Source organism: Stieleria bergensis (assembly GCA_007745635.1).
In the GTDB taxonomy this organism is placed as follows: domain Bacteria; phylum Planctomycetota; class Planctomycetia; order Pirellulales; family Pirellulaceae; genus Stieleria; species Stieleria bergensis.
Genome location: CP036272.1, coordinates 1,575,477 through 1,633,147, shown reverse-complemented (window position 1 = coordinate 1,633,147; position 57,671 = coordinate 1,575,477). Strand labels below are relative to the sequence as shown.

The following is a 57,671-nucleotide window of genomic DNA, read 5'->3' as shown; positions in this document are numbered from 1 at the left end:
ACGCAGTGCAACTCAAGCTCATTGCAGCTTCACCTCACTGCAGCTTCACGCAGTTCGCGCGTTCAACGCAGTTCGCGCGTTCAACGCAGTTCACCTGCTGTACACGGTTCCCGCGCGGACAAGCACCTCCGCGAACCATTCGGTCCGCGACAAGCAATCCACCTGTGCCAGGCAAAGCAGCGCCGTTGCGGGTGACAGTGCGTTGATGACAGCGACCGTAGCAAAGCAGGGCCGTAAACGCAGGGCCAGGCGATCATTCGGGTGCTCTGGACGCCCATCACCGATGGCATGGCGTCAACTTCGACAGCACACACCGCCGACTCAAATGGCGTCTCGCTCGCAGCAAGGCATCTCACTGGTAGCCAAGTATAGCAACGCGACTGCGACTGGCTAATGACCCTTAGCCTGCTGGAAAACGACATTCATCCCTAACACTCAACTCTAGCACCTCCTTGCCTTGCACGGCACCCGCTTCCCAAGAACCGAGCACCAAACGACGGGCACTAAAAGGCGGCCAACCGCCTCGCTTCAAGCCTACCCGCAATGGCTGCCTAGACATCCATTAGGCGCCCTTAAGGAACTCCATGGACACATGCGGCCAATGGAAGCACCCCAGCAGGGAGTTCTCGGCCCTGTGATTGATGCTGGCGAACGGGTGGTGATGGTTCTGGCGAACGGGTGATGATGGTTCTGGCGAACGGGTGGTGATGGTTCTGGCGAACGGGCTGGGGACAGCACAAACCGTTCAACCGCGCAAACCATCTCCACTGATGGTTTGCCCAAATGCCAGCCAATCTGGACTCCTTTGGAAAACCACCGCCGAAAACCGGTTCGGTCTCAATTTGCGACAGGCTGTATCAGAATGATTGCCAGGGACCACTTGGCGTGCCAGGAACTCGCTGCTTGACACAGGCCTGGCAACTTTCTGGTGGGCGTAGAAGCTGGATTTCCCGGGGAATTCAGGCACTTCTCCGAAGCCCCGCGGTGCTCACCAGTCAGTCCGCTGTCGTTTGGCACGCCTTTTGTTGTTAAGAGAGTCCACACCCTCTCAGTCAACCAATCCTCCAAGTCCATCAAGGATGAAGACGCATGTTAGTTCTCAGTCGAAAAGTTGGCCAAAAGCTGCTCATTGGTGACGATGTTGTGGTGACGGTTCACAAAATCAATGGCAACCGGGCCGTCCTGATGATCGATGCCCCGAAACAGATGAGCATTCAGCGCGCCGAAGTAAGCGTCGAATCAGCCCAACCCAAATTGAATCAGCCTCAATCCGTGTCGATCGGTGAGTTCAGCGTCTAATGGCGCGCCCGGTGCCCGGTTCGTTGATGCCTTGGCACGTAAACAATCTGCCAGTAACTCCACACGTCGCTGTCGACAACCTGTTACAGTAGACACCGTGTTGATCGCTGGCTGGCGATCTGCCTTTTGAAACTTGCACGCGAAACAAGCGAGGCTTATGAAGCGACGCAAAACTCCCGATTTACATTTACGTGAATCGGCCATTACCGAAACGGTCTCTGCGTTACAAAACCGCATCGACGACCGCTTTCCCGACAGTGGTTTGTCCAAACTGTGTGGACATTTAGTTCATGTAGCTGAAACGTCCGCGAATCGATCTTCCGGAATTGGACGAGGTGTTCCTTGGATTCGCGTTTGTGGTTATGGACTGGCTGTTCTGCTGATCGGGTCGATAACAGGCACCCTGTGGACGGTCGCAGATTCAGTCCGAATCTCCGAGGGGCCAACCAGCTGGACAGAGATCGTGGGGATGCTTGATGGTGGCGCCAACGTGCTGCTGATTCTCGGTGCTGGGCTTTACTTTTTGATCTCTATGGAGATCCGCATCAAACGCCGCCGAGCTTTGGCGGCCGTGCATGAACTTCGTTCGATCTCGCACGTTGTCGACATGCATCAGCTGACAAAGGATCCCGAAAGGATGCTCAGCCGATATCAATCGACCAGCAACTCGCCCACCGCATCGATGACACCGTTCGAACTGAGTCGTTACCTGGATTACTGCAGTGAGATGTTGTCATTGATTGGCAAACTGTCCGCCTTGTACGTTCAAGGATTTGACGACCCGGTGGCGGTCCAAGCGGTCAGTGACTTGGAACAACTCACCACATCACTCTCACGCAAGATCTGGCAAAAAATTGTGCTGCTGAACCAAATCAGTGAAAGTGGCGAAGCCCTGCGAGTGCTGGAGGAAAGCAAACCAAGCTCCGATTCGCAAGCCGCGGACGAACCTGTTGGCTCACAAACGCCAGAAGCCTAATGCATCGCCGGAATGCGAATGAAGCAGACGGCGAGAGCACAGGCAGAGTCCCGCCCCGGCTGAGTCTCTAAACATCAGCCGTGCTTGGCAGCAATCTGCTATTTGGCTTTGACGTCATAGCACAGCAACACGCCTTGGTCGCGCAAGTACAGTTTGCCATTGGCAATCACTGGATGCGCCCAGGCGCGGCTATCGCTTCGATCGGGTTGATCAAACCGACTGATCTCTTTTAATTCGCCGGCATCTGCGGCGATCAAGGCAACCGGTCCGGCTTCGCTGCGCAGATAGAAGCAACCATCAGCGAAAACGGTTGCTCCTTTTCCAACACTGCGATCCTTGTAAACCAGTTCGCCAGTTTTCAGTTCCAAACAGCGGAACGTCCCACCACTTGATCCAAACACGTGATCACCAAGCAGGACCACGCCACCGTGGTGGTTGGCGATTTCCAGATTTGCGTAGACTTCCTCGGTGCTCCAAGCATCGCCATCACGTGTAATTTTAAACCCGTTGCAACCGACTCCATAGGCTGACGTGACGAACACGACATCATCTTTGATCACAGGCGTCGTGATCACGGCTGTCTTTCCTGGTCGCGCTGCATTCCAAAGCACCTGTCCCGTTTTGGGATCAATGCCGGCGACACTCGTGCCAGTCAACTGAATGTACTGACGCACACCATGAATGGTTGCAATGATGACCGAGGAGTAGCCAGCTTGATCGGTCCACTCTTTGGTTTGCCAAATGACGCTGCCCGTTTTTCGATTCAGTGCAACCAAGGTGCCCTGATCGCCACCGGGAGTACAGATCACTTGATCGCCGTCGACCAACGGAGACTCGCTGTACTTCCAACCTGACATCATTTTGCCACCGAAATCGTTGCTTAGATTTTTCGACCATTGCAGTTCACCGGTTGCCGCGTTCAGGCAAACGATGTCTCCATGCTGGTTGATTGCAAACACCTGACCTCCATCAACGGTCGGTGTGCTGCGTGGTCCGGGGTAGCCGCCATGACCTCCAGCGGCACCGATGTCTGTTTTCCAAAGCAGCTCACCGTCCTTCTCGCTGAGCGCCATGATGTAGTTTTGTTCTTCCAAGTCACCCAGGGTAAAAATTTTGCCGTCGGCGATCGAGACGCTGGAGAATCCTCCGCCAACATGATCAACTTTCCAAGCCAAGGGCGGTCCATCTTCAGGCCAAGACTTCAAGAGTCCGGTTTCGGTGGACTTGGCATCACGTTTTGGACCGCGCCACTGCGGCCAATCAGCGGCCTGCACCAAGCTGGCAACAGTGAATAAGAAACACAAACACGCCGCTGGGACGAAAGAAGTTCTGAAGTTCATCAGGCTGTGTCACAGGAGAAGGGAACGAAGGTGGGCATGGATGGCAAGGATCAAGCCATCGACTGGCACGTTGCCAGCCACTCGGATTCCCCAGCATACACTATTGCCGTTTAGGACTGTGACTTCTCCGCCAGCCCCGCTGAAAAACAGTCTGTGTCGCGATCTGGGTCAGGAACGATCCGCTGGCGCGGCGTTTGGCACGAGCCGCCCCAAGCCCCTCCGATCAGGGTTCCACACCGCCACTTCCCAAGTGATTTGCCTTGCTAAGCTTGCTGGATTGCAACAGAAGCAAAAGCCATTTTCAGAGAATGCGGTTATAATCAAGTCCAGCCCACCTCCCTTCCAACTCGCCCACCTCCCTTCCAACTCGCCCACCTCCCTTCCAACTCGCCCACCTCCCTTCCAACTCGCCCACCTCCCTTCCAACTCGCCCGCCTCCAAGACATGCCGACGCTCTCGCTTCCTTCCGCGTTCGATCTGACTTTGGTACGAACGTCTCTCGCCTGTTTGATTGCGAGCTGGCTCTCGTTTGCCGTCGCAACCGCAGACGATGAAACGCTGAAGTTCAATCAGGACATTCGGCCCATCCTCTCTGAGAACTGTTTCCATTGTCATGGTCCCGATGAAGATGCCCGAGCCGCTGAACTTCAACTCGATCACTACGAGGGCGCAACGGAATGGGCAATCGTGCCAGGCAACGCCGATGAAAGCGAAGTCATCAGTCGGATTCATTCCGACGATCCAGACCTGGTCATGCCGCCACCAGAGAGCGAGCGAGCGTTAACGGATCAGCAAAAGAAGCAGCTCAAACAATGGGTCAATGAAGGTGCCCGTTACGAAAAGCACTGGTCATTCAACCCGATCAACCCAGTCACTGTGCCGCGTCTGACGCCCGATGACACCGCTGATTGGCAACCAGAAAATGCCATCGATGGTTTTGTCATGCAGCGTTTACAGCGTGCAGGATTCAGCATGGCACCGCGCGCCGACAGCGCAACCTTGGTGCGTCGCATCACGTTCGACTTAACAGGCCTCCCGCCGACGCCGGAGCAGGTCCAGCGCTTCCTGGCTGACAAACGACCGGACGCCGTTGAACGCTTGATCGACCGTTTGCTCAGCCACCCGGCCTTCGGCCAACGGATGGCTGCGGACTGGTTGGATGTTGCTCGTTACAGTGACACCTATGGTTATCAAGTCGATCGCGATCGGTTTGTGTGGCCCTACCGCGACTGGGTTGTTCGAGCCTTCAATAAAAATCTCCCCTACGATCAATTCCTAACCCAGCAACTGGCTGGCGACCTGCTGCCCGATGCGCAACGTGAGCAGATCTTGGCCACGACGTTTAATCGACTGCATCCGCAAAAGGTTGAAGGTGGCAGCGTGCCAGAGGAGTTCCGTGTTGAATACGTTTCCGATCGTGCACAAACGGTCGGAACCGCTTTCTTAGGACTGACGTTTGAATGCTGTCGCTGCCATACACACAAGTACGATCCCATCACACAAACGGAGTACTACCAGCTGGCATCCTTCTTTGCCAACATTGATGAAGCGGGGCTGTACTCGTACTTTACTTCGTCCGTTCCAACGCCCACGATGACGCTGCCCAACGCGACGCAGGAAACACAACTCCAGGAGCGACGACAAGCCGTTCGCGCGGCTGAAGCAGCCTCTCAAGGGCTACTCGATGAACAGCCCGACTTTGCCGATCTGGAAAGTGACTTGATCACTAAAATCGTCGATGCGGCTCAGCAGCCCCTTGGCGATGCGGATCTCAAGACGGCGAAACCGGCAGTGCAGTGGGCTCGGCCCATTGAAACCACCCCCTTTGAAGGCGGTTTGGGAGCCAACAAATCCGTCGCCGGCGTGGTTGGCAAAGCCGTTCAGCTGACTGGCGATGACGCCGTCAATTTGAAAACCGGCAACTTCCGCCGCGAACAACCGTTCTCAATTTCGCTGTGGATCAAAACGCCTGATGCAAAAGAACGGGCAGTGATCCTGCATCGCTCGCGAGCCTGGACAGATGCAGCCAGCCGAGGCTATCAGTTGCTAATGGAAGATGGCAAACTCAGCTGGTCTCTGATTCATTTTTGGCCCGGCAACGCGCTGCGGATCAAGACGACCGAACCGATTCCCGTGAACCAGTGGCTGCATGTGGTGGTCAGCAATGATGGCTCAAGTCGCGCCGCTGGGCTGTCACTATGGATCAACGGGAGCCGCGCTGAAACCACTGTTGTTCGCGATCACTTGACGAAGAACATCACCGGTGGTGGCGGCAATCAGATTGCCCTGGGACAGCGATTTCGAGATCGCGGTTTTACCGGCGGCTGCATCGATGAAGTCGCTGTGTTTGATCAGCAACTCACCGCGTTGGAAATTGATCGGCTAGCGAGACAGCATTCCAACGATCACTGGACCGCAACGCCCCCCGCGTCTTGGAATGCAGCCCAACAGCAGCTTGTTGCCCAACACGCCCACCACCGCTGCCAAGCGGAAGTGACAGCCCAGCGCGCAGAACTCGCCACACGGCGTCGCAGCTTGTTTCAGCTGCAGGACGGACTTCAGGAAATCATGGTCATGCGTGAGATGCCCGGCGTGCGCACCACTCATCGACTCGATCGCGGTGCTTATGATTCGCCTGCTGAAGCCGTGACGCCTGGGACACCAAAGTCCGTCATGGCATTCGACCAGCAACCCGATCGTCTGGGGCTAGCCCGTTGGATGCTGGACCCCAAGAACCCCTTGACCAGCCGAGTGGCCGCCAATCGGCTGTGGCAAATGTGCTTTGGCGAAGGGTTAGTTCGCACGCCGGAAGACTTCGGTAGCCAAGGCAAACCGCCCACTCATCCAGAGCTTTTAGACTGGCTTGCAGCCGATCTGATGCAACATGACTGGGACATCAAACGCTGCGTGAAACAAATCATGATGTCTGCAACCTACCAGCAATCCAGCACACACCCAGATTCCAAAGTCGCCCAAAGCGACCCTGAAAACTTGCTATTGGCAAAGTACCCTGCGCACCGCTTGCCAGCCGAAATGCTGCGTGATCAAGTGCTGGCGGTTTCCGGCTTGCTGGTCAGTGACTTTGAAGGTGCACCGGTCAAACCGTATGAGCTTGAAGCTTCGTTTAAGCCATCCAAAGCAGATCAGGGACAAGGCTTGTATCGGCGCAGCCTTTACACTTACTGGAAACGCACCGGTCCAGCACCTGCGATGATGACGCTGGATGCTTCCAAGCGAGACGTGTGCCGTGTCAAGCGAGAACGGACCTCGTCACCTTTACAAGCCTTTGTGATGATGAATGGGCCTCAATACGTCGAGGCATCACGCGGACTAGCGATTCAATTGCTGGCCCGAACAAACGACACCGATCAAGTGCTTCGCGATGCCTTTCGAACCTTGATCGGGCGTGCTCCTAGCGACGACGAACAAGCCATTATCGATCGACTGTACCAACAACAACAAGCCTACTTTGCTGAACACTCAGACCGCGCCACAGCCTACCTGCAGGTGGGTCGATTGCGTTCCAATCTTGATCTTCCCGCTGCACAGATTGCCGCGACCAGCGTGGTCGTTGGCGTCCTAATGAACCACGACGAGTGCATGATTCAACGATGAGTAAACCACAACCAAACGGAATTCATGCGGTAACCGATCGTCGCCAGTTCTTCGCTCGCGGATCGCTTGCCTTAGGCAGTGCGTGCTTGGCAGCCCAGTCGCAGGCCGCAGCGCCCAGCACCAGCGAATTGGGTTTCCATCATCCACCGACGGCGAAACGCGTGATCTACTTGTTTCAGTCCGGTGCCCCCAGCCAGCTGGATTTATTTGATCACAAACCACTGCTGAATGAAAAGCACGGGACCCAGTTGCCGGCCTCTGTACGGATGGGGCAGCGACTGACGGGGATGAGTGGCAACCAATCGAGTTTGCCTCTGGTCGGTTCACCCTGGAAGTTTTCGCCGCAAGGTGAATCGGGATTGATGATCAGCGATTTGATGCCGCACTTGGCAAAGGTTGCCGACGATCTGTGCGTGGTTCGTTCGATGTACACCGAAGCGATTAACCACGGCCCCGGAGTCACCTTTGTGCAAACTGGCAGCATGTTTCCTGGTCGTCCCAGCATGGGTGCTTGGCTGGACTACGGACTGGGACAAGAGAACGAAAACCTGCCCTCGTTTGTCGTCATGGTCACCAAGAACAAAGGCGGCCAACCGTTGGTCTCGCGACTGTGGGGCAGCGGCTTTCTGCCCAGCCGTCACCAAGGTGTTCGATTTCGCAGCGGAAATGCACCGGTGCTGTATTTGAATAACCCTCCCGGAATCGACGCCCAGAGCCGGCAACAGAGCGTCGAGGCGCTCAAGGATTTGCACGCACTCAAGCAACAACACACCGTTGATCCGCTCGTTGCTGCTCGCATCAATCAATACGAGTTGGCATTCCGCATGCAGTCCAGCATTCCGGAAGCGATTGACTGGAAAAACGAATCAGAGGCAACGTTGGAACTGTATGGCCCCGACGCCAAGACTCCTGGCACCTTTGCTGCCAATTGCTTGCTGGCACGACGCCTGGCAGAACGTGGCGTGCGTTTCATCCAGCTTTACCATCCCGGTTGGGATCACCATGGCGGACTTCAAAATGGCTTGCCCAAGCAGGTGAAGGAAACCGATCAAGCCTCCGCGGCCCTGATCCAGGACTTAAAGCAACGCGGCATGCTAGAAGACACTCTGGTCGTCTGGGGCGGAGAATTTGGCCGGACCAATTATTGCCAAGGCAAACTGGGCGCGAACCAATTTGGGCGTGACCATCACCCACGCTGCTTTAGCATGTGGATGGCAGGTGGCGGTTTCAAACCTGGCATGACATACGGCCAGACGGATGAATATGGCTATAACGTCATCGAGAAACCGGTCCACATCCATGACCTGCAAGCCACCATGCTGCATGCATTAGGCATCGACCACGAGCGATTGACTTATCGCTACCAAGGCAGGAACTTTCGTTTAACCGACGTTCACGGACAGGTGGTCAACGAGCTGCTGACCTGATGACGACGCCATGTCCTGAGCGTGACTTGCCTCAGCAGATGGGTGCAGAAAATGGGGTCAGTTAAAAAAATCACCGCATCCGCCGAACAAGATCGACGGACGCGGTTCTGGTGCTTGTTTGACTCGCTGGGCGAATTTGCCCCAGCCTGTGCTTAGAGCGTTTCTTCGCTGGCTTCCAGCTCGTCCTTCGATGGCTCTTCAACGTTGCCAAGTCCCAAGTCTTCGATTTGGTCAGCAGTCAGGCGATAGTAGCCTAGATTGCGAACGACTTCTAAAACTTCGCTGCAGGTTGGAAACATTCGTCCGCTGCGTCGTTTGTAGTCATCCATCGCTTGCATGAACTCGATTTCAGGATCCGAGTAATCACGTTCGCACGTGGTCGGATCAATGTGTCGACGACGTTGTTTTTTACGGCGATTGGGAACTTCGCTTGTGTCCAGCTCGGGTTCGGCTTGGCGACGATCCGAATCAGGTCGGCGACGATCGATGGTAATGATTCGTTCTTCTCCGTCAGACTGAACCACGCTGTTGGTGTTGAGGTTTTCGTCAAGCAACTGATCAGTCTTGTTTGGATTGGATGAAGGCATTCGTAACTTTCCAGGGTGGCGATAACCATCAGCCCCCGTGCTGATTACCTGTCGTTTCAATCACGCGGTTAGTCGAATTGGGCAGGAACTAACGGCGTTGTGAGATTGATCGATCAGATAATGTTTGGTGATGGTGCTCGCTGGAGGACTACTGAACGTGGGGCCGCTCAACACTAGCACGCAATTTAGGCAAACCAGTCGGGTTATCCCTCAATTAACATGTGGTCCACCTACGAAGCTGCGAAGGATGAACCGCGTGTAACGATTAGTGGGCCAAAAGACGGCAAGATGCGAGGATTTTGCCCAGCATTTGTCGGATAACTTCACCCAGATAATCGGTGACGGTATGACCCAAAAGGTATTCTCAACCGTCAAAAGCGGTTGCTTCAGGGCACGATCAACCCTGATAGGGCTCTGGCACCTTGCCTTGATAACGGGCTCCAGCGAACTGTCGATACCAGCCAGCAGCCGACTGCAACATGGATTCCAATTGAGGTTGTGCGCTGATTTCAGCTTCCAAACGTGATGCGAATTGATGCAAGGTCTCGTTCTGAGCCCTGACCAAAGAGAACCGTCGCATCCGCCGATCCACGCGCCGCAGCATTTGCTGGCTCAAGAAATCGGCCTCACTCATCCCTTTGCGGCGACGCTGTCGAGAGCGCAACCAGATCAACAGCCCGACCAAACAAAACAGCGGCACCTGAGCTGTTTGAAAAAGAAAGCTCAACGAGTCACGTGTCCGAAATCGGACCAGCGATAGTAAGAACTCCAAGGTTCCCATCGTAGAGCGAGACTCGGTCTCTTGCCTGCTCCCAGCGATCCCGCTGGATGACCTATTCTGCTGAATTTCGTAATCGATATATGTTCTCCCCACAGTCGCCTCCACGGGGAACCATTGCTGGGATCGATCATCGTAAGCCTCCACCCAGGCATGTGCATCTCGATTTCTGGCCAACCAGTATTCGTCATCATCGTCCATTTGCGTGAACACATACCCTGTGACGTACCGCGTCGGCACGTCCACACAGCGAAGCATCATGGCGGTGGCTGTGGCAAAGTACTCGCAGTGTGCAGGATGCTGATCCAACACAAAATCGACGACCGGATCGTTATCCCCCGTTATGAATTGGTGTGTCAGCGAGTAAGTGAAGTTGTCTTGGAAATAGCGAGCCAACAACTGCGCCTTGACGCGTGGATGGAGATTGCCCGGACAAATCGAACTCGCCAGCGGTGCTAACGGTTCGCGAATCTCGGGATCGACCCACAACAGTAACTTCTTGCGGAAAGGACCCAACGTCTCTTTGCCAGGTCCACGCCCGACCGCCAAGTTGTACGATTGCGAAAGATCTATATCGCCCTGCACAATGCTCTGATGAGAGACCTGCACGCGTGTTCCCAACGCCACCACCGCCTGTGTGTTCAAGGTCGAAAACAGCAGGTTGCCTTTGTGTGGCAAATTCTCCATTTTGATTGAACCAATCATGCCCCCACTGGAATTCTGTTGCAGCATGATGGTTTGGTGCTCAGGTGACTGTGAACGTCCGGAACGCTCCCAAAAGACTCCTTCGCGACGCGGCAGCAATTCGCTGGCGCCCTCTTGGCTTCGGAAACTGCGATAGGACGCTGATCTCCATAATCGGTTTTGGTAAAAGTCGAAGACCGTGCCACGGACGTACCCCGGCGTTTGGGGAGACAACGCACGGATCGCGGGGTCATTGGGCGACTCAATCATCACATTACGCACCGACCCCAATTCGCTACCACGGACAAAGCCAGTCCCGCCAATGAATGCTTTAGAGGTAATCACATCCAGGGTTCCAAAGACACGTTCCATGAAATCCTGTTGCAATCGGGGCGCCACACCACCGACCCATTGTCCGATGACGTTCGCTGACAACAGCAGACTTGAAATCGCCAAGACGAAAAACAACGTGGCACTCTTTAAACGCGGTGATGTCCCTGAACTGGCCGACGCGTTCGATCGGTTTGTCGCCGTCAGCGTTGCCTTGCCTAGCCATACCGGCGGCTGTGGCGATGACGAGCGTCGTTTTCGATGATGCGAAGCTCTGGGCCATCGGCTGAGCACATGCTGAGAAAGCAACAAAAAGCCAAACAAGGTCAGCAATCCCCCCAGCACTTGACCGCTGATCGATTGACTGACCGCGCCTGCGGAAATGCTCAACATGGCAATCACCATGAAACAAGCCAGCATGCCCGGATGCCCCCGACGAGCATGAAAGAGCCACAGACCGAGCGAGATCCCCAACGCAAAGTGTGCCAGGGCATCAACGAAAAAGGAAAGCACGTTCACCGATTCGGAGAGACCGCCCGATGCACGCACAAACAACAATGCACCACCGAAGAGCAGCGTCACGATCCAACGCGATCGCTGCCAACCGATCGATTCGCCAAACCGGTAGGCATCACGTTCTTTCCGCGGCAGTTTTTCCCACCGCCCATCGGCTTGAAGCCTGGCAATCGTGGACTGATGGTTACAGCGAAGATGCAGCAGCCAAGCGAGAAGCCCGATGATCAAGCACAGCCCCGTTGACATGCCTCGAGAATTGAAGGTGTCTCCAATCACCCACGCGAGAACCAACAGCAAACATCCCAACAAGGCGAATTCGCGTCCTGGGTGCTCGTGACCTGTTCGAGCTTGATTGTCGACTCGAAAGGAGCGTTGTCGTTTCCGTCCCATGCGGCGCGGGGCAGAAGCCGGTGCGGCGACAGCGGGCGGTTGTTTCAAGGCACCTGACGATTGCCTGCCAGCTGGTTGTATCGTGCTCATGAGGCACCTCCGGCAACAGACTGCATCGCCTGATCAATCAAGGGCAGATAGTGAACGCGGGCCGGAAACTGCTGCAGCAATCCCGTTCTTTTTGGCTCCTCGTGATCGACCAGCGAGAGGATCAACACGGGACTGGCCGGGTTGGCGGCGATCAATTTTTCAATGCGATCATTGGCCAACTCAAGATCAACGCTGTCGGCTGAAGCCAAATGGATCAACATATCTTCGGTGCTCCCGCTGACCATCCGTCCCTGTTTTTGGCTATGCGTGGTGGACTCCCGATCGGTGCAGTAACAAACCAGATCGATGTTCCGCAGCGTCAGTTCATCAATGGTTGACGCCGCGGCAGACATCAGAAACTCAAACGTGGCAGCCTGCTCCTGACGCTCACGTCGCCTGGTGCGAACAGTCGTGCCTGAGGGCTTCAGCTGATGCTTTGCAACGTCGACAATCAACACCACCGACTGCACCGAAGGCGCTTGGAATTCCCGCACAATGGGTCGCCCTAATCGTGCCCACGACGCGAAATCCCAACGCCGAACCGCCACTCCATCCTGGTACTCACGACTGCCCAAATATTCCAACTGCACACCATTGGTCAAACGCTGTGCCCAGCTACCGATAGCTTCCATCACCGCGTCATCGACGGCACGTTGATCGCGCTGAAGAGGTGCCGGCGTGATGGCGATTTGAGTCTGCAAGTCATACTGTTTACGAAGGTGAAACAAGAAGAACGGAAACGATGACGTCACGCGAAAACGTGGCAATTGAAATACCCCACGCCGTGAATAACACAACATTCCATTCCAACGCACTTGATCACCGGCCTGGACCATGTTCGCCGAAAGCGATTCCGAAGCGTCCCATAAACCATCATCAGCGGCCGTCACGATCTCTCGAACGCCCTCGTTATGAAACCCCAGTCGCAGCGAAAACGCCGGCAAGGCAAATCGATTGGTCAACAGCACTCCTACACTGAAGGGAACACCGACACGTGCCGATCGTGGCAACGAAACGCCAACCTTGAACCGCGGGGCAAACAGCAACGACAAGGCGTATCCAACGACCATGATCGATAGACAGGCCCCCAGGATACCAACCCAGGGAAATCCCCAAATCACGTTCAATCCAGCAAAGATTGCCAGCAAGGCAACGACTGAGGATGACGTCAAAGCTCGGCGGAGGACAAGGTAAGAACGAATCGGCAACGTGATGATCCAAACCACCCACCTCACCAGAAACCTGAGGGGCAGGATCATCCAACGAGGTGCAAAGGGTTGGCGATCGACTGGTGTGACTTCCGACGAAACCGAAACGCGTGATCCGGTGACCGCCGTTGCCGCCGGGGCACTGGCCCCGTGCAGAGGGACTCCGCCCGTGGTCGGTTGCGCTGCCTGATCAACACGTTGATCGGCGACGTGACTCTGGGCTCCATTGCCCGCGGCGTCCGATTCAAGTTTTCGCTGACCGGACTGACCAGTGGAGTGACGATCAGTCGGTGTTCGCGATGCCGGAACACTCACACCACAACCTCAGCTTGTTCTAACAAGTCATCAATGATCGCCGCGGCATCCGCCCACGTCGCACCGACCGCGCGGACGGTGATTCGGTGAGCGAGCACGGAAACAGCCACCGCTTGAACATCATCGGGCAAGACATAATCGCGTTTCCGCAGCACCGCACGAGCCTGCGCGGCACGCAGCAACATCTTTGAACCGCGCGGAGAAGCACCAACAGAAAGCCGTCCATCCTGCCGAGTCAGCGCAATCACACTGACCAGATACTGCACCACCTTTTCGTCAACGGTCATCTCACGAACCAATTGCTGCAGTGCCGCCAATTCATCTCCGTGCATCACCGGCTGCAAGTCATCCAAAGGATTATGTGTGGCCTGATCCAACAACAGCTGCACTTCGCTCTCCTGATCCGGGTAGTCCATCGACAACCGAAACAAGAAGCGATCCAGTTGCGACTCCGGCAACGGATACGTCCCCTCAAAACCCGACGGGTTCTGGGTGGCGATCACGATAAACGGGCGCGGCAAGTCATAACGCGTGGTATCAATCGTCACCTGGGATTCAGCCATCGCCTCCAGCAGAGCACTTTGCGTTCGCGGACTGGCCCGGTTAATTTCGTCGGCGATCAGTAGATTGCAAAAGACAGGGCCGCGGCGAAACTTAAAATCAGCCGTGGCTGCCTGATAAATGGCCGAGCCAAGAATGTCCGCCGGCAACAAGTCAGGCGTGCATTGAATGCGTTCAAAGTCGAGGTCGATCAGAGCCGCGATGGCTTTCGCCAGAGTTGTTTTCCCCACTCCGGGCACGTCTTCCAAAAGCACCGAGCCTTCTGCCAACATGCACGTCAGCACCGCATCAATCACATCTTGCTTGCCGCGAATGACTTGATGCAAGCGATCACGAACGGCCTCGATCTTGTTCAATAAGGCTTGCCCACTGAACGGCACCGATTGCGGATCGGTGCTCGCAGAGTCCGTGGTGATCGGTGACACGCTTTCTAACGCAGCCGCTCCCGAAGGTCCGGTCGTCCGCGGGACGAATGAACTCTGCTGACTGTCCAAATTAGCCTGCCTCTCGTCGTCTCTGGGGTCAGTCTCCTGCACAGGTGCCTCGCTTGCCAAGCTCAATTCGTATCGGTCGATTGCTGATAGATAGATAGATAGATTGGACTCACACGGCGTTTTCGGCGCAGCAGAGCACGCAACCCTTAGAAGCATAGAATAACAGCAACCCGCCGGCGGTTGACCATGGCGATCAAGTTTTCCAGGTCTTCTCGGTGAGGTTCAAACCTGCCTGCCGGCGGTTAGCCCGAAGCCGGTTTGATTTGGCTCGTGACAAGGTTCCTCTGACCGCCAATGCTCTTGTTCTGGCGGTCAACAACACCCCTTCACGCAAACGCATGGACCGGCGGGGATCCACATCAAAATTTCATCAGAAAGAAGCCAGTTCGTAGGGTGCATGCCTGCAAGCCCCAACGCACAAGATAACCTCCGACGGCAATTCGCGGCGTGCCGTGTGCAGATCAATACCGTGGGACGGCTTCGTCGATCTCAACGCTCCACTGGTCGATGCCCCCGGCCATGCTTTGCGTCTTGTCGAATCCCGCCGAACGCAGAGCGTGGGTGACTTGCAAGCTGCGCATGCCATGATGGCAATGCACCACGATCAAGCGTTCCTTGGAGGCATCCAGTTCATCCATTCGCTGCCCGAGTTCACTCATTGGAATCAGCGTACTGGATTCGATTTGGCAGGTCTCGTACTCAAATGACTCGCGCACGTCGAGCAACAAGAAATCCTGCTTGTTCTCCATCATGGCTTTGACTGCATGAACATCAATTTCCAGCGGCAAAGCCGCGTCTGTGGGACCGCTCATGAGTTAAACTTTCGGCGAAAGGGGCGAGACAGAGAAAGTAAATTCAGATCAGGAGATCTCGGCCGTCAAATTACAGACGGCAATTGGAAATCGTGGTTTGGAAAATAGCTGATGCTCCCAGACGCTCCAGCTTTTCCATCACATCGATGACTTCTTTACGACGAACCATCACGCGCACACTGCGCAGTGAATCGTCTTCTAATGTGCCGATGGTCGGCGAATTAAACCCTGGCGTCACCTTTTCTGCATCGACCAGCTTGGCAGCGGGAATATTGTATTCCAACAGCGAATAGTCACGGGCGATGACAACGCCTTCTAAGCGTCGCACCACGCGTTCGACCATCTCTGGATCACGAGGACGATCGTTTTGAATCAAGACCGTTTCGTAAGACCCGATCTCTTCCAAGATTTTCAATCGGTTGGCTGCCAGAGTGCTGCCTGTTTCGACCAAGTCAACGATCGCGTCAGCAACACCTAACTGAATCATCACTTCCACGGATCCCGACAGAGCGACCATGTGCGCCAAGGCGTTGTGTTGTCCCAGATAGGCCTTGGTGACATTGGGAAAACTGGTGGCGATGCGTTTGCCATCGAGCTGACGGGCCGATCGGATGTCGGAATCGTCAGGCACACAGATTGCCAAGCGACACTTCCCCACGCCCAGACGCATCCGTGTGCTCACATCCACATTGGCTTCTTCGACCAAATCGCTGCCGGTGAATCCCATGTCGATCGCACCTTCATGCACCAACGTGGGGATGTCATCGGTACGCAAAAAGATCAAGTCGATCGGCAGCCCACTGACCTTGGCGAACAGGCCACGATTCTGACGGCGAAAATTGAGTCCGGCCTGCAACAAGAGCTCGCCGGAGATTTCGCTTAAACGCCCTTTACTGGGCAAACCAATGCGAAGGTTATTGGATAATACTGGCATCTTAGCGGAGTCTTTGTTCGGGTAAGTCTTTGTCTCTGATCGGGATCTCAGCTCTGGCCACAGTGCTTGCCAAGCATGACCTGTCAAGCCGCCATGTCAGCAACGTCTTAGGCCTGGTTTCGGCTGGCCTTTTCATCCAGTCCTGACCGGCCTTCACGGCGAGCCAATTCTGCGGCCACTTCTTCGATGCGAACGCCTTTATAAGCCAGTAAAACCATGGCGTGATAAATGAGATCACCAGCTTCATAGACAAAATGCTCGCGGCCGGGGTCACCGCTTTCGTCAGCGGCTTCAATCATTTCCCCAGCTTCTTCGAGGATCTTGCGACCAATCTTTGGCGTCCCCGCCTCCATCAACTTGGTGGTATAGGAACCCGCAGGACGAGTTTCCGCTCGCTCAGCCAAAGTGTCCATCAAGCGAACCAGCGGCAACAGGGCCGCGTCAGGAGTCACATCGCTGGATTTCGCCGTGACATTGGCTGCAACATTCGCTGGGGATTCATCTGACATGACGCTTCAATCACGATACTCAAGCAGGGAGCCGTCTTTTTATCTTTTCAAGGAATTCGGATCCTAAGTCACCGCCCCGCCTGCGTCCACCTCCGATGAGCCAATCGCGGGAGAAATGCTGCCTCGCACCCCGAAAAAACAGGCCGCAAAGGGCTGCCAAGTCTCGAGAAAACGCTGTCCTCTCACTCGCTGTCCCCCCGCTCACGATCCTCTCTGCGTTCGCGGTGCGTGCTGGCCAGTCATCGTGCCGGAATTAGGCAACTGGCCGACAGACGACCGCCACCCACTGACTGAACCAGCCGACACGCCCCTCAGCGGTGCCGTCACCGCCGCTGGGAAAGAGACGTTGCTGGCGGAGATCATTCCCACCGCCAGAGGTGGAATAGCCGTTCGCTAAACCACAGAATTTAAGGCGTTTACGCAAATCGCAGCGACCGCTCGAACCTTGCACGCAGCCTTGTGCTCTAACGTTAGTTCAGATGTCTATTGGTCGACCAGGGCAGGGCACTCTACACTGTGATGAGAGCCACTGGTGATCGGCCCTAAGCACTTGACTGCCATGCTTCTCCTACCACCCATTCCTCTCGCCACGGATCACTTCATGATTACCATCGTTGATTACCAAATGGGCAACCTTCGAAGCGTCCAAAAAGCCATTCAACGAGTCGGTGGCGAAGCGGTGATCTCCTCGGATCCGGACCAGATCGCCAACGCCCAGCAATTGATTCTGCCCGGGGTGGGTGCCTTCGGTGACGCGATGAATGAAATCAATCGGCGCGATCTCGCGGGACCCCTGCGTGATTTCGCAGCCAGTGGACGGCCCTTTCTAGGAATCTGCCTGGGGCTCCAACTGCTGTTTGAAACGGGCTACGAACACGGCACACACCAAGGCTTGGGGATCCTTCCTGGCGATGTGGTTCGCTTTGAGCTGCCAGCCAAATACAAAGTCCCACACATGGGCTGGAACACCGTCCAAAAACAGTTTGAACTTCCCCTGTTTCAAGACCTAGCCGACGGCAGCCACTTTTACTTTGTGCACTCCTATTACGTTCGCCCCAGCGACCCGTCAGTGGTTGCATTAAAGTGCGGTTACGGCGATGACTTCTGTGCCATGGTCGCCAAAGACAACGTCTACGCGACTCAGTTCCACCCGGAAAAAAGTCAGACCAACGGTTTGAACCTGCTGCGTTCTTTCTATCAGCTCACCCATCAGCTGCCGACACCTTCCTGAGACGCACTGCCCGGTAAACAGCCACCAGACTGTTGCCCACATCACTTCCGCTGCAACCCACCGCTAGCGGTTTGGGGCGAATGCAGCGCCGCCGATCTTCGATCTGAGACGGCATTGGCGCTGCGACTTAATCGTCATAACGGTTTAGAAAATCCCGCCACCACCGACGGGGACTGGTGCGGCACTGCGTTTCTTTAGCTCGTCAACGCTGACATCCATGCGTTTGGCAAGCACGGTGTAACAACGCGCCAAAGTCTGCTGGCGATCCACTACGGCCCCAACAGTCTCTTCATAGGCGCTGTCTGAAGCCCACTTGCCGAGCGCTTCGGTGGCAAGCTCCAGATCCTGACTCTCACGGGCAATGAACTCCATCGAGATTGAGTTCACACCATGGATCAACACGATGCCACCGCCGGCGACCAAGATGCCCTGCGAACTCTGCCGGACGGTATCCCAAAACAATTCCGGTGAATGTTTGGCAAGCCCCTCCAAAGCCGCTTCGTAGCGAGCTTGAAACAAGCGGTCGCGTCGCTCGGATCCTGTCACTGAAACCAAGTTGCGAATCAACTGCCGCAAATAGCCATCGCTCACTGGGTCCTCCTGATGGAGAGCACTTGTGACAGCGGCGATGCAGTACTCACTTTCCAATCGCTCCAGACTGCGACCTTGCTGGTTTGGGATCGACCGCCCAGCATCGGTGCCCAAGTCTAGCTGACCACGGATCCGCTTCTGAAGCCAATCATCGAGTCCGGCAACTTCCAAGTCGTCTGACGACATCAGCAACATGGTCAACAAGAGACGCGCCAAAGGGCGTTGCCGATGTTGCCGCAGGGCGTGCAACGTTCCCTCTGGTGACGTACCGGCTTGCAACGTTTCGGTTTGCTCCCAGTTCTGCTGAACGGGCAACAGTTCTTGAACCAGCCGCCGAAGCTCTTGTTTCCCCTCTGCCGATTGAGTGCGTTGGTGCCAACGGGTAAACATCGCCTGACCTTCAGCGTTGGCCAGGCGAGTGCCACTTAGAAACTGATCCAGTGCAATCGTCAGCGCCATCACACGTCTTTCCTGGCCCGGCATTTCAACTTCAACAAACTCCGTCCCCAAATCATCAATGTAACGCGGCACAACGTCGACGAAATGCGCCATGAAGGCATGCGAGGACTCCTGTCTATTTTTTAACAACACGCCAGAATCATAGCGTTGTCCGATGTCGATTCCGCCCAGACGATCCGCGATCTCTATGGTCGCCTCTATTGCCTTCCGCCGCGTCTGCCGATCTGAATCGCGAGAAAGCAGTTCCACCGCGTCAACACCTTCGCAGATTTTGCGTATGTCTCGCTCACGGCTCATCTGTTCCATCCACCAAGCCAAGTCATGTCCCTGATACAACGGAACAGCGACCTCGGCGGGACGGCCTTCGCTAGCCTGGGAGGCACGATCCGCTTCGGCCTCTGGCGCAGGCCTGGATTCCATGGAAACCGCGTTGGCCGCAGGATCGGCGCCTGCTTCAGGCTGAATGTCGTCTGGCTGAACGACCTCTGCGCTAGTGATTGACGTTTCCGCGACCGCCGCGTCAACTTGCCGAGCGGCCTCTGCCAAGGAGACATCGAGTCGTTTAGCTAACGTTGCCGACCAGCCCGGAAAATCTTCAGCCGCGTAGCCGATGCGTTTGCCATCACCAAACTTCGCCTTCCACTGCCCAAGCACACTGACGACGACGTTCAAATCAGCCAGTTCGCTGACCAGCACTTCCATCGCCGTAGCTTTCACGAAGGGTGGAACCCATCCACCGCCGCCACCAAACCCGCCCATGCCGCCACCAAACCCGCCCATGCCGCCACCAAACCCGCCCATGCCGCCACCAAACCCGCCCATGCCGCCACCAAACCCGCCCATGCCGCCACCAAACCCGCCCATGCCACCAGCATGCATCTCTGGCGATGAAAGCGGATGTTCAGCCAAGATGGCCTCAATGGCCTGCACATAGGGCTTGGGCTTGATCTCGATCACGCCCGTCAAGGTTTGCCGCAATGCTCGATTGTGCAACGACTGCATGGTGGAGTAATGGTCATGGCTGACAAGTATTTGCACCAGCTGTGGTGTGATCAGGTCTTGGTACCGTTTCTCCTTGGGCTTGGCGGCCAGCATTTGAGCATAGAACAGCACTGCCACTCGGTCGACTCGAGCCATCCCGAAGCCACCGACGCCGTCCATCACGTTGCCAGACATCCCTGCTCCAGCGGCAGATTGCTGCTGTTCTTTTTTCAGTCCTTCCTCCACCCACTGCGAAACCAACGCTTTCCAATGAAACACCGTCACCGGCTCTTTTTCGGTTAACAGCATGACCGACAACGCGGCATGAAGGGCAGGGCGATGGCCAAAGTATTCGCCGAACATGGAGTCTTCGGTTTCGTACATGGCAATTTCTAGCAAGACGGCCTGCAGCTTGATTGCCTGCTCCCAACCTTGCTTGGTGATGATGCCTTCCAACCAGGAATCGCGGATCTTTTCATCGTCCCACGTGTCCAGCAAAGCACCGTCTAGAAACGAATGAACAGCCATCACGCAGGCGACCTTGGACTTGAAAGACCCCGCCTGCATTTCGCTGGTTAAGAAATCCGTCCCCAGATCGTCAATGTAGTAGGCCACCACCTCAAAAAACTGAGACATGAACTTCTCGGAGCGGCTTCCTGTATTGCCCAGAACTTTTCCACCGAGCCGGCGACTGAGCTGCACGGTGGCTTGGGCAGCCTGTTGACGTGCCTCAGGCCCCGCATCGCGAGAAAGCAGCTCAACGGCTTTCACGGCTTCACAGATCTGATCGATACTGCGTTCACGATCGATCCCCTTTAGCCACCAAGATAAGTCGTGTCCCTGATAGGTGAACGCCGAAGGCTCTGCAGTCGCCTCCTGTTTGGCAACGACCTGAACATCCTGCTGAGCACCACGACTAATGGTGACAACGCTCTCCGTCAACACCAAGGCATCACCGCCACCTTCAATTTCGATCTGATAACTGCCCTTGTACAGCCGGATACGATTGTCGTCGCCTTTGCGAACCGTCAATCGATCAATGACTTGATCCGACTGTTTGATTGCAACTTGCAGGCCATCATGATCACTATGGATTACCAGTTGCCCACGATCGGTTTCAATCTTGATCACGATCGCTGCAATCAACAGCAAAAAAGCACCGGCAGCTCCCATCAACCAGCGTCCAGCGCGACGCGGGGGATTGCCGGCGCCCGCAAGACTTGCGGGGATCACCAGACTGTTGGCGGTGCAAGAAGACTGTTCCTGACGCTGTTTGGCCTGACGCAGCAACCGCTTCAGATCAGCTCCTTCACAGAGGGACTCCAACCGCTGGGCCACTTCGCTGGCACTGCTGGGCCGTTTCTCGGGATCACGATCAAGCAACTCACTGACTAACTGTTCGACGTCGGGCTCAATTTCAGAGCAAGACTGCGACAGCGGTTTGGCGGCTTCACTGGTGATCGCCAGGACCTGCGCCGCCAAGCCATGTGTTTTGCGATGTGGGGTCGTGCCGGCAATCAGGCGATACAAACTGGCTCCTAAGGCATACAAATCCGAGGCTTGCCGCACGTCCCGGCTATCGGTTAACTGCTCCGGTGCCATGTAAGGCATCGTGCCCATCACGTGACCGACCGTTGTCAAGCGTTCATCAGCCGCCAACGGATCATCGCCATCGAGCACTAAACCAAGGTCCAAGACCTTGACCGACCCCTCACTTGTGAGCATCAGGTTCGATAGCTTGACGTCGCGATGGACCAAACCGTGGGCATGGATCTGAGCGATTCCCAACGCTGCCTGCCGAATCAGTTCACAGGCATCGTTAACCGCAATGGTTTTCATGGCCGTGGCAATCCGGCCCAGGTCCATTCCATCCAGGTACTCCATCACCAGATAGTGCCACTGATCTTGATGCCCGGCATCGGTCGCACGCACGACGTTGTGATGTTCGATCGCAGCAATACTGACCATCTCGCGATCAAAGCGATCCAACCACCCGCTTTCACTGATTCGATCCGGCGGCAAAACCTTGATGGCGCATTGCCGGCGCAATCGAATGTGCTCCGCTCGATAGACACTGCCCATGCCACCATTTCCGATCAGCTCTAGCAATCGGTACGGGCCCAGTTCAGTCAGCGGCAAAGCTGTTTGGTTGCGGCTGACTGATGCCCCGCCGCCAACCTCCTGCTGGGGCCCCTGGAGCACCTGGTCAATGGCTCGCTGACAGGCCGATTCACGCTCCAGTGATTCCACCGCATTCGGGGAGACATCGTGCTGATCAGAATTCACCCTGGCAACGCGATGCCTACCGCGACCGGCGACGTTGACTGGGTCAGCAGGTAATGGTGGCAAGGGCTCTAAATCCAGTCGCAGCCCATTCCACGCCGGCTTGGCCTCTTGGCTCAGTTGCTCTGCTGCTTGCTGACAGACTTGGCAATGATCCAAATGAGTGATCGCAGAATCAAAATCGGCCTCGGGCAAGTCCCCCGAAAGGGCGCGACGCAACTGCTTGGGGCTCAAGCAGGGCTGGTCAGTAGCAATCATCGTTCAGGCTCCTGAGAAAAGACACGCGTCGCGCCGAACACCGACAAACACGACTCTACCAAGCACAACGGAGCCATTGGACAGGAAAAGAATTTTTCTTGGCCAGTCGAAACACCGCAGTCGAAACACCGCAGTCGAAACACCGCAGTTGGAACCACGCACGGCCTGGCCAGCCAGTGGCTCACTGAACCGCTGCGGTTTGGCTAGGCAAAAATGCTCACTCCAACCCCTCAAGACGCTGTTTGAGTCGTTGCAGCACGCGAGCCCGGGCTTTGTAGACCGCCCACTTGGAGACTTCCATTTCTGCTGCCACGTCTTCCGGCGAGCGGCCGATCACAGTGGACTCCCAAAACATGCGCCAGCTACGCGGATCAAAGTCTTGCTCCATTAACTTCACCAACCGCCGCCTGGCACCACTGAGATCGACCTCCAACGAACTCGGTGGCTGCCCTTGCGCAACACGCTGCAACGCCAAGTTCGCATCCGTTCCGCCAACCACCGGCGGCTGCCGAGACGCGTTGCGAGCTTGATCACGAACCTTGTTCCGTGCAATCGTCCATAACCAACCGCGAAACGTTGCTCCCGTGCGTTGAGCATCAAAGTCTTCCAGCGCGTTGGCGACCGAGGCGAAGGTGTCTTGCACCACGTCAGCGGCATCAGCTTCCTGACAACCGCATTGCCGAGCCCAACTGTAAACCGTGGGGCCATACACTTGCACCAACTGCTGCCAGCCATCAGCGTTGCCATCACGAGCTCGTTGCAGCAAAGTGAGTGAAGTCGAGCAGTCATCGGGAGCGTGTCGCGTCGTCATGCCAGCCATTCTAGTCGGTTTCCCTCCGCCGCCGGGCAGCCCCAACGCGTTTGAACCAAGCCATCCCCGTCATCCATTGGACGCCTGTGATGAGGCGATGCCACGGCAAACGCCCCCCGCAAACCACTCCACTGAAAACACCGAACCAGTCCTGGAGCGGGGAGGCAATTCTTTTCGAATGAAAATTCCTGCAATTCAGTGCGTTCACCTAACCTGCGATGTGGGCGGCAGTAAGGCCGTGCCAAAACGCTCAATCGAAAAAATCTTCCCAATCCCTACAAACCACCCCCTTCCGCCAGGACAGGCACTTTGGATGCTAGTGCGACTTCTGAACGCCCAACTCTTCGTCGTCCAACGACAGCACGGTCGTGATTCGACAAACCAAGAGTCCTGATGCACGGGGGTGCCGGTATCGGAGGGGCGTTATCCCTTGTAAGAAAGAGAATTGAATGAGTTTCCGATTGCTTCGTCTCCACGGTTTCCGTGGACTGAGCTTGAATTTGCTGGGCACCGCGTTGCTGATCGCAGCGTGTCTGTTGTCCGACACCGTTCAAGCCGACGTCAAGAAAGCTGATCAGGCAGCCGCTGCCGATCAGACCGAACGGGTCACCACCACTCGGACTGAAAGCTACTGGTGCACAAAATGCAAAAGAAATCACACGCGGGTTGTGAATTACATCGTTGAGGAACCGATAAACATTTCGGTCGAGCCAACGACAGAGCAACCTCAACCGTCGGCAAGCAAGGCTACCGAAGAGCCAAACACTCCTGAGCCAAACATCGCTGAGAAAAGCAGCACTCCGCAAAGCGTGACTGTTTCTCAGCAATCTTCGACAACATCCGTTTTGGAAATGTTGAATGCGCAGCGCTCACGTCGCGGCTTAAGATCCTTGCAATTTGATGCTGACCTGCAACGAGTTGCAGAAATGCGTGTGTTAAAAATGGTACGCATGCGGATGAAGGGACACCCTCCAGGATCCTTTGCACCTGGACGCTACGAAGGCGTTGGCTGGACTTCAAACTCCAGCCCCAGTGAGATCCGAGCTTGTTACACCAGCAGCCCAAACATGCGTGCCGCCGGCGCCGCCATGGCACAGGGTCCCGATGGAGTCTACTTTGCGGTGGTCTATCGCTAATCAAACGTGTTGCTCTCTGGCAAAACACAAGGACGCGTTTCCAGAGCTCAACCATCCATCCATGCCATTCACTTGTCGATCATGGCCTGGATGATGCTCAAATTTGCCTGGGAACTGCGGGGCGATGGAACGCCCGCTCCCTGGCTTTCTTGATCTCTGCCGCCATTGCTTGCTGCGGCGTGCTTCTGGGACCAACCTCAATGGCTGATGCACAACCGGGCTCACGACCTGCTGTGCATCGCATCGGCCAGCCATCTTCCAACGGTCCACTGAAACTGCAAGCTCCTGAACTGACCCCAGACCGATCACTCAGACCGCTGCCAGGGCATTCCAGTGCTCCCACTGTCTCGGCAACAGAAACCATCAATCTAACGGCACCACCGTTATCGCTACCCGAACCACCGTCACTGCCAAACATCCAGGCCAAGCCCTGGCAGGCGGCTAGCGAACAAGACTCTGCTGCAACACCCACAAAGCCAAGCGATGACGCAGACGCCATCAACGAACAATGCCGCCGATCGATGCAACTCTTGCTGGACCTAGCCCTCGCACAACTGCCCCGCAGCTTCAGCGGTGACAGTCACTGGCAGGACACCAAAAAGATCTGGGCCGGTATCAAACTGCGCCGCGAAGGCCTAAAGATCGAAACCAAACGCCGCTGGAAGGAACGACGTCACGGATTACAAGTGCGTTATACCGTGACCAGCCAACGAGCCATCGAACAGAACGCCATTGATTTGAACATCGTTTCAGTCAACGCCGTTGGCAACGAGCAAGACACTGACGCCCCCACGGCAGTGGATCACTGGACAATCAGCTCTCGCATCACGGCGCCATTAGACTTTGTCGCTCGTGTGGAACAGTGGAACTATGGCGCTCGCATGTACAGCATCGAGATCAAAGGGGACATGCTAGTTCGCCTGGACATCAATGGTCAACTAGCAATCCGCCCCGAGTTCAGTGGGATTATCCCAGGAATTGAAATCGACCCCGACGTTGATAGCGCTCAACTGAACCTGCAACACTTTCATGTCGATCGCGTCAGCAAAATTGGTGGTGAAGTTGCCGAGCAATGGGGTGAAACCGCTGAATGGATGGCCAAGCGGATCTTTCGCGAAGACATCAACAACAAGCTGACTGAAAAACTCAACCGAGCCATCGACAAGAAACGCGATGACTTGGTGCTCTCGGCGAGTGACTGGATCGAGAATCTGGAGCACGACTCGTCGACCGCAACGCGTTAGTCACCGCAGCCAGTGGCGCAAGGAGACAGGCGTTTCGCTCTGGATCCAAAGATCACCAAATCGCCTAGCAACCTAAAAGGGGGCCAGGTCTCGGCTAAGGTAGTGCCGTGAATGATTCAGAATGTTTTCATAGCCCAGGCACTCGACGTCCTGACCCAGCAGTTCAATTTCCCAAGGCCCTTGATAGCCCAGGTCGCTGATTCGTTCCATCAACTTACGAACGGGGACATGACCATCGCCCAGCAAACAGCGATTCATTTCGCCGTGTGGACAATGCCTAGCGTCGCCCAATTGCACAAGGTGAAGATAGGGTGCAAGGTCAGGAAGCCAATCCCAAGTGTGGCGGTCCATCCCCACGTGATAGGTATCGAAATTCAATCCTAACGCGGGACTGGCAACACGTTCAATGATGTCCAGAGTCGCTTTCAAATCACTGAAGAAGGACCACTCACGGCCGCAACCAGGATGAAAGGGTTCCAAGGCCAGACGCACGCCGTAGCGCGACGCCACTGCCGCGACCTCGGTCAAAGCTTCGCAAAAGAAATTCCGCAAGTGGTTGTAGATGTGGCCTTGGCGACCGCCAGCAATCACAACAACGGTATCAATTCCCAATGATGCAGCATCTAATATCGCTTGCTTGGCATCAAGTATCGCTTCTTCAGTCGGCAGATCACCGCCGGTAAAGGGGCCCACCCACGACAAAGACGTCGGATGAATTTGATAATCGAGAAGCATCTCTGACACACGCTCGATGCCAAACTCTTCAACCTTCGGACGATAGAGACCGATACCACCAAACCCGTGCGAGGCATAGGCATCCACATCGGTCTCCAGATCCCACCGCAGCGTCGAGAGTTGACTTACCGAAATCTTGTTCATCCGTGCTTCGATCATTAATGGGCTTCGCAAGAGGCTGAATCAAGTTGGTGCTCGGCGATTGTAATCAATTGACACAACCACCGTAGCGCCAGCCTATTATTCTCAAGCCTGTTTTCTAATTCTTTTTTTCAACAACGAGCAAGACCGATTTGATGGCGTGATCGTCACCAGGTTTAACGGCGTGGACCGCCAACAAACTGTCGCATCAACTACTCCACCAAGAGTCGTAGCAAGTTCATACGATAGCATGGCAGCGGAATGCAATCGCGATTTGACCCTAGAAATGAAGGACGTGTTTCACGCCTCAATGAAACTTAAGCTGGCGACGTGCAGAGTCCGGCACTTGCAAACACCAAACTCTGCAAGCAACCGGAGCGTCCCCATCAGCGTGCTGCTGTAGCGTTGCTGAATTTGCTATCAACTAAAATCCGGCGAAGGCTTCGCCGATAAGCTCGGACTGTTCCAGCAAGTGAGCGGCCATACTACCGGTGCTGGGGCTGGCGGATTCTGCGCGCGTGATTGGCAACAGGTTCCAACCCAGCTCGCGAAGCCGATCGACGTAGGTCAATTTGATGTAGGGCCAAGCGCCCATATTCAAGGGTTCGTCTTGGACAAAGAACGCCTCCGTTCGGGCGGGGACGCCTTCTAAACCGGCCGCCAGTTCTTCAATGGACAAGGGGTACAATTGCTCGACGCGAATCACAGCCACTTGATCTTCGAGCTCGCGCTCTTTGCGTTCTCTGATCAAATCGTAATAGATCTTTCCCGTGCAAAGCATCACACGTTTGACTTTGGCGGGATCGAGCAACGGATCGGGCAGAATCTTCTTGAAGCTGCCTTCAGCAAGTTCAGCTCGTGAGCTAATCACTTCCGGAAGCCGCAACAAACTCTTGGGCGTCAAGACCACCAACGGCTTGCGCCATTTGCGGATCACTTGCCGTCGCAACAGGTGGAAGTATTGCGTGGGAGTGGTTGGCTGGCAGACTTGAATGTTCTGTTCAGCAGCCATGGCCAGAAAACGCTCAACTCGAGCGCTACAGTGCTCTGGCCCCTGACCTTCAAAACCGTGCGGCAACAACATCACCAAGCCGCTGAGCCGATTCCATTTATCCTCGGCACTGGCAATGAACTGATCAACGATGACTTGTGCACAGTTCCAGAAATCACCGAACTGAGCCTCCCAAATCACCAGGTCATTCGGTGCATCCAGGGAGTAACCATATTCAAAACCGAGCACACCGGCTTCACTAAGCGGGCTATTGTGCAGTTCAACTCGAGCCTGATCGGGACGCAAATGGGCCAGAGGCATGTAGGTTTCGCCGGTCTTCACATCGTGCTGCACCGCATGCCGCTGTGAAAACGTCCCGCGTTGGCAATCCTGGCCCGTGAAACGCAGCGCGTGACCGCTGGTCAGCAAGGTTGCAAAGGCGGCTAGCTCGGCGGTTGCCCAGTCAAACGATCTCTCACCTGCCGCCATGCTGCGGCGATTGGCGATCAATCGCTTCATTTTCTTGTGCGACGTAAACTCGTCGGGGAATCGCGTCGCCGCATCAACCAGCTCGCCAAGCAACTGCTCATCGACCGTGGTGTCCGTCGGCTCGGTGGGTTCCTGGCCGCCAAAGAATTCACTCCATCCAGCAGCCAATGTCTGCGTATCGGGGACAAAGGACTCGTGTTTACTGGCTTCGAACTCTGATTCCAGCTTGTCGGTTCGCTGCTGCTGAATCACCTCGGCATCTTCGGCAGAAATCTTGCCCAGTTTTTCCAAGCGACTGAGGTACTGATCACGAACCGATGGACGGCGATCAATTTCTCGATACATCCGCGGCTGGGTAAACCGAGGCTCGTCACCTTCGTTATGCCCCCATCGACGGTATGCATAAAGGTCAATCACCACGTCACGCTGAAACTGATCACGGAAGTCCATGGCCAAGTTCACGACTTGAGCAACCGCCTCGGGATCTTCGCCGTTGACATGGAAAATCGGGATCTGCAACATTTTGGCAACATCAGTGGCATAGGTCGCACTGCGGCCTTGCTGCGGTTCGGTGGTAAAGCCAACCTGGTTATTGATGACAATGTGCAGCGTACCACCGACGCGATAGCCATCCAACTGGCTCAAGTTCAAGGTCTCTTGAACGACGCCTTCGCCGGCAAACGCGGCGTCACCGTGCACCAAGATGGTCATCGCTTCGCGACGCGCGGTATCGCCACGATGATCTTGCTTGCAGCGGCAGCGGCCCATCGCGACCGTGTTAACGTATTCCAAGTGGCTGGGATTGAAGCACAGTGAGATGTGCAAGTGATCTCCGCGAGCCGTTTTCCAGTCGCTGCTATATCCAAGGTGATAACGGACGTCGCCACCACCACGGCTGAGCTCTGGATTGGGATCGTCGAACGACCAAAAGATATTCATCGCTCGCTTTTTCAAGATATTGGCCATCACGTTCAGACGACCGCGGTGCGCCATCCCCATGACCACTTCTTTGACGCCATGCTCGCCGGCTTTTTCCAAAGCCAAATCGATCATCGGTATCAGCGTTTCAGAACCTTCCAATGAAAAGGTCTTGGCACCCACGAACTTGCGGCGGACGAATTCCTCAAAAATCGAAGCATCTGCCAAACGAGCATAAATTCGACGCTGGACTTCGCGCGGCAATTCCAACCGGTTTTCAGTGCTCTCCATGCGCTGCTGCAACCAATCGCGAATGTTGCGATCGTCGATGTGCATGAACTGAGCGCCGATCGAACGACAATAGGTGTTTTGAAGCTTTTGCAGAATCACATCCAGCGTGTCGCCCTGAACGTGCTTGACCGCATTGGAATCCAAGCGTCGCTGCATGTCTTGATCGCTCACGCCGTAACGCTGCGGGCTGAGCTCGGGTGGTTCGCGATGAGCAATCCCCAAGGGATCAAGCTGGGCCTTTAGGTGACCACGAACGCGGTATTCACGAACCAACTGGTTCACGCGATCCTGCATCCGTGACATCCACAGCGCTTGATCGGTCTCCAAATCGCCGCTGGACCCTGCCGTGCCGTTCAGCACAGCCCCATTGCCGTTGGCTGCGACTGCCCCGGCGGCAACTGCGCTGCGACTGGAGGTGGAATGCCCCGCTTCAGCCTTTTTGGACTGCGGGCTCGTTGGCGATGCCACCAAGAATTGTTCGAAATATTGCCTCCAGGTCTGAGAAACACTGGAAGGGTCTTGAACGTATTGGACATACAGGTCGTCGATGTAGTCCAAGCTGTAGCTATTCATATCAGCCGATGCCATGAAGGCGTTGCAAAGTCACTGATCGGGCGGATTCTTTACGGCGATGTTCCCAGTCGCTTGATAGTGAATCAGCAGTGATCCCTATCAGTGTTTGGGATTGTAGCGAGAATGACCGATTGTAAATCTCCACTGGGGAGGTCGCACAGCAGAAAACTCTAATTCGTCGCCAATTTAGAACGTTATTCTCCAATATAGGTTCCGCGTCAATCTGAATGGGGCGCTCTGCCCTCACAGAATAGAAAACTACTTTAGAACAGCAACACAACGAGGGTAATCATTAGGGTCCCGCTCGCCCAACGCAGTGCCAACGGGTCGCTGACGACAAAGTGATGAATCTACTCACACCCGGTTTTCGCGATGCAAACCAGCGGAGAACACAACCATCGCGCTGGATGACTCGCCGCGTTTAACACCCGGGCATGCGAACTGCGACAGAGCAGGGCAGTCACCTCCAGCAGAAACTGTTGTTGGCCAATGGCTGTTCAACATGTTATGGTGCCTGCTAGTTCCCCCAAGCGACCCGTACAAACTGCCCTGCATGTCGCACCCGGTGCGAATGAGCCAATTCAATCCGCTCAGCGCCAAGTGCCCAATGAGTGCAGTTCATCCCAACAAAATACCGGACCTGGCTATGAAGACTCGCCTCGACCTCAATACTCTGCCGACCCTGCGCGACGGCAAGCCTTTTGGTCAACTCCGACGACACCTGGGCACAGGCGGTGGTTGCCTGCTGTTGCTGTGCTGGTGCACGACATCGTTCACTTGGGCAAAACCCCCAACTGAAAACACGCTGTCTGAAAACACGCCTGTCTCCACCGAACCCACAACGACCGCGCCGTCTCCACCGTCAACCCCAGCCCAAGCCCCAGCCCCAGCCTTCGAGATCAAACTCCCCGAAGGCCCATTCGTCCATGTCCAACGCAATGGCCAATCGGACCGGGCAGCGATCGAGTTGCTCAAGGCAGCCATTCGCGGCGAAAAAGTCATGACCACCGACCCGATGATGCAAACGGCTTTGCGAATGATTGCAGAATCACCGCAATTACTGCCCAGCGCTGAATCGGCAACGGTTCAATCAACGCAGGTTGAATCGGCAAAGGATAAATCAGCAACGAACAGCCAGCCAACAGCGAACCGCCCGACGCTCGACGAAGAGATCTCCATTGATCTGCAAATGCCTGAACCCAACACGGCGCGCAGTACCGTGACGCTGCAGGCAACGATCCAAGAACACCAACACGATCACGCTCATGACGATCACGCTCATGACGATCACGCTCATGACGACCACGCTCATGACGACCACGCTCATGACGACCACGCTCATGACGACCACGCCCCTCAAGCCATGCGCGGCAATCCGTCCCTCTTCATTCTGACCCCGGACGGAAAACGGAAACGCATCCTGATGACCCAACCTGGCCCCCAGGGCACCCCTGTGCTGCCTTCCCAAGCTCAATCGGAAAATCACGCCCCCCAGCCTCCTCGGCCCACTTATCAGCCGCCCCCACGCTACCAACCGCGTCCATCCAACGGCAGCCAACCGAGCAAGATTCAGGTCTACACGGCGCCGCGCTCTAGCCTTTCGCCAGCGATCACCCCGCCGACTTCCGCGTTTGCCCCGCCAGCGATTCCCCCGCGACCCTCCGCGATCCTCCCGCCAGGGCCCGACACGAATTACAAACTGGCCGAATCGCTCTTGCGATCAGCCCGCCTGCTGGAGGCGGCCGACGGCACCCCAGGTCGAGAACAGTTGATCCGTCATCTGCGCACCGAGGCGGCTTCAATCCTCCGTGGTGGCCCAACGCCGCAAGCGGTCTATCCCGTCCCCTACACGCCCAGACCGACGCCCCCCCAAGGGCGATCGCCGGTGCCCTCACTGCCACCAGCTTATCCACCCCCCCATCGGCCCGAGCATTCGCCAAAACCAAAACTTCTTCATCAACCCAAGCCAGCAAAGCCGGATCTGAAGGATTGAACGGTGGAGCGAACGCGACGATTTGGGTAGACTTGAACCAGATGATCTAACGGTCGTCTGGTTGCTTTAATGCGGCCCAGCAGAGCCCCGGCACAAAGCCAAGTCCCAAAGGCTGGCGCAGACGCCCTGTCTGCACGGAACGAGCAATCGTCCAGACTTGCGTGCTGATGATGATGGCGATCGGCCCAAAGAGCTCAGGTTCCTTTGGGGTGCACGCGCATCCGCGAGTCCCAGCTGTCCGTCGACGCCCTTCCTCACTCTCTTGCCGAACGCACCGCAGTGCCCAAGTCCGCTTCCAAAACCACTTCAGACGATTCGCTACAATCGGCCGCCAGCTTCACGCCGCTGTGGAAACGCAAACCTTTCTGGAGCGGTCTCTGCTTGCTGGTCCTCGCCAGTGGTTTGGTCTTTGCAGATTACTGGGTGGCAATGCCCGACGGCGTCCAAGCCACCTTCATCGGGCGATCGAGCTGCGTGGAGTGCCATCAGAAAGAGGTCGAGGCGTTCACCGGATCGGACCATGACAAAGCCATGGACCTGGCGACCGAAGACACCGTTCTGGGCGACTTCAACGATGTGATCTTTGAGCACGACGGACTACAGAATCGACTGTTCCGCGACGGCGATCTTTTTCTGGTCAACACCGAAGGCCCCGACGGCGAAATGCACGACTACGAAGTCAAATATGTCTTCGGTGTCTATCCGCTGCAGCAATACATGGTCGAGTTTGATCGCAGTGACGATCAGCCAGACTGCGAAGTCGCGCGACTGCAGGTGTTGCGAATTAGCTGGGACAGCAAAGACAATCGCTGGTTCTATTTGCGACCACCAGATGTTACGGACAAGCTAGCCGCCGATGACCCATTGCACTGGACCGGTATCGCGCAGCGCTGGCAAACGATGTGCGCGGACTGTCACTCGACCAACCTAAAGACCAACTTTGATACTCAAACCCAGTCCTACCACACAACGTTTTCAGAAATCGACGTCAGCTGTGAAGCCTGCCACGGACCGGCTTCGCTGCACGTCGAACTCGCTCGTAAAAAGTCGCTGTTTTGGGACCGCCGCTATGGTTATGGACTGACCAAGCTAAAAGGCGAAAGCAACGAACCACAAATCCAAACCTGCGCTCCCTGCCACAGTCGTCGCAGCCTGCTGGACACTGAATTTGCAGGTGGGGCGACATTCCACGACCACCTGCGTTTGTCGAATCTGGACGAACAAACCTACCATGGTGATGGACAAATTCTTGATGAAGTCTATGTCTATGGCTCGTTCATCCAAAGCAAGATGTATCACAAGGGGATCCGCTGCTCTGACTGCCATGATCCGCACTCTCTGAAGCTCAAGCATGATGGCAACAACGTTTGCACGTCCTGCCATCAGCACGCTGCCGGCAAATACGATGTTCCTTCGCACCACTTCCATGCTCCTGGAACCGCAGGTGCCCAGTGCGTCAACTGCCACATGCCACACACCACTTACATGGAAGTCGATCCGCGCCGTGACCATAGCTTGCGTGTGCCCCGACCGGACTTGTCGGTCCAACTTGGAGTGCCCAACGCCTGCAGCCACTGCCATGTGAAAGATCGCTTGCCTGAGATCACCCCCCAGCACAGCCAGTCCCTGCAAGACAAGGAGTACTCGCTCTGGCTCCGTGATGCTCGCGAAAACCCCGATCAAGTCGTTGGCAAAGACGGCCAGACCCTAGAACAACTGATCCAAGCGACCGACAAGTGGTGCGATGATGCCTGCGAGAAATGGTACGGCGAGAAACGCTTTCGACAGCCACACTTCGCTGAAGCATTGGTGCCACTGCGAAACGGGCAGCGCGAAGGCGTTCGCAAAGCCATTGAATTCCTAAACAAGAAAGATTTCGAATCGCCCGCGATCGCCCGCGCCACCTTGTTAGACCAGTTAGCAGCAATGGGACTACGGCAGATCGATGTTCTTGCCACGACCATTGTTGAAGACGACCAGGAACACCCAATCGTTCGCGCGGCCGCTGCGCGAGCACTGGCTCGGGCCAACCCGCAAAAAACTTATGACGTGTTGACCAAGTTGCTCTCCGACAAGGATCGCTTGGTTCGTCTCGGTGCAGCCCAATCGATCCTGCAGTCCGGTGTTCTCGCTCAGCTGACCAAATTGGATCGCATGAAGTTTGATCGTGTGCTGAAAGAATTGAAACAGGAATACAGTGTCCCCGCTGATCGCGCCGGGGCGCACTTGTCCTGGGGTTCCGTCCAAGAACAACTTGGCTTCCTGGAACAACAACGCAATCAAACGCCACCAACTGACAATCGTTTCTTCAAAGAAGCCATTGAGAGCTACCGCACAGCGATTGAAATCGAACCCAAAACAACAGGCGCTCGCAGCAATCTGGCGTTCCTTCTGGAGAACATTGCCCAGTCGTTGCCAGCCAATCAGCAACAGAAACTGATGGCTGAAACCAAGCGACTGCGCAGCGAAGAATTGCCACTGATTGCCCGTGATGCCAAACTGGCCCCTAACTTGGCAATCCTGCAGTATCGCTACGGCCTAGCGCTCTACACCGACGGCCAATGGGAACTGGCGTTTGAGCGACTTAAGAAAGCGGCCGAACTGGATCCACAGAATCCAGACTACCAATCCGTCTTGATGCAACTGAAGCAAAAGCTCGACCAGCGAGATTCGCAACCACCTCAGTGACCTTTGCTCACCCGCCGGCGTTCCCTCGGCGGCCCGACAAGCGGGGAGGATTTCAGCCAAATTGCTGGATTCCGCCAGAGCCACTGAAATCCTTCTGTTGCCCAGCGTTTACAATCGCTCATCAGCCCGTTGACGTTCAGAACTCACCTCTTTATTGATCACGCAGCACCATGAACTCTCTCAAACAGGTTGCCTGGATAGCACTGGCTTCAGTTTCCTTTTTGCCTGGCAATCTTGCCATTGCTCAAGAACCCGAATCGACGTCCAATCCTGATGCGGAAGCCGAGCTGATTGCCAACACTCAGCAACTGACGTTCGAAGGCTTGCGTTCCGGCGAAGGCTACTTCAGTGCCGATGCCACCAAGATGGTCTTTCAAAGCGAACGTGATCCCGCCAATCCGTTCTACCAGATCTTCTTGATGGATCTGTCCAACGGTGATATCGAAAAGGTGTCAACCGGACAAGGCAAAACCACCTGCGCTTGGATCCATCCCGATGGCGAACAGATCTTATTTTCGGGGACACACCACGACCCGACGTCAGTAGAACAACAGAACAACTTGCTTAAGCTTCGCCAGGAAGGCAAGCAACCACGGTATTCGTGGGACTATGATCCTGAATTCGACATCTACATCCGACAGCCAGGCGGCGAGCTAAAACGCATCACCAAGGCGCGCGGGTATGACGCCGAAGCCAGCTTTAGCCCCGATGGCAAACAGATTGTCTTTGCCAGCAATCGATCCGCCTACGATCATGCACTCAGCGAGCGTGAACAGGAACTGCTTAGAACAGACAAGTCATACTTCATCGACTTGTACATCATGAACTCCGATGGCTCAAATCTGCGTCGATTGACCGATGTGGCTGGCTATGACGGCGGCCCTTTCTTTTCCGCTGATGGAAAACGCATTTGCTGGCGACGTTTTGCCGAAGACGGCGCGACGGCTGAAATTTACACGATGAAAACCGACGGCAGTGACGTTCGCCGACTGACGAATCTTGGTGCCATGAGCTGGGCGCCTTATTTCCACCCCAGCGGTGACTACTTGGTCTTCACCACCAATAAACATGGCTTCGCAAACTTTGAACTGTACTGTGTTCGCGCAGACGGCAACGGCGATCCAGTTCGGGTGACCTACACCGACGGCTTTGATGGCCTGCCGGTCTTCCTGCCAAACGGGAACGAAATCTCTTGGACCAGCACTCGCACCCCAGAGAAACGATCGCAGATCTTTCGCGGCCAGTGGAACGACAGCGAAATGCGAAAACGCCTGGGACTGATCGATCAACCCTCAAGCGGCCAAGAGGAGAACGCAGCGGACCGACAGGCAGCCTTGGCAGCCCGAGAAAACGCAACGGCTGAATTCTCTCCCGCCGATATCGCTCGACACATCGATTACTTGACCAGGCCTGAACTCGAAGGCCGACTCACCGGCACCGAAGGCGAGCGCCGCGCGACCGCTTACGTGGCTGCTTACCTGCAAGCCTTGGGCTTCGAACCTGCTGGCGAGAACGGCACCTACTTCGACAGTTTTGAATTTCCGGCCGGTTGCTCGATCGCAGATAAGAGCACGCTAAAGATTGGCGACACTGAGCTCGTCCTGAACAAAGACTGGCGGCCGATGGCGTTTTCTGCAGACATCAAAATTGAACCTGCCGAAGTAATGTTTGCTGGCTATGGAATCCAAGTCGAAGGCAACGACAAAATCAGCCCGTATGACAGCTATGTTCACTTGAACGTCGCCGGTCGCTGGGTATTGGTCTTTCGCGATTTACCCCAAGACATCACTCCCGAACGCCGTCAGCAATTGGCGCGGTTCAGCAGCCCTCGTCGAAAGGCAACCTTGGCCCGCGACCTCGGTGCCAAGGGAATTATCTTTGTCAGCGGACCCAACAGCAAAGTCCGCAACGAATTGCTTCGCTTCGACAATGCAGCTTCCTCATCCGGCATCAGCATCGCGGCGATTTCGATGACCAATCAGATGGCTGGCAAACTGTTTGGCAGTGACGATGGCACGCTGAAGGAACAACAGTCGGCACTCGATGACGGCTCCCTGGCGATGGGCTACCTGATGAGCGGCGCCAAAGTCGCTGCAGACATCGCCATTGAACGCCGCACGGGGATCGGCCGTAACGTCGTGGCTCGACTTCCAGCAACGCCTGGCAAGCACACCTATCCGATGGTCATGCTGGGGGCACATATCGATCACCTCGGCCGCGGCGGTGGCAGCAATTCACTGGCAGTCGATGAAGAACGCGATCAGATCCACCAAGGTGCCGACGACAACGCTTCCGGTGTCGCCGCGATTCTAGAGATTGCGGAATTCATTGCCGACCAAAAACAATCCGGCAAGCTCACCGCCAAACGCGACTTGATGGTCGCCGCCTGGAGTGGCGAAGAACTGGGGCTGTTCGGCTCACAAGCCTTTTTAGAATCCTTTGACAAGCTCTTCCCTGATGCTCCCCAAGCAGTCGTTGATCCCGAAGCAGAGCGGATGGCAAAAGCGCACGGCATGAGCCCTCAAGCCGCGCCGCTTTCCCCCGCAATCGCTGCGTACTTGAACCTCGATATGGTTGGCCGTTTGCGTGAGAGTTTGGTGATCCAAGGTATTGGATCCTCGCCCGGCTTTGAAGGCTTGGTGAAACGCCGGAATGTCCCCGTTCGATTGCCGCTCACACTCGATCGCACCAGCACCAGCCTGCCAACCGATGCCTCCGCATTCGCCGCTCGCGATGTGCCAATCCTCTCTGGCTTCACCGGAGCTCACGAAGACTACCACACACCGCGTGACACCAAAGAAAAGATCAACTATGAAGGGAACAGCCAGATCGCACACCTGTTCGCCTTGCTCACCCGAGGCTTCCTGGCCGATAGCAACGTCCCTGAGTTCAAGCTGGATGAAGGCGAACAGAAAAAGGAAACACCGCGCGTTCGCTTAACCGCCTACCTCGGCACCATTCCAGACTACGCCGCCGGTCGGATCAAGGGAGTGAAGTTAAGTGGCGTGACTCGAACCGCGCCCGCTGACCAAGCGGGCATTCAAGGCGGTGACGTAATCATCAGCTTGGCCGGAAAGAAGATCGAGGACATTCAAGACTACACCTACGCAATCGAAGCCTTGAAGATCGGCGAAGCAGTGGAGATTGAAGTCATGCGTGGCAAGAAAAAGCTCAAGCTAAAGATCGTCCCCGGCTCACGCGAATAGCCCCCGCAACCAAACACCCCCCATCATCCATCGCCCCAAGTAGGGTAGATCTAATGGATGAAGTTGGCCAACTTGGCGGCGAACTGTTCCCGAAAGAGAAGATTCCGGCCTTGGTCAAGTACCTCGACCGCAGAGGCATCTATCTTCACGAAGGAATTAACGGCAGCTTCGACGGTGTTCGTGGCGTGATGACACTGCCAAGAAATCCCACGCGATTGAACGTCAGGCACGAGCTTGCCCATATGCTTGACTACAAGAAGTACGGAGACGATTACTACAAGCTGTTCACGCCCGCGCAACGTGAACAAATGGTTTTGGAGAGACTCAAGAACAACCGAATCTGGGAACAATTGAACGACCTTGAGCGTGATTGGTCGCTGAACTACCCGTCTACGAGGTAACAATTAGGAGTACAAGCTATGAGTACGATTACTAAAATTGAGCTGGCCGTTGAGCTGGCAGAACGGATGATGAAGGATCGCGGCTATGGACACGGTGCTTGCCTCGGCGTGAGTCTGAAAGATGGAGCCGCAGAGACTTGGCAGGTCGAATTCGCATACGAAGGGATGACCGATCGCAGTGCAACGACTGATCCACCGTCAATCGTTCTCGCCGTCAACTTATCCTCAGAGGAGGTTCGGCCCGTCGAACTGATGTAGCCTTGCCCCAAATCCGACACTGCCACGTACTCTTTCGCAGCAGCGAGAACTCGCAAGAATTACGAGCGAAGTGCGCGGGGAACTGGTAAACAACTTTGACGTTCTGGCGAGAGAGCTTTCACCGAGTCAGATTAGGGCGATTGCTGACGAACCTTGGCGAATGCAGCTTTTCTTCGGTACTGCGTAAGAAAGCAGGGTTGCTTCTCGAGTGCGGCAGGCTGTCAGAAGCAATCCAGATAGTGTTCTGAGCGATGTTCGCTGGACCGGTAGGACAAATACTCCTCAGGATTTCATTGGCCCCGGCGGGCACGGATTTGATGTCACCGGCGGCAGCCCTTCATCAATTCGGACGCACTTTGCTAGGCCAGAAGTGGATGCGGTGATCACTTACGATTCAATTCCGCGTGACCTGGGCCGAAGATTTATCCAATCACTCGATGAATAACGACGGAGAGACTGCGAATGACACAAGTTGATTTTCAAGATGACGGAAGTGGGAATCCTGTCCTTTCAAACCGAGACTTTGAACAGGCTGAGTTCTCTGACTTAACAGTCATGCCGCCTCAAGGAAAAATCGCCACGGTTGAGAATGTCAAATTCATCAATTGCAGGGTAAGCCCGGGCACTTGTGTAATGACGAGTGATGTTGTCCTCGACAACGTCGTTTTCTCAAACCTTGATTGCGGTGATGCACTTAAGATAAGTTCGGAAGCGACATTGAGGAGAGTTGTCGTTGCTGGTGAGAGTCCCTCGTCCCTAGTTGTACAACCGGAATTTGAAGATGATTTTGTCGTGCGGCCTCCAGAGGACATTGATTTTCAACTTGATGTTTCTGAGTTCAGCGGAAGCGTTTGCATTGTTGGCCTGTCAGGAAGCTTGATTCGGAAAGACTCAAATCGACATGTTGTCGTCAAGTCATCCTGGAAAAACGAAGTAGATTGGAAGACACTGGGTATTGGGCCGTTCAGTTACTGGAGAATATTTTTAAAGAAGCTATCCGTGTTTAATGTTCCGGAAGGGGTTTTGAGCCTGCCGCCATCAACAGACAAGCATTACTCTGAGACGATCGACGAAATGAGCCGAATGGAAGGTGCAGGAGTGTGTTTCACCTGACTCGGGCCGCGACAAACGATGCAACCGAAGCGTGTGATTAGGGGATGCCCCATCTGGTGTTAAAATACTTGATGATCTCTTTGGTGATTACTTGCATGAGCTTATAGGCGGCGAACCGATTAGGCGCCATTGCCCCTAGGCCGTGGCTGAGACGCGATCAAAGCCGGCAGGTCTTCAACGGTCTCATGCAGGCTCGTCAAGGCCTCGGCAATGGAACCACGAAGGACACGATGAGCACGAAAGACTCGTGGGGGGATTGCTCGCACCAACCGAGTTCAACGTTCTTCAAAACATTGGTGCGTGCAAGCACGGACGCCCGACGTCTGTGACCTGAATGTCTTCAAACAAGCGGTCCTAGAACGAGGCTTCGAGGCAAAGGTGACCGAAGCCAACCATTGAATATTCGCGACAGGACTTCGGCTGATGTTCCAACTGACAACGACGACCAAACGACTCTCCATGAGGACAAAAGAGAGAAGGGGCGTTGACAACCGTTTCACCCTCACCTCGCTTAGACTCGACTCTTCCGCCAGCGGGAGAGTGCAGTCAACCTACAATCAGGCACTGCAAAGAAACCGGGCCTATCGTCCGACGGCGAATCGCTCTTCTCCTTCTCCCAACACGGCGGATCCACTGCGTCTGGCTAGCCAGCTCTTGGGTGGGCTCGTTCGTAAACCTGCCGCAGACTGGCCGCACTGACATGGGTATAAATCTGCGTTGTGGCTAGGCTTTTATGTCCCAGCAATTCTTGAACGCTACGTATGTCAGCGCCCCGGTCCAGCAAGTGCGTGGCAAATGAGTGCCGCAAGGTGTGCGGACTGGTGCGTTCGTCCAAACCAGCGATCTTAAGGTGTTTTTCTAACATCCGACCAATACTTCGGGTCGTCAATCCATTGCCAAAGCGATTGACGAAGACCGGAGCCGCAGGCCCGAGCGCGTTGGCTTGATCACTCCGCGTGCGTTTGGATTCGTAAGCCTCGATGGCCTTCAAGGCAAATGAACCGAGCGGACAGATGCGTTCCTTGCGGCCCTTTCCGCGAACTTGAATGATCTGCTGTTGCCGATCGAGGTCCCCGTCCTGCAATCCCACCAGTTCACTGACACGCAAGCCGGCAGAGTAAATCGTCTCCAAGATCGCTCGATCACGTAGCCCATCGACCTTATTCGAGGGCGGAGTGATCAGCAGTTTGCCAACTTCATCGTCTGTTAAAACATGTGGCAGCGTGCGTTGGCGCCTGGGGTTGCGCAGCGGCTTAGCAGGGTTCTGGTCGGCCAATCCGGCTCGCATGGCAAACTTAAAAAAACTGCGCATCGCGGCCAGCTTGCGAGCAATGCTGGTGCGTGCGTATTCGGCTTGCTGAAGCGCCGCCTGAAACGCTCGCATGTCCTGCGACGTCAAGGCGGCCGGATCAGGACGCTTGTCGTACGTCGCTTCGAACCACTCGACGAACGAAAAGAGATCTTCGCGATAGGACTTGATCGTCAACTCGCTGGCATTGCGTTCGTTGACCAAGTATCGCATGAATTGAGCGATCGCAGAATGCATCGATGATGCTCCAGGAGGGACAGTCGCCAAACAGCAATCGGTTAAAAGTCCTCAAAGGTCACGTTGCCCAGCTCTTGCTCGTCCCACTGAATGTCATCTTCACTGGGAACCGCTTCACGAATCCGACGGCTTAACATGGCCGCATCGTGCCAAGAGAAGTTCAAATCGGGGTTAGCTGCATAGCGAGCGAGCTGGCGCAGGGTTTCATCCCGATTGGCGTCATCGAACATGAAGATGAATTTCTCACCGTCTTTAACCATCGCTAAAACGTTGATCTCGTTATCCATCATGAAGCAATCGCCAAGAACGTTTGTGATTAGAATCTGCCCTGGAGAACCCACAATGGTCACGCGGCACAACACACGATGCCTGATGACATCAAGTGCTCAATCGTTACCGAGCATTACCAAAACAAGACAAGGGTCGGACATCAGAATCGTGCCCCCGATGCTGGCCTCCGCAGTTGTTCATCGGTCAGCAGTCGGCCGATGATGTACCGTCGCCGCACAGGGTGTCGTGTTCGTTACCAACAAGACGGATTGACCAGATCCATCAAGTGCTACAATCAGCAGGCTTTACCAACGCCTCGCCAGAGCAACCGAGGCCGACTGGTCGCTCGTCGCAGTGCATGATTGCGTTTCAACCGAGCTGGCCGCTGCAACGGGAAACGAATCGCAAGCTGCAGAGCGATCCCGTAAGCCATCAAAAAACGGCAGGTCGTTGCCGCCTGGGACAACGATCCTGCCGTGTGAAATCAATTCGATGGCTCAATCAGTTCAGTGACTCTGGAGCTGTGGTGCGTGCAAGCACAACACCCTACGTGGCTTCAAAGCAGTGCGTGCAAGCACGCATCCGATGTGGCTAATCGGAAGATCTTTAAGGTTGTGCTCAGTAGCTGGCATCGAGATAGGTATAAATTGGCACCACAATTCGATTGACGTGCGAATATCGACTTGCAGACTGCGGTGGTGTTGGCCAGTTGGGACGCAACGGTTCGTAGCCCAGCCACAGGTTGCGTTCGGTGCGTAGCAGTCGAGAGTAGCTCTGAAAGTGTGCGCGACGGACTCGTAATTCGTGAACCTTCGCCAGACGCTCTTTTTCGTACTGCCAGTAATACTCGTTGTAAGGCACGTCGACGATCCCGACCGCGGTCACTGGGGCTGCGACAGAGGCCCCCTCCGCAATCCCGACACTGGAAATCTCCAGATCAACGGTGGGTTGGGGCAAATTGTCCTCGGGCTTTAAGATGTTTTCCATCTTCCGATCCGAAGGCGACGAGAGAGCAGAGCGATCCAGGCTGACGGGTTCCGACAGCGGATCACTTCCAATCGCCGCTCCTTGGACAGCATTGGCCTGTGTTTTCTGGTCGCTGGCGGCCACATCACTGGCCTCAGCAGTCTCGACTTCGGCGTCCGAAGCTGTCGCGATGGATGCTTCATCCTGCATCACAGGCTCAGGATCCTGCATCACAGGCTCAGGATCCTGCATCACAGGCTCAGGATCCTGCATCACAGGCTCAGGATCCTGCATCACAGGCCGGAGGGCTGTTGCAGTGGAAACAAGAGTTAAAGGTGCAACCAACAGGGCCGCAACCACCGAGAGTCGGATGGCAACCCGCTGAACATTTTCGGTCATCAGCATTTCTTTGGGGCGAACGGTGAGATTATTCATGGCGGTGATTTTTTTAAGGCAACAGGGAGTCTGTGGTTAGGTAAATGGAATCACGAGGTAAGAACCTCTCGTTACAGCATCCTGCGTTAACTTGATCAAAGTTTCCTTAAGCGGCTAATGATGGAAGATTACCAGCCAATTAAAGGCATCTGTGTCGTTTTCGGTCGTTTGAACCCAAAATCTACAACGCCTGGGATGGAAATTGCTGAGTAAGCTGTCAAAATACAGGCCTAGGTAATTGTATGGAGCGCCCAAGCCTGCTTTAATTGCAGCCTGCTTTATGGTCGTTCCTGCCAAACACGTAAGCCGTGTCCTATACATGTATAGCTCCTGGCTATCATGTCATTGGCAATTAAATGTTTTGGACCTGAAGACCCACTTTTGTAGAATCAATCTTGGAGATCATTATGAAAGCCCTGTCACGTTTACTGGCCACCCTGGCCGCTGCTGCTATGTTGGTTGTTTCCACCGGCTGCCCCAGCGACACCAAAGCCCCAGCACCTGCTGGCGAAACGGAAAACACCACCACTGAAGGCACTACCGAAACTCCTGCAGAAGAAACTCCTGCAGAAGAAACTCCTGCAGAAGAGACCCCTGCAGAAGAGACTCCTGCAGCTGAGTAAGGCAACTCTGCTGCCGGCGCCTCGCGCCGGCGTTGCAGATGTCTTCGTTGCTGAGATTTCCAGCAGATCGATTTTCATGATCTCGATGGGCCGGCAAGAACCAGCCTTAGGGCGACCTCTGGCGGTGATGCCCAAAGCCTGGGCCCGAACAATTCTGACCCCCTGAAGCCGATTGGCCTTAGGGGGTTTTTCTATTGGCGTTAAACACTTTGCCCCAAAGTGCCATTCATTGGATGATCGCCCGCAGCCTTCCCATCGGACCGCACGCCCCGCTTCCAAACAGCCCAGCGCGGGCTTCCAAACAGCCCAGCGCGGGCTTCCAAACAGCCCAGCGCGGGCGTTCCCCACTTCCAACCACCCCCAGAACGGCAGGGCAGATCTCGGCTGAATGCTTCATCCGTTGGTTGCAGGGACGCAGCTTCAAGATCCACGAACAGAACCTCACAGACCGGCAGTGCTGTCAAATCCGACTCAGCCCCGCTGTTCCACCGCGCCAGTGGCTTTAGTTGCTCGTGAATCGGCTGAAGTGTGGTAAACTATTCGGTCTAAGCAGACTGCCAGGCCCTTCGGCGTTGGCACGGCACCAGTAGATTTCCGACTCCACTTGGCGACCTTTCAAAGTGAACGTTCTTTCCTGCCGCAACGCTCGTTTTCCGCTCCCGAGCCTGATCAGCTGTGTCCTGGCATTGTCGATCGTGTTCACTTCATCAGCAGCACATGCCATTGATGTCGAGGTGGAGCTGACCTCAGGCGAAACCCTCACTCCCTGCCAGCTAGAGAGCGTCACATCCAGCGCGATCAAGATCAGCGGGGCCGAGAATCGGACGATTGAGCTCAAAGAGCTGATTGCCATCCGCCGCATCGATGTGCGTCCGTTTTCACAACGCCCCAAGCTGACGGCGGTTCTGGCTGACAGCAGTGAAATCCGGATGGATGAAGTGAGCTTTGATGATCGCAATGCAACACTGAACCCCGCCTCGAAAGCACCGCTGACGATTCCCGTCAAGTCACTTCGTTCACTGCGTTTGCGCTCGGGCGATCCAGTCAGCGATCCTCAGTGGTTAGGCTTATTAGACAAAGAACAGCGTGGTGACGTGATGGTGATTCGTCGCAACAACGGACAACTTGATCCCGTCGCTGGCGTGGCGCTCAGTCTGTCTGGTGAGACGCTGAAATTCTCGCTGAGCGGACGCGAGATCGACGCACCGGTCAACAAACTCGAGGGGGTGATCTTTCGCCCGCCAACTGAGGCCCCCAAGCGTGCCAGCGTGCAGATTGAAGATCGCAATGGTTCGCGGTACTACGCGCGTTCGCTGCAATCCAACTCAGACGAGGGACGACTCAGTTTTCTGTTGAGCGACGACAGCAAGGTGTCTCTGCCACTGAAGAACATCCTTTCCATTCAGTGGTCCAGTGGCCAAGCGACTCTAGCATCGTTGGCGGCGGCTCAGTCGAACATCAACCCCACTGTTCCATCGGCTTTGGACGGGGCATTAATGAACCAATGGTTCGGTGCCAAAGCCAGTGGTGCAGACCTGATCGCAGCAGCAAACTGGACGGCTGAGTATCGTGTAGAACCGGGTTTCTTGACGCTTTCGGGATCTGTTCAGCGCTGGCAACAAACCGAAGCGGGAGGCAAGGTCTTTGTGCGCATCTCTACCGACGGCAACGTTCAGTGGGAACAAACCCTGCAACTTGACGAAGCCAAGGGCTTTCGGATCCCGATTGCGGGCGCAAAACGATTACGGCTTGAAGTTCTAGACGGCGACGATGGTGACGCGGGCGACATGGTGCGTTTCATCAAACCTCGACTGTTGAAATGAGTTCTGCCTCAGCGATTTGATCACTCCTCTCAGGCTCGGCTGATTCATCGCGGATCCGTCATCCTAACACCCCAGTTCACCCATGACTGCTTTTCGAATCACAACTTTCCAATTCACCTGCCAGCTTATCGGTGTGGTCGTGATCACGCTGCATCTGCTTGCAAGCCAAGTTAGCGCCGAAACCAACAGTCCGGTCGTTGTTCCCAAGTTGGTTCAGCAAGCGGAACAAGCACGCATCAAAGCGATCAACAAAGCGCGTCCCAGCGCGGTCAGCGTCTTCATGCCCGGCGGCGGAGGCGGTGGGAGCGGCGTGTTGATTTCTCCTGAAGGCTATGCGCTGACGAACTTTCACGTCACCAGCCCCGCTGGCTCGTACATGAAGTGTGGCCTGAGTGATGGGCGCGTGTATGACGCCGTGCTGGTGGGGCTTGATCCCGTTGGGGACTTGGCCATGATCAAGTTATTGGGACGCGATGACTTCCCCGTTGCCACGCTTGGTGACAGCTTGAAATCAAAGGCCGGTGATGAGTGCATGGTGATTGGCAATCCGTTCCTGCTGGCAACCAATTTACAACCCACGGTGACCTATGGAATCTTAAGCGGTGTCGGTCGCTACCAATACCCTTCTGGCACCTTATTGGAATACGCAGACTGCTTGCAAACAGACGCCTCCATCAACCCAGGCAACTCTGGCGGTCCACTTTACAGCTCACAAGGCGACTTGCTGGGCATCGTCGGCCGTGGCTCGTTCGAAAAACGCGGCCGAGTCAACGTCGGCGTGGGCTATGCAATCTCGATCAACCAAGCCAAGAACTTTCTAGGCTACTTAAGCAGCGGCCGAATTGTCGATCACGCGACGCTTGGGGCGACCGTGACGACCGACCCCGATGGCGGCGTTGTGGTGAGCAATATCTTGGAATCCAGCGACGCTTATCGACGCGGCATGCGTTACAACAGCGAAATTCTGGAACTGGCAGGACGTCCAGTCAGCACCGCCAACGATGTCCAGAACGTCCTCGGCACGCTGCCCAATGGCTGGCGCATTCCCATCACCTTTCGCGAGGAAGGCAAGACCATCGAGACCCTGGTCCGCTTGCCTGGTGTGCATCGCCGAGATGAATTGCTGACCAAAATGGCCTCCGCCATGCCCCCACCGCCTCCTGTCCCAGATCAGCCGGGCGACAAACCAGACAACCAAGAGGATCAGCCGCAGCGGCGGAGAAGACCCGCCCAGAGACCGGACCCAAATGCTCCCCAACCCAAGGCTCCCAAACCAGAGTCCCCCAAGCCGCAACCGCATGGGCCTGGTCCCGGTGGTGCACGAAAAAAGCCCGTCAAGATTCCTCCACAGGCCATGGCCTTGATCAAGAATCGAGAGGGGTTTGCAAACTACTATTTCAATCAGCAGAACCAAGACCGTTGCTTCAAGTCCTTGCAGGATCAATTCCCAGCCGGTGAAACGTGGAAACTAACGGGCAAGACCGCCGACGGCAAAGACATCAAGCTGCTGCTGTCGAACGAAAAATGTGTTGTCAGCCTTGGTGACCGAAGCCTGGAATTGAAAGCCAAGAGTGACTTTTTTGACGCGGTCGACACCGGTAACGATGCCGCCTTGCTAGTCGCCTTGGACTCGCTTCGCCGATTGATGTTGCTGGGGCCGGAGAAGTTTGGCGAAACCTATTACTGGGGCACCATGCCGCTTGGCGGCCAGCGACCACTTCGCGATTGCATGCTGGGAACCTCTCAAGAGATCGAACATCGCTGGCTAATGCACCCCGAGACCGGTGCTTTAGAATGCATTGAAGCGTTTGCTGACCGCGACACCGACCCCGCAGAAGCTTGGTTGGAATACGACAATGGCAAACTCACCGGCCTAGACCTGCGTTTCGGTGTCGAGTCGAAGCGAAAGATCACCGAGTTACAGATCGAATTTGACGCACAGACAACCTCCGACGCAGCGCCAGCAAAGGAAACAGCGGCGGCAAACGACGGAGAAGATCAATGATTCGACAAACAGTGAATCCATTCAACCAGGACCACATGGCAACTCGATTTTTTGAACGTCAGAGCCGTGACCGAATGCGAAACGGTCTTGCAGGGCTGATTTGCCTTGCGGCCGCGGCAATGCTATCGGCAAGCCATGCTGCTGCCCAGGATCCCGCAGCCGCCGCAGCCCCGGTCCAGCAAGCGGCCAATGATTCTGAGCAGCAAAACTGGACCGAGCAAAGTCGGCCTGCACAGCAGCGAGTGGCCAAAATTTATGGGGCCGGGGGGCTGCGTGGATTAGAAGCCTATCAAAGCGGCTTTTTGGTTTCCCCCGAAGGGCATCTCGTCACGGCCTGGAGCTATGTCCTGGACGTTGCTCCGATTGTGATCCTTGATGACGGCCGACGATTTGATGCAGAAATCGTTGGCATCGAACCGGCATTAGAACTGGCCGTGCTGAAGATCGACGCAACGAATCTGCCATTCTTTAAGCTAGAGAAAGACCTCCAGGTGCAGTGGGGCGACCCGGTTCTGGCGGTTAGCAACCTGTTTGGAATCGCCACCGGCAATGAAGCCGCCAGCGTGATGCAAGGCTCCATCGCAGGCATCACCAAACTGGACGCCAGACGGGGCACTTTCAAAACGCCTTATCGAGGCAAGGTGTTTCTGCTGGACTTGATTGGCAATAACCCGGGGGCCGCTGGCGGTGCTGTGGTGCGATACGATGGCAAGCTTGTCGGCATGATCGGCAAAGAGCTTCGCGATTCCGAAACGGGTGTGTGGTTGAACTACGCGCTGCCACTGGAAACGCTGCGATCGGCGATTGGCGATATCATCGCTGGCAAGGTGAGCACCAAGCCCAAAGAAGACCAACCGATCCTGCCGCGTGATCAATCCCATAACCTCACAACATTGGGATTGATCCTTGTCCCTGATGTTCTTGAATCCACCCCTGCGTATGTCGACTCGATCAAGAAAGACTCGCTAGCAGCGGTGGCCAAACTCAAACCAGACGACCTGATTCTACTGCTCGATGGCCAACGCATTGGCGATCAGAAAACGTTTACCGAACTGCTGCGACGGATCGATCGCCGGGACGCTTTTTCGTTGACCATTCAACGAGGTAGCGACATCCTGCCCGTCCGTTTGCAACCTTAATTCGCTGGAGCTCCCAGAGTGCACTGGTTTCACAACATCACCGCTCGGTTGCTGATCGTCGGTTGCGTCATCGCGGCCGCCTTTCCGATCACGGCCTCCGGTCAAGACCTTACCAAGTCGCTGCAGTACCGTCAGCAATTTGCACAAGCCGTTCGCAACGCCACCAAGCGCGTGCTGCCGTCAGTGGTTTCGATTGAAGCCATCGGTGTCGCACAAACTGGCGGTCGTCGACGTAGCGAACTTGAACAAGACGCTCCCACCAGCGGCCTGATCGTTGATCCTTCAGGCCTGGTCGTGGCATCAGACATCATCCTTCGTCGCAGTGCGACCAGCCTTCTGGTGGTGATGCCAGATCAAACGCGTTTTGCGGCGAAAACTGTCGCCCGAGACCATCATCGTGGCGTGGTTCTGTTGAAGATCAATTCAAAGGATCCACTACCAGCAGTTAACTTGCCTGATCGTGATCAGCTGCCCGTTGGTTCAACCGTGATTGGCGTGGGTCGTTATGGGATCGACCAAGCACCGATGGTCAGCTCCGGCATTCTCAGCGCTCGCGGACGGCTCAAAGGAACCATGCTACAGTGCGATGCCAGGATTTCACCGACCTTTTATGGCGGTCCCTTGATTGACCTCGGTGGTAACGTCGTGGGTCTGTCGGTCCCGGCCGTGCCGGCGGGCGGAGCTCCCGATGCGACCAGCTGGTACGATTCGGGAATTGCATTCGCCGTGCCAGCGGATGTGATCGCCAACAAACTCGATCGCATGCGTGAGGGCCAAGACATCCATAAAGGGCTACTGGGGATTGTCCCGCGATCCAAAGATCCGTTAGCCGAGGACACCGCACTGGGCGCCGTGCGACTGCGTTCACCAGCCGAACAGGCAGGCCTGGAAGTGGGCGATGAGATCACCGCCATCGCTGGCACGCCCGTCAAGATGTTCAGCCAGATTGAACAAGCACTGGGGCCCTTTGATGCCGGTGACAAGATCGCCGTCAGCTTCAAACGCGGTGACAAAACGACCACCGTGGATGTTTTCCTGGCCGACAAGATTGATCCGCTTGAGCCACAGCGTTTAGGCATCTGGGTCGACCAGACCGAAACGTTAGACGATGCCGATGACGCACAGCAACAACAAACCGTCACCATTGAAGCCATCCTTCCCGAGTCTGCTGCGGAAGGCAAACTGCAAGCCAACGATGTTCTGCTAAAACTGGATGACACAGAGATCAGGGACGTCACAACACTGCGAAAGCTGTTGATCACAGCGGCACCAGACACCGAGATCCAGGCGACCATCACGCGTGATGGCAAGGAACAAACGGTTGCCGTCAAACCGACCAGCATTGGCGGCAAAGCCATCACCGAAGCCTTGCCGCAGTGGAAGCCTGATGCCGAGCCCAAGCCCTGGGAAGTGCAGGCACTGCGTTTGCCTGACGCACCGAACCTGGCTGCCTTGACGATGCCGTCTGAAGACCAACTGGCTGCCCTGGACCAACAAGCAACCAGCTTGGCGATGCTGATTGTGTTGCTGCCACCGGATGAACGTGAACCAGAAAAGGCGCTCGAAAACTGGCAAGCATTGGCCGCCAAGCAAGGCGTTGTGGTTTGCGCCGTCAGCTGCGAATCAGAGAAAGGTTGGGAGTCCAAAGAGATCGATGTCGTTGCTCGCTTTGTCTCACTGATGCTGCAACGCGTGACGGTTGGTTCGATCGGTTTGGCCACTTATGGAGTGACCAACGGCGATAAAACCTCATCAGCAGACACGCTCGCGATCGCGATGGGCTTGAGCGATCGGAGCGAATTCAATGGCATCGCCGTGTCGGCTAAAACGAAACCACCGGCGGTTCGATTGCGAGAAAACCAACCCGAGAGTGCCTTGCGGTTGCTGCTTCCCATCGATTCCCCAGATGACGCCCCCACCTGGTCGACGCCGCTGCAACAAGCGGGCTATCCCATCGAGACCGCTGGGGAACTCAACCGGACGAAGTTGCTGAATTGGGTTCGCTTACTGCAGATCATTTAGCTCCGTCTCTGTTTGAATTACACTACCGGCAGAAATTCGCTCGAGGAGCTTTGCCGAATCTCATGCGCAGACCTAAGCTATCTGCTGGCGGGCAAGAGTCGCCAGCCAACCTCCCTGAAGTACCACCCCAGACCCACCAACCCGGATTCGATGAGATGAAACAATCGATCAACCGTTTAACAGCTCGATTTGTTGGCACGCTATGCGTGGCAGCGTTCGTCTGTTCATCGCTCAGTGCCACCGTTGCCCAAGCGGGCGAAGGCCCTGGCCGCCTGCACTTGCCAGCAAAGGGCAAGTCGCAAGGGAAAATTGTTTTGGTCGCTGGTGACGAAGAGTATCGCACCGAAGAATCCATGCCGATGCTAGGCAAGATTCTCAGCCAGAAACACGGCTTTGACTGCACCGTTATCTTCTCGATGAGCGCCGACGGAAAGTACATTGATCCCAACAACCAAGAAGGCATTGTGGCCTGGGATGAGCTAGATGATGCCGACTTGATGCTGATCGGCACTCGCTTTCGCCGCCCCAATGAAGAAGACTCCAAACACATCACCAGCTTCATCAACGCTGGCAAACCCGTGATCGGTATTCGCACCGCCACGCACGCGTTCACAGGTGGAGGCAAATTCGGTGGCACGCTTGGCCACGGACAATTCGGTCGCCAGATTCTTGGCGAACAATGGGTCGCTCACCACGGCGGACACAAACGACAAGGTGCTCGTGGCGTGGTCGTCGAAGACCAAGCCAGCCACCCCATCCTGAACAGCGTTAGCGACGTGTTTGCCCCTTCGGATGTTTACACGGTACGCAACTTGACCGACAAAGATGAAGTCTTGCTGCTCGGTGCTGTCACGGAAACCTTGGACCCCAAGTCCAAGATCATCGACGACAAGAAAAACGACCCCATGCAAGCCTTGGCTTGGGTCCACCCGTACACCGCCCCCAACGGCACCGAAGGAAAATCGTTTTGCACCACTGCCGGCGCAAGCGTTGACTTAGTCAGCGAAGATCTGCGACGCATGCTGGTCAACGCAACGTACTACTTGCTAGACAAAGACGTGCCAGAGAAAGCCGATGTCGCATTTGTCGATGCCTTCTACCCCACGTTCTATGGATTCATCCGCGAAAAGGATCACTACAAGAATCTGGACATGCAGCCAGAGAAATATGGTCTGGGCAAAACCCCATCGTCAGACGATCCACCGGGAACCCCTGAGTGGAACTTCCGCGCCCGTCCGTAGTGACTCGTCAGCTGTATCGAATCCATTGCCAGGCAGCCCGTACCTAGAAACGAACGCGATCAGAGTTCGGCGGGTGCCGTGCTGGCACCACCAACCAATGCGCAGCACACCCTTGGCCTGGCATTTCGTGCTTTTCGGGAATCAGTGCGTGCTGGCACGCACCCTACCTAGGTAACCTGAAGATCTTCAAAGCAGCGGTGCACACCCGGGGGCATTAGGCATCGTAAAATTCGATGCGTCCGAAGTGCGGATGCTCGCCTTCTTTGTTTCGCTTGCCTTGACCTTGAGCACCGAACAGCGCGAGCCGCTTGCCGTCGTCGCTAAAGGCCGCCTGAGTGACTCGGTAGCCCGTTTTCAACGTCGTCAACTGATTGCCTGTGGCACCTTCAAAGAGGGCGGCATTCCAATTGCCACCACGCAATCGTCCGGCCATCAAGAAGCGATCGCCAGCGGAGTCAATGGCCAGTGCTTCCATCAAGCCTTCGCCAAACTCTTTGTCATGAATTTGGTCGACGCGTTGTGGTTCCGCTTGATCCCATTTCCACTTTTGCCAGCGTTGCTTGCCATTGCCAGCCATTGGATCTCGCATCGGCCCCATGCCGGCGAGCAGTAAATGCTGGCCGTCGGGCGTGAATCGCAGCGCAAAGATGCCGCCCAGGTAACAATGGCTTTTGATGATGCCCCAACTGGTAAAGTCGGCAGTATTGAACTCGCGTGCCAGCTTCCCACTGGCGACTTCAAACACCCTTACCGTCCCCATTAAATTCCCGGCCGCGACGAAGCGACCGTCGGGACTGAATGCGACCGCTTGAACCGATGGCGTTTGTGACAACCGGTGCAGGACCTTGCGATCCTTGACAGACACCAAACACACCGAGGGCTCTGATTCGCTCTGCGGTTCGTACTTGTATCCGCCGGCAAGGTATTGTCCCGTGACGGAGGCCAACACCGTGCGATCGGGAGACAAGGCCATGTCCCAAGACCAGAACTGATGCAGTTTCAGCCGATCGATTGGCTGCTTGGTTTGCGGATTGAACCACTGAATGGCTCCGTCATATCCGGCTGAAACGATCAGGTCTTCAGCCACCCAGTGCACGGAACTGACCCAACTGTCGTGTTGGTATAAACGCTGATGTTGTTTGTCTTTGGCATTAAGCAAGTACACCCCGTCCAAACATGCCAGCGCACACTGCTGCCAGTCCGCGGAAACGCTCCCATCCAGGACGCCCATTGGCACCTTGGTTTGATCGGTCCGCGTTAGCTTGACCGCTTTGTTCTGATCGTTCTTGGCTTCTGTATCATTCATAGCAACACCTCCTTGATGGGTGCCGCATCCTCTTCCACGCGATGAAAGGTTGGCAGGCCAGGCAGTTCGTACTCTTGATGTGGATCGATTCCCAAGGCAGCAAAGATGGTGGCGAACAAGTTGCGATTATCGGCCTTGCCATCGACCACTTCGTAACCTTGTGAATCCGTGGCGCCGTGCACCACTCCGCCTTTCACTCCTCCGCCAGCCATCGCCATGCTCCAGGCTTTGGGATAGTGATCGCGGCCGCGTGCTTCATTCAACCATGGTGTTCGCCCAAACTCGCCCATCGCGATCACCAGTGTCTCCTCTAGCAAGCCACGATCTTCCAGGTCGCTGACCAGTTGGAACAACACGTTATCCAGCTCTGGCACCAACATTTGATGCATCTCATGCTGAAAGACATGATTATCCCACGGCATTCCGTTAGCGACCATGACAAATGTGCTGCCATTTTCGATGAGGTGTCTCGCTTGCAAGGCATGCTGTGCGAATGCCCCACCGCCGTAACGCTCACGATCAGCAACCGGCAGTTTGTTCAGATCAAACAGAGGAGCACAGGACATCAAGCCCTTCACACGTTGATAAGCCGCGTTGTAGTTATCAGCCGCTTCACTGCGTTGATCGTTGGCAAACTTCTTGGTAAAGAAACTTCGCAAGGCTTCACGATCACTATGATCCAAGTCCGAGATCGCAGCTGATTTTTCGAGATTGGCGATCCCATAGTCTCCACCGGCTCGCACGGGTCCATACTGTGCTCCCAGCCAGCCGGCCCAGTTACCCGCTTTGAAGGCTTTGAATTCATTGCCCTCCGGACAGGGATCCAGCAGAATGAATTGTGGCACAGGACTGTCTAACTGCCCGAGCTGTTCGGCAACCACTGATCCCAAAATGGGACGGACAAATGGTGGCCGTGGCGCGTCGCCACGAGTGAGCGCGTCGATGCCTTGAAAGTGCTCGCTGGGCTTGGTTGACATGCTGCGCACTACCGCCAGCTTGTCCATAATCGTCGCGCACTTGGGCATCAAACTGCTGACTTGCACACCCGGCAAATTGGTATTGATCGCAGCGAATGGTCCACCGGTTTCAGTGCCTGGCTTCGGGTCCCACATTTCAAACTGACTGGGTGCTCCACACAGCCATAACAGGATGCACTTTTTGCCAGCACGTTTGGTTTCTTCGGCGACTGCGGGAATGGAAAACAGCCCACTGAAACTTGCCAGCGAAGCCGCGCCGGCGGCGAATGAGCCTTCTAGAAAAAGACGGCGATGCACCGTATGTTCGCTGCCACCACAGCCATAACGCAAGTCGCGAGGCGGCGAGGGATCGTTGGGTTGATGCTTGGGACGCAATGCTTTGATCCTGTTCCTAATGATTGAATCGAAATTCGCCACTGCTGACCAACGACCAAATGACTTGATCGATTGCTTGCTCCAATCGATCGTCCCGCTCGGCAAGGTAGGCGGTGATGGCATCGATTTCAGCTTGATCTGCCGACCGTCCCAAAACGGCATCCACCAACCATTTGGCTCTGCTGGGATGATTGGACTGGCGGAGCGTCCGCTGATGCAGTGATTGTGGCTGGCGGCTGTTTTGAATCATCGCTTCGAGCTGCGCTCCGTTGGTCATGAAGAGCGCCTCGGTGACGTCAACTTGAACGTTATCAGGCAAGACGTCCGGCACTTGCGTTCGCAGCGAAGCGAGCAGGGTGCGATTGAGCGACGCTTCTCCACGCAACACGACCTGCAGGGAACGAGCCATTTGTTCAGCAGTTAGCGGGCGCTGTAAATACCAAGCAAACCACTGGGGATCGTTGACGGATTCGGGGCGGATCGCTTGCAGTTGATAAGCTTCACTGTTTGCCAAGGCGCGAACCAAACGACGCATCTGAAAACCGGACTCACGAAAGTCCTGGGTCAGAGCGTCAAGTAACTCGGGATGACTGGGGGGATGCATGCTGTCGATTTCATCGTAGGGATGCACCAATCCCCGTCCCATCATGATCGCCCACAAGCGGTTCACCATCGCTCGGGCCAACAAAGGGTGCTCGACCAGCACCTGCTTGACGAACTGCTCGCGTCGCGAAAACTTTGGCACACGTGGATCATTCTTGACCGCCGCCTTGATGTAGAGCTCGTCCTTATCTTGCTGTTTGTCACCTGCTTTGGGGCGTGCCTCATCGAGCGGACCTTTCCCCATGAACTGCAAGCGGTTGGGACTGCTGGAGCCCGTCAAATCAGCGAACTCAGAAAATCCACCGATCGCTGACTCGACGACGCGCGGCCCGTTGGGTGTCATCTTGTTTTTGCCGCGGTTAAAAAATGCGACCAACCCCCAGTAATCTGCTTGCGTGATCTCGTCGACCATCATGTGATCATGGCACTGAGCACACTCGATACGAATGCCGAAAAACGCAGGCGCCACGGCCTCGGCAATCTCTTGATACTTGTCCTTCTTTTCGTACAAAAACCACACCGCACCGTCTTGCTGGGGAGCTTCCGGTCGAGCCAGCAAGACTTCCGCAGCAACGTCATTCCACGGACGGTTTTCGGCAATCGCGTTGACCAGGTACTTTTTCCAGCCATGCTTTTCGCGTTGGTCGTAGACGCCTTGATTGCCTCGGCCCAGCAAGATCGCATCGAACAGATCAGCAAAGTGCTCGGCCTGCTCGGGGCTGGTCAATAACTGATCAACCAACTTGCTGCGCCGGTCAGCTGAAGCGTTTGCCAAAAACGTGTCGCGCTCCTCCATCGTGGGAACGCGGCCCAGCAGGTCCAAATACACTCGCCGCACAAACACGGGATCGCTGCAACGATCTGCGGGCTCAATCTTTTGCTGCTGCCAAGCCGATCGAATGGCCCGATCAATGGTCGCGGTCAAATCGCTTCGCGCCGCGACTGGCTCAGCAGCTACCGCCGGAGCATGCGTGAGCACAGAACCACCAGCCAATAAGGCGATCAGGCACAGCAAATGGCGAACCGATGAGCAACAACGGAAACACTCCCACCTGAGCAAGACAGGCCGGAACAACGCTTTGAGAACGAGCCAATCAAACACGAGAGATCAATCGCCTGGAAAGAAGGTAGGCAAGCAAAAGGTGGGCAGGGCTACTTGGAAGGGCAAGGCCACGTGGAAGGGCAAGCCCATTATAACGGCATCTCAACACATCGTCTGACTTGGTTTTTCAAAACCCAAGATGCGAGCTGTGTCATTAAAAAAGCTCAACCGTCCCCCAACCAGAACGCCCAGCCAGCACACCTTAACTGCGGCCAGCCGCATCACGGAAAGCGTCTCAATCACTGCCATTCGAAAACAGGACCCCGAGATGGAGCGAGCACCGAATTAGCTTGCATAGCGGGTTGCTAAAGGGGTATACTGGCGCCTCCTACCTGCCGTTAGCCGGCTCCCCCCTCACTCCTTCATCTCCCTCCAAACCCCGGGCTTGATCATGTTGACGATCAAGGGACCATCTTTGGGTCGCTACTGTGATGGAAAATCACGCCGCAGCTTTTTAAAGATTGGCGGCTTGTCATTTGGTGTCGGCGGACTGTCGTTAGCGGACTTGTTTCGCGCTGAAGCGGCCGCAGCGAATCCCAACTCCAGTAAGCCTAGTGACCCCAGTAAACCTAGTGACCCCAGTAAACCTCGGCGACACAAGTCGGTTATCAATATTTTCTTAGCCGGTGGTCCACCTCACCAAGACATGTGGGACATTAAAACGGAAGCGCCTAGCGAAATCCGTGGTGAGTTCCAACCGATCAAAACGAATGTGCCTGGGATCGAGATTTGCGAAGTCTTTCCCAAGCTTGCATCACTGATGGACAAAGCGGCGGTGATTCGCAGTGTGGTGGGTTGCCGTGGTGGGCACGATGGCATTCAGTGCATGACGGGCTGGGATCCCAATTCGCTCAAGAGTATTGGCGGCCGTCCATCGATTGGAGCCGCCGCCGCCAAGATCTATGGCCCGGTTGACCCCGCCGTGCCGCCATTTGTCGGCTTGGCTGCCAAGACTCGGCACGTCCCCTGGTCTGATTCAGGTCAAGCTGGATTTCTTGGCTCTGCCTACACACCGTTCAAGCCTGATGGACCGGGCATGAAGAACATGACGCTGAAAGGCATCACGATGGAGCGTCTTTCGGATCGGCGTCAGTTGCTGCGTGAACTTGACACCATGCGACGCGACATTGATATCACTGGCGCGATGGAAGGGATGGACGCTTTTGGCCAACGCGCGTTGGATGTATTGACCAGCAGCAAGCTAGTCGATGCGTTGGATCTAAGCAAAGAAGACCCTAAAGTCGTCGCTCGCTACGGCGATGGCAAACCCTACAAGTACCAGTTCGATGGTGCCCCGACTTGCAATGACCAACTCTTGATGGCACGTCGCCTGATCGAAGCCGGTGTTCGAACGGTCAGCCTCAGCTTCGGACGCTGGGATAGCCATGGGCAAAACTTTGACTTGGTCCGTGATCACGGCAGCAAGCTTGATCAATGCTTGAGTGCCTTGGTCAATGACCTGGATGAGCGTGGCATGCTGGACGACGTTGCGATCGCCGTCTGGGGCGAGTTTGGACGGACGCCGAAAATCAACGCCAAAGCAGGCCGTGACCACTGGAACAAAGTCAGCTGTGCCTGGCTG

38 protein-coding genes (1 of these 38 only partly in view) are annotated in these 57,671 nt (G+C 55.6%); 20 read left to right on the top strand and 18 right to left on the bottom strand.

The window, feature by feature from the left end:
• The first annotated feature begins 1,089 nt into the window (after positions 1-1,089).
• Entirely contained in the window at positions 1,090-1,299 is a 210-nt protein-coding gene (locus SV7mr_RS05395) for a carbon storage regulator (RefSeq protein WP_145269919.1), read from the top strand.
• A 157-nt stretch (positions 1,300-1,456) separates the two neighbouring features.
• Positions 1,457-2,275 carry a hypothetical protein gene (locus SV7mr_RS05390; RefSeq protein WP_419188131.1) on the top strand — a complete coding sequence of 273 codons (819 nt, stop codon included), beginning with the start codon at positions 1,457-1,459 and terminating at the stop codon, positions 2,273-2,275.
• A 98-nt stretch (positions 2,276-2,373) separates the two neighbouring features.
• On the opposite strand, the gene SV7mr_RS05385 is transcribed toward SV7mr_RS05390, so the two are convergent.
• A complete protein-coding gene (locus tag SV7mr_RS05385; RefSeq protein WP_145269917.1) occupies positions 2,374-3,615 on the bottom strand; it encodes a PQQ-binding-like beta-propeller repeat protein in 1,242 nt (413 codons plus the stop codon).
• 483 nt (positions 3,616-4,098) lie between these two features.
• Between SV7mr_RS05385 and SV7mr_RS05380 the strand changes: the two genes are divergently transcribed.
• Positions 4,099-7,230, top strand: a complete 3,132-nt coding sequence (locus tag SV7mr_RS05380; protein ID WP_419188130.1) for a DUF1553 domain-containing protein — start codon at positions 4,099-4,101, stop codon at positions 7,228-7,230.
• On the top strand, positions 7,227-8,657 hold the full coding sequence (locus SV7mr_RS05375; protein ID WP_145269913.1) for a DUF1501 domain-containing protein: 1,431 nt from the start codon (positions 7,227-7,229) through the stop codon (positions 8,655-8,657). The genes SV7mr_RS05380 and SV7mr_RS05375 overlap by 4 nt, the downstream gene beginning before the upstream one ends.
• A gap of 152 nt (positions 8,658-8,809) precedes the next feature.
• On the opposite strand, the gene SV7mr_RS05370 is transcribed toward SV7mr_RS05375, so the two are convergent.
• The 7 genes from SV7mr_RS05370 to hisE all read right to left on the bottom strand — a co-directional run bounded on the left by SV7mr_RS05370 (position 8,810) and on the right by hisE (position 16,865).
• Positions 8,810-9,244, bottom strand: a complete 435-nt coding sequence (locus SV7mr_RS05370) for a hypothetical protein (protein WP_419188129.1) — start codon at positions 9,242-9,244, stop codon at positions 8,810-8,812.
• A 397-nt stretch (positions 9,245-9,641) separates the two neighbouring features.
• Positions 9,642-12,032 carry a transglutaminase-like domain-containing protein gene (locus SV7mr_RS05365; RefSeq protein WP_145269911.1) on the bottom strand — a complete coding sequence of 797 codons (2,391 nt, stop codon included), beginning with the start codon at positions 12,030-12,032 and terminating at the stop codon, positions 9,642-9,644.
• Positions 12,029-13,555 (bottom strand): DUF58 domain-containing protein, encoded by a 1,527-nt coding sequence (locus tag SV7mr_RS05360; protein WP_145269909.1) that lies wholly within the window; start codon positions 13,553-13,555, stop codon positions 12,029-12,031. The genes SV7mr_RS05365 and SV7mr_RS05360 overlap by 4 nt, the downstream gene beginning before the upstream one ends.
• Positions 13,552-14,541, bottom strand: a complete 990-nt coding sequence (locus SV7mr_RS05355) for an AAA family ATPase (protein WP_419188448.1) — start codon at positions 14,539-14,541, stop codon at positions 13,552-13,554. Before SV7mr_RS05355 ends, SV7mr_RS05360 begins: the two co-directional genes overlap by 4 nt.
• A gap of 530 nt (positions 14,542-15,071) precedes the next feature.
• Positions 15,072-15,422: a rhodanese-like domain-containing protein gene (locus SV7mr_RS05350; protein WP_145269907.1), complete on the bottom strand. Its 351-nt coding sequence runs from the start codon at positions 15,420-15,422 to the stop codon at positions 15,072-15,074.
• A gap of 70 nt (positions 15,423-15,492) precedes the next feature.
• Positions 15,493-16,356 carry an ATP phosphoribosyltransferase gene (hisG, locus tag SV7mr_RS05345; RefSeq protein WP_145269905.1) on the bottom strand — a complete coding sequence of 288 codons (864 nt, stop codon included), beginning with the start codon at positions 16,354-16,356 and terminating at the stop codon, positions 15,493-15,495.
• A gap of 107 nt (positions 16,357-16,463) precedes the next feature.
• The gene (hisE, locus tag SV7mr_RS05340; RefSeq protein ID WP_145269903.1) at positions 16,464-16,865 is read right to left on the bottom strand and encodes a phosphoribosyl-ATP diphosphatase; all 402 of its coding nucleotides are present in this window, start codon (positions 16,863-16,865) and stop codon (positions 16,464-16,466) included.
• Positions 16,866-17,466: 601 nt separating this feature from the next.
• On the opposite strand from hisE, the gene hisH reads away from it, so the two are divergent.
• Complete coding sequence (gene hisH / locus SV7mr_RS05335) at positions 17,467-18,096, top strand: imidazole glycerol phosphate synthase subunit HisH (protein ID WP_145269902.1); 630 nt, start codon at positions 17,467-17,469, stop codon at positions 18,094-18,096.
• 144 nt (positions 18,097-18,240) lie between these two features.
• Here the strand turns inward: hisH and SV7mr_RS05330 are convergent, their stop codons facing one another.
• Both SV7mr_RS05330 and SV7mr_RS05325 read right to left on the bottom strand, forming a co-directional pair.
• Positions 18,241-22,668, bottom strand: a complete 4,428-nt coding sequence (locus tag SV7mr_RS05330) for a serine/threonine protein kinase (RefSeq protein ID WP_145269901.1) — start codon at positions 22,666-22,668, stop codon at positions 18,241-18,243.
• A gap of 217 nt (positions 22,669-22,885) precedes the next feature.
• Complete coding sequence (locus SV7mr_RS05325; protein WP_145269900.1) at positions 22,886-23,479, bottom strand: RNA polymerase sigma factor; 594 nt, start codon at positions 23,477-23,479, stop codon at positions 22,886-22,888.
• Positions 23,480-23,928: 449 nt separating this feature from the next.
• On the opposite strand from SV7mr_RS05325, the gene SV7mr_RS05320 reads away from it, so the two are divergent.
• Positions 23,929-24,615: a CAP domain-containing protein gene (locus tag SV7mr_RS05320; protein WP_145269899.1), complete on the top strand. Its 687-nt coding sequence runs from the start codon at positions 23,929-23,931 to the stop codon at positions 24,613-24,615.
• Positions 24,616-24,815: 200 nt separating this feature from the next.
• Complete coding sequence (locus SV7mr_RS05315) at positions 24,816-25,859, top strand: hypothetical protein (RefSeq protein ID WP_145269898.1); 1,044 nt, start codon at positions 24,816-24,818, stop codon at positions 25,857-25,859.
• Positions 25,860-25,931: 72 nt separating this feature from the next.
• Here the strand turns inward: SV7mr_RS05315 and SV7mr_RS05310 are convergent, their stop codons facing one another.
• Together SV7mr_RS05310 and SV7mr_RS05305 are read right to left on the bottom strand one after the other, a co-directional pair.
• Positions 25,932-26,738 carry a sugar phosphate isomerase/epimerase family protein gene (locus SV7mr_RS05310; RefSeq protein WP_145269897.1) on the bottom strand — a complete coding sequence of 269 codons (807 nt, stop codon included), beginning with the start codon at positions 26,736-26,738 and terminating at the stop codon, positions 25,932-25,934.
• Positions 26,739-27,159: 421 nt separating this feature from the next.
• Entirely contained in the window at positions 27,160-30,012 is a 2,853-nt protein-coding gene (locus tag SV7mr_RS05305) for a 2-oxoglutarate dehydrogenase E1 component (protein ID WP_419188128.1), read from the bottom strand.
• A 631-nt stretch (positions 30,013-30,643) separates the two neighbouring features.
• Here SV7mr_RS05305 and SV7mr_RS25095 point away from each other — a divergent pair.
• From SV7mr_RS25095 to SV7mr_RS05275, 6 genes are all read left to right on the top strand, one after another.
• A complete protein-coding gene (locus SV7mr_RS25095) occupies positions 30,644-31,990 on the top strand; it encodes a hypothetical protein (RefSeq protein ID WP_419188127.1) in 1,347 nt (448 codons plus the stop codon).
• 279 nt (positions 31,991-32,269) lie between these two features.
• A complete protein-coding gene (locus tag SV7mr_RS05295; protein ID WP_419188126.1) occupies positions 32,270-34,678 on the top strand; it encodes a HEAT repeat domain-containing protein in 2,409 nt (802 codons plus the stop codon).
• A gap of 170 nt (positions 34,679-34,848) precedes the next feature.
• The gene (locus tag SV7mr_RS05290; protein WP_145269896.1) at positions 34,849-37,884 is read left to right on the top strand and encodes a M28 family peptidase; all 3,036 of its coding nucleotides are present in this window, start codon (positions 34,849-34,851) and stop codon (positions 37,882-37,884) included.
• A gap of 53 nt (positions 37,885-37,937) precedes the next feature.
• A complete protein-coding gene (locus tag SV7mr_RS05285; protein WP_145269895.1) occupies positions 37,938-38,285 on the top strand; it encodes a zincin-like metallopeptidase toxin domain-containing protein in 348 nt (115 codons plus the stop codon).
• A gap of 18 nt (positions 38,286-38,303) precedes the next feature.
• Positions 38,304-38,543: a hypothetical protein gene (locus tag SV7mr_RS05280; RefSeq protein WP_145269894.1), complete on the top strand. Its 240-nt coding sequence runs from the start codon at positions 38,304-38,306 to the stop codon at positions 38,541-38,543.
• A gap of 462 nt (positions 38,544-39,005) precedes the next feature.
• Positions 39,006-39,656, top strand: a complete 651-nt coding sequence (locus tag SV7mr_RS05275; RefSeq protein WP_145269893.1) for a hypothetical protein — start codon at positions 39,006-39,008, stop codon at positions 39,654-39,656.
• 643 nt (positions 39,657-40,299) lie between these two features.
• Here SV7mr_RS05275 and xerC read toward each other — a convergent pair.
• The 3 genes from xerC to SV7mr_RS05260 form a co-directional block, all read right to left on the bottom strand.
• Positions 40,300-41,202, bottom strand: a complete 903-nt coding sequence (gene xerC, locus SV7mr_RS05270) for a tyrosine recombinase XerC (protein WP_145269892.1) — start codon at positions 41,200-41,202, stop codon at positions 40,300-40,302.
• 41 nt (positions 41,203-41,243) lie between these two features.
• Positions 41,244-41,492, bottom strand: a complete 249-nt coding sequence (locus SV7mr_RS05265; protein ID WP_419188125.1) for a hypothetical protein — start codon at positions 41,490-41,492, stop codon at positions 41,244-41,246.
• A 598-nt stretch (positions 41,493-42,090) separates the two neighbouring features.
• The gene (locus tag SV7mr_RS05260; protein WP_145269891.1) at positions 42,091-42,873 is read right to left on the bottom strand and encodes a hypothetical protein; all 783 of its coding nucleotides are present in this window, start codon (positions 42,871-42,873) and stop codon (positions 42,091-42,093) included.
• A gap of 407 nt (positions 42,874-43,280) precedes the next feature.
• Between SV7mr_RS05260 and SV7mr_RS25090 the strand changes: the two genes are divergently transcribed.
• The 6 genes from SV7mr_RS25090 (at position 43,281) to SV7mr_RS05230 (ending at position 51,726) form a co-directional block, all read left to right on the top strand.
• Positions 43,281-43,496, top strand: a complete 216-nt coding sequence (locus SV7mr_RS25090) for a hypothetical protein (RefSeq protein ID WP_419188124.1) — start codon at positions 43,281-43,283, stop codon at positions 43,494-43,496.
• A gap of 695 nt (positions 43,497-44,191) precedes the next feature.
• Positions 44,192-45,319 carry an NPCBM/NEW2 domain-containing protein gene (locus SV7mr_RS05250; RefSeq protein WP_145269890.1) on the top strand — a complete coding sequence of 376 codons (1,128 nt, stop codon included), beginning with the start codon at positions 44,192-44,194 and terminating at the stop codon, positions 45,317-45,319.
• An 82-nt stretch (positions 45,320-45,401) separates the two neighbouring features.
• A complete protein-coding gene (locus SV7mr_RS05245) occupies positions 45,402-47,324 on the top strand; it encodes a S1C family serine protease (protein WP_145269889.1) in 1,923 nt (640 codons plus the stop codon).
• Positions 47,321-48,463, top strand: a complete 1,143-nt coding sequence (locus SV7mr_RS05240) for a S1C family serine protease (protein ID WP_419188122.1) — start codon at positions 47,321-47,323, stop codon at positions 48,461-48,463. Before SV7mr_RS05245 ends, SV7mr_RS05240 begins: the two co-directional genes overlap by 4 nt.
• 18 nt (positions 48,464-48,481) lie before the next feature.
• Entirely contained in the window at positions 48,482-50,485 is a 2,004-nt protein-coding gene (locus SV7mr_RS05235) for a PDZ domain-containing protein (protein ID WP_145269888.1), read from the top strand.
• Between the two features lie 155 nt (positions 50,486-50,640).
• Positions 50,641-51,726 (top strand): ThuA domain-containing protein, encoded by a 1,086-nt coding sequence (locus SV7mr_RS05230; RefSeq protein WP_145269886.1) that lies wholly within the window; start codon positions 50,641-50,643, stop codon positions 51,724-51,726.
• A 214-nt stretch (positions 51,727-51,940) separates the two neighbouring features.
• Here the strand turns inward: SV7mr_RS05230 and SV7mr_RS05225 are convergent, their stop codons facing one another.
• From SV7mr_RS05225 to SV7mr_RS05215, 3 genes are read right to left on the bottom strand one after another with little or no spacing between them, the layout of a single operon-like run.
• Positions 51,941-53,032: a WD40 repeat domain-containing protein gene (locus SV7mr_RS05225; protein WP_145269883.1), complete on the bottom strand. Its 1,092-nt coding sequence runs from the start codon at positions 53,030-53,032 to the stop codon at positions 51,941-51,943.
• On the bottom strand, positions 53,029-54,384 hold the full coding sequence (locus SV7mr_RS05220; RefSeq protein WP_419188121.1) for a DUF1501 domain-containing protein: 1,356 nt from the start codon (positions 54,382-54,384) through the stop codon (positions 53,029-53,031). Before SV7mr_RS05220 ends, SV7mr_RS05225 begins: the two co-directional genes overlap by 4 nt.
• Before the next feature lie 16 nt (positions 54,385-54,400).
• The gene (locus SV7mr_RS05215) at positions 54,401-55,966 is read right to left on the bottom strand and encodes a DUF1549 domain-containing protein (protein ID WP_419188120.1); all 1,566 of its coding nucleotides are present in this window, start codon (positions 55,964-55,966) and stop codon (positions 54,401-54,403) included.
• Between the two features lie 514 nt (positions 55,967-56,480).
• Between SV7mr_RS05215 and SV7mr_RS05210 the strand changes: the two genes are divergently transcribed.
• On the top strand, positions 56,481-57,671 hold the 5' portion of the coding sequence (locus SV7mr_RS05210) for a DUF1501 domain-containing protein (protein ID WP_145269877.1). Its footprint extends 210 nt past the window's final position; the window shows 1,191 of its 1,401 coding nt (coding positions 1-1,191); its start codon is at positions 56,481-56,483; its stop codon lies beyond the right edge, outside the window.

Coding starts and splice junctions, on each gene's coding strand:
- SV7mr_RS05390 (WP_419188131.1), top strand. CDS start 1,457: ATGAAGCGACGCAAAACTCCCGATTTACATTTACGTGAATCGGCCATT.
- SV7mr_RS05290 (WP_145269896.1), top strand. CDS start 34,849: ATGAACTCTCTCAAACAGGTTGCCTGGATAGCACTGGCTTCAGTTTCC.
- SV7mr_RS05370 (WP_419188129.1), bottom strand. CDS start 9,244: ATGCCTTCATCCAATCCAAACAAGACTGATCAGTTGCTTGACGAAAAC.
- hisH (WP_145269902.1), top strand. CDS start 17,467: ATGATTACCATCGTTGATTACCAAATGGGCAACCTTCGAAGCGTCCAA.
- SV7mr_RS05395 (WP_145269919.1), top strand. CDS start 1,090: ATGTTAGTTCTCAGTCGAAAAGTTGGCCAAAAGCTGCTCATTGGTGAC.
- SV7mr_RS05375 (WP_145269913.1), top strand. CDS start 7,227: ATGAGTAAACCACAACCAAACGGAATTCATGCGGTAACCGATCGTCGC.
- SV7mr_RS25095 (WP_419188127.1), top strand. CDS start 30,644: ATGAAGACTCGCCTCGACCTCAATACTCTGCCGACCCTGCGCGACGGC.
- SV7mr_RS05285 (WP_145269895.1), top strand. CDS start 37,938: ATGGATGAAGTTGGCCAACTTGGCGGCGAACTGTTCCCGAAAGAGAAG.
- xerC (WP_145269892.1), bottom strand. CDS start 41,202: ATGCATTCTGCGATCGCTCAATTCATGCGATACTTGGTCAACGAACGC.
- SV7mr_RS05240 (WP_419188122.1), top strand. CDS start 47,321: ATGATTCGACAAACAGTGAATCCATTCAACCAGGACCACATGGCAACT.
- SV7mr_RS05325 (WP_145269900.1), bottom strand. CDS start 23,479: ATGACGACGCGACACGCTCCCGATGACTGCTCGACTTCACTCACTTTG.
- SV7mr_RS05260 (WP_145269891.1), bottom strand. CDS start 42,873: ATGAATAATCTCACCGTTCGCCCCAAAGAAATGCTGATGACCGAAAAT.
- SV7mr_RS05350 (WP_145269907.1), bottom strand. CDS start 15,422: ATGAGCGGTCCCACAGACGCGGCTTTGCCGCTGGAAATTGATGTTCAT.
- SV7mr_RS05265 (WP_419188125.1), bottom strand. CDS start 41,492: ATGATGGATAACGAGATCAACGTTTTAGCGATGGTTAAAGACGGTGAG.
- SV7mr_RS25090 (WP_419188124.1), top strand. CDS start 43,281: ATGAAAGCCCTGTCACGTTTACTGGCCACCCTGGCCGCTGCTGCTATG.
- hisE (WP_145269903.1), bottom strand. CDS start 16,865: ATGTCAGATGAATCCCCAGCGAATGTTGCAGCCAATGTCACGGCGAAA.
- SV7mr_RS05365 (WP_145269911.1), bottom strand. CDS start 12,032: ATGAGCACGATACAACCAGCTGGCAGGCAATCGTCAGGTGCCTTGAAA.
- SV7mr_RS05245 (WP_145269889.1), top strand. CDS start 45,402: ATGACTGCTTTTCGAATCACAACTTTCCAATTCACCTGCCAGCTTATC.
- hisG (WP_145269905.1), bottom strand. CDS start 16,356: ATGCCAGTATTATCCAATAACCTTCGCATTGGTTTGCCCAGTAAAGGG.
- SV7mr_RS05330 (WP_145269901.1), bottom strand. CDS start 22,668: ATGATTGCTACTGACCAGCCCTGCTTGAGCCCCAAGCAGTTGCGTCGC.
- SV7mr_RS05280 (WP_145269894.1), top strand. CDS start 38,304: ATGAGTACGATTACTAAAATTGAGCTGGCCGTTGAGCTGGCAGAACGG.
- SV7mr_RS05320 (WP_145269899.1), top strand. CDS start 23,929: ATGAGTTTCCGATTGCTTCGTCTCCACGGTTTCCGTGGACTGAGCTTG.
- SV7mr_RS05225 (WP_145269883.1), bottom strand. CDS start 53,032: ATGAATGATACAGAAGCCAAGAACGATCAGAACAAAGCGGTCAAGCTA.
- SV7mr_RS05315 (WP_145269898.1), top strand. CDS start 24,816: ATGGCTGATGCACAACCGGGCTCACGACCTGCTGTGCATCGCATCGGC.
- SV7mr_RS05310 (WP_145269897.1), bottom strand. CDS start 26,738: ATGAACAAGATTTCGGTAAGTCAACTCTCGACGCTGCGGTGGGATCTG.
- SV7mr_RS05385 (WP_145269917.1), bottom strand. CDS start 3,615: ATGAACTTCAGAACTTCTTTCGTCCCAGCGGCGTGTTTGTGTTTCTTA.
- SV7mr_RS05305 (WP_419188128.1), bottom strand. CDS start 30,012: ATGGCATCGGCTGATATGAATAGCTACAGCTTGGACTACATCGACGAC.
- SV7mr_RS05230 (WP_145269886.1), top strand. CDS start 50,641: ATGAAACAATCGATCAACCGTTTAACAGCTCGATTTGTTGGCACGCTA.
- SV7mr_RS05275 (WP_145269893.1), top strand. CDS start 39,006: ATGACACAAGTTGATTTTCAAGATGACGGAAGTGGGAATCCTGTCCTT.